51 protein-coding genes (2 of these 51 only partly in view) are annotated in these 56538 nt (G+C 67.9%); 18 read left to right on the top strand and 33 right to left on the bottom strand.

The window, feature by feature from the left end:
- Nucleotides 1-416, top strand: partial view of a hypothetical protein gene (locus tag DXT68_RS13985; protein WP_045254133.1) — the 3' end only. It extends 880 nt beyond the left edge of the window; 416 of the gene's 1296 nt are visible here — the last part of the coding sequence; its start codon lies beyond the left edge, outside the window; the stop codon is at nucleotides 414-416.
- A gap of 350 nt (nucleotides 417-766) precedes the next feature.
- On the opposite strand, the gene DXT68_RS13980 is transcribed toward DXT68_RS13985, so the two are convergent.
- From DXT68_RS13980 to DXT68_RS13945, 8 genes are all read right to left on the bottom strand, one after another.
- Nucleotides 767-1324: a hypothetical protein gene (locus DXT68_RS13980; RefSeq protein ID WP_045254132.1), complete on the bottom strand. Its 558-nt coding sequence runs from the start codon at nucleotides 1322-1324 to the stop codon at nucleotides 767-769.
- Nucleotides 1321-2019, bottom strand: a complete 699-nt coding sequence (locus DXT68_RS13975) for a hypothetical protein (protein WP_156149295.1) — start codon at nucleotides 2017-2019, stop codon at nucleotides 1321-1323. Before DXT68_RS13975 ends, DXT68_RS13980 begins: the two co-directional genes overlap by 4 nt.
- A 36-nt stretch (nucleotides 2020-2055) precedes the next feature.
- Nucleotides 2056-2880, bottom strand: a complete 825-nt coding sequence (locus DXT68_RS13970) for an endo alpha-1,4 polygalactosaminidase (protein WP_045254130.1) — start codon at nucleotides 2878-2880, stop codon at nucleotides 2056-2058.
- A gap of 5 nt (nucleotides 2881-2885) precedes the next feature.
- Nucleotides 2886-3581, bottom strand: coding sequence for a DUF899 family protein (locus DXT68_RS13965; RefSeq protein WP_045254129.1), 696 nt, complete (start codon nucleotides 3579-3581; stop codon nucleotides 2886-2888).
- A gap of 57 nt (nucleotides 3582-3638) precedes the next feature.
- Entirely contained in the window at nucleotides 3639-5045 is a 1407-nt protein-coding gene (locus tag DXT68_RS13960) for an MFS transporter (RefSeq protein ID WP_045254128.1), read from the bottom strand.
- A gap of 57 nt (nucleotides 5046-5102) precedes the next feature.
- Complete coding sequence (locus DXT68_RS13955) at nucleotides 5103-6173, bottom strand: carboxylate-amine ligase (RefSeq protein WP_045254127.1); 1071 nt, start codon at nucleotides 6171-6173, stop codon at nucleotides 5103-5105.
- Nucleotides 6174-6183: 10 nt separating this feature from the next.
- The gene (locus DXT68_RS13950; protein ID WP_045254126.1) at nucleotides 6184-6450 is read right to left on the bottom strand and encodes a DUF7218 family protein; all 267 of its coding nucleotides are present in this window, start codon (nucleotides 6448-6450) and stop codon (nucleotides 6184-6186) included.
- A 64-nt stretch (nucleotides 6451-6514) separates the two neighbouring features.
- Nucleotides 6515-6721, bottom strand: a complete 207-nt coding sequence (locus tag DXT68_RS13945) for a CsbD family protein (RefSeq protein WP_045254125.1) — start codon at nucleotides 6719-6721, stop codon at nucleotides 6515-6517.
- A 215-nt stretch (nucleotides 6722-6936) separates the two neighbouring features.
- On the opposite strand from DXT68_RS13945, the gene DXT68_RS13940 reads away from it, so the two are divergent.
- The gene (locus DXT68_RS13940; protein WP_244918546.1) at nucleotides 6937-7329 is read left to right on the top strand and encodes a four-helix bundle copper-binding protein; all 393 of its coding nucleotides are present in this window, start codon (nucleotides 6937-6939) and stop codon (nucleotides 7327-7329) included.
- A gap of 19 nt (nucleotides 7330-7348) precedes the next feature.
- Here DXT68_RS13940 and DXT68_RS13935 read toward each other — a convergent pair whose 3' ends face one another.
- On the bottom strand, nucleotides 7349-7696 hold the full coding sequence (locus DXT68_RS13935) for a hypothetical protein (RefSeq protein ID WP_045254123.1): 348 nt from the start codon (nucleotides 7694-7696) through the stop codon (nucleotides 7349-7351).
- 327 nt (nucleotides 7697-8023) lie between these two features.
- On the opposite strand from DXT68_RS13935, the gene DXT68_RS13930 reads away from it, so the two are divergent.
- Nucleotides 8024-8509: an FBP domain-containing protein gene (locus DXT68_RS13930; protein ID WP_045254122.1), complete on the top strand. Its 486-nt coding sequence runs from the start codon at nucleotides 8024-8026 to the stop codon at nucleotides 8507-8509.
- A gap of 374 nt (nucleotides 8510-8883) precedes the next feature.
- On the opposite strand, the gene DXT68_RS13925 is transcribed toward DXT68_RS13930, so the two are convergent.
- Both DXT68_RS13925 and DXT68_RS13920 read right to left on the bottom strand, forming a co-directional pair.
- Nucleotides 8884-10632: a sigma-70 family RNA polymerase sigma factor gene (locus DXT68_RS13925; protein ID WP_052677713.1), complete on the bottom strand. Its 1749-nt coding sequence runs from the start codon at nucleotides 10630-10632 to the stop codon at nucleotides 8884-8886.
- 84 nt (nucleotides 10633-10716) lie between these two features.
- Complete coding sequence (locus DXT68_RS13920; RefSeq protein ID WP_162829127.1) at nucleotides 10717-16398, bottom strand: DUF7927 domain-containing protein; 5682 nt, start codon at nucleotides 16396-16398, stop codon at nucleotides 10717-10719.
- A gap of 434 nt (nucleotides 16399-16832) precedes the next feature.
- Between DXT68_RS13920 and DXT68_RS16995 the strand changes: the two genes are divergently transcribed.
- The gene (locus DXT68_RS16995) at nucleotides 16833-16982 is read left to right on the top strand and encodes a hypothetical protein (RefSeq protein ID WP_156149294.1); all 150 of its coding nucleotides are present in this window, start codon (nucleotides 16833-16835) and stop codon (nucleotides 16980-16982) included.
- 236 nt (nucleotides 16983-17218) lie between these two features.
- On the opposite strand, the gene DXT68_RS13915 is transcribed toward DXT68_RS16995, so the two are convergent.
- From DXT68_RS13915 to DXT68_RS13900, 4 genes are all read right to left on the bottom strand, one after another.
- On the bottom strand, nucleotides 17219-17617 hold the full coding sequence (locus tag DXT68_RS13915) for an ACT domain-containing protein (RefSeq protein ID WP_052677711.1): 399 nt from the start codon (nucleotides 17615-17617) through the stop codon (nucleotides 17219-17221).
- A gap of 295 nt (nucleotides 17618-17912) precedes the next feature.
- A complete protein-coding gene (locus tag DXT68_RS13910; protein WP_045254121.1) occupies nucleotides 17913-18464 on the bottom strand; it encodes a GNAT family N-acetyltransferase in 552 nt (183 codons plus the stop codon).
- Nucleotides 18465-18526: 62 nt separating this feature from the next.
- Entirely contained in the window at nucleotides 18527-19006 is a 480-nt protein-coding gene (locus tag DXT68_RS13905; protein ID WP_045254120.1) for an HIT family protein, read from the bottom strand.
- 215 nt (nucleotides 19007-19221) lie between these two features.
- Nucleotides 19222-19764 (bottom strand): ribonuclease FAU-1 family protein, encoded by a 543-nt coding sequence (locus DXT68_RS13900; RefSeq protein WP_162829126.1) that lies wholly within the window; start codon nucleotides 19762-19764, stop codon nucleotides 19222-19224.
- A 206-nt stretch (nucleotides 19765-19970) separates the two neighbouring features.
- On the opposite strand from DXT68_RS13900, the gene zapE reads away from it, so the two are divergent.
- Nucleotides 19971-21002 carry a cell division protein ZapE gene (gene zapE, locus DXT68_RS13895; RefSeq protein ID WP_045254119.1) on the top strand — a complete coding sequence of 344 codons (1032 nt, stop codon included), beginning with the start codon at nucleotides 19971-19973 and terminating at the stop codon, nucleotides 21000-21002.
- Nucleotides 21003-21466: 464 nt separating this feature from the next.
- Here the strand turns inward: zapE and DXT68_RS13890 are convergent, their stop codons facing one another.
- From DXT68_RS13890 to DXT68_RS13875, 4 genes are read right to left on the bottom strand one after another with little or no spacing between them, the layout of a single operon-like run.
- Nucleotides 21467-23785 (bottom strand): beta-xylosidase/alpha-l-arabinosidase, encoded by a 2319-nt coding sequence (locus tag DXT68_RS13890; protein WP_045254196.1) that lies wholly within the window; start codon nucleotides 23783-23785, stop codon nucleotides 21467-21469.
- 52 nt (nucleotides 23786-23837) lie between these two features.
- Nucleotides 23838-24710, bottom strand: a complete 873-nt coding sequence (locus tag DXT68_RS13885) for a carbohydrate ABC transporter permease (RefSeq protein ID WP_045254118.1) — start codon at nucleotides 24708-24710, stop codon at nucleotides 23838-23840.
- Complete coding sequence (locus tag DXT68_RS13880; RefSeq protein ID WP_045254117.1) at nucleotides 24707-25690, bottom strand: carbohydrate ABC transporter permease; 984 nt, start codon at nucleotides 25688-25690, stop codon at nucleotides 24707-24709. The genes DXT68_RS13885 and DXT68_RS13880 overlap by 4 nt, the downstream gene beginning before the upstream one ends.
- Nucleotides 25671-26966: an ABC transporter substrate-binding protein gene (locus DXT68_RS13875; protein WP_045254116.1), complete on the bottom strand. Its 1296-nt coding sequence runs from the start codon at nucleotides 26964-26966 to the stop codon at nucleotides 25671-25673. The genes DXT68_RS13880 and DXT68_RS13875 overlap by 20 nt, the downstream gene beginning before the upstream one ends.
- 167 nt (nucleotides 26967-27133) lie before the next feature.
- On the opposite strand from DXT68_RS13875, the gene DXT68_RS13870 reads away from it, so the two are divergent.
- Nucleotides 27134-28135, top strand: a complete 1002-nt coding sequence (locus DXT68_RS13870) for a LacI family DNA-binding transcriptional regulator (RefSeq protein ID WP_045254115.1) — start codon at nucleotides 27134-27136, stop codon at nucleotides 28133-28135.
- Here the strand turns inward: DXT68_RS13870 and DXT68_RS13865 are convergent.
- Genes DXT68_RS13865 through DXT68_RS13850 form a run of 4 tightly spaced genes read right to left on the bottom strand, consistent with a single transcriptional unit; the run spans nucleotide 28080 to nucleotide 32178 of the window.
- Nucleotides 28080-28958 carry a PaaX family transcriptional regulator gene (locus DXT68_RS13865; RefSeq protein WP_045254114.1) on the bottom strand — a complete coding sequence of 293 codons (879 nt, stop codon included), beginning with the start codon at nucleotides 28956-28958 and terminating at the stop codon, nucleotides 28080-28082. The genes DXT68_RS13870 and DXT68_RS13865 overlap by 56 nt on opposite strands.
- Nucleotides 28948-30201, bottom strand: a complete 1254-nt coding sequence (locus tag DXT68_RS13860; RefSeq protein WP_045254113.1) for a kynureninase — start codon at nucleotides 30199-30201, stop codon at nucleotides 28948-28950. The genes DXT68_RS13865 and DXT68_RS13860 overlap by 11 nt, the downstream gene beginning before the upstream one ends.
- A gap of 1 nt (nucleotide 30202) precedes the next feature.
- Nucleotides 30203-31324, bottom strand: coding sequence for an amidohydrolase family protein (locus DXT68_RS13855; RefSeq protein WP_045254112.1), 1122 nt, complete (start codon nucleotides 31322-31324; stop codon nucleotides 30203-30205).
- On the bottom strand, nucleotides 31324-32178 hold the full coding sequence (locus tag DXT68_RS13850) for a tryptophan 2,3-dioxygenase (RefSeq protein ID WP_045254111.1): 855 nt from the start codon (nucleotides 32176-32178) through the stop codon (nucleotides 31324-31326). The genes DXT68_RS13855 and DXT68_RS13850 overlap by 1 nt, the downstream gene beginning before the upstream one ends.
- A gap of 118 nt (nucleotides 32179-32296) precedes the next feature.
- Between DXT68_RS13850 and DXT68_RS13845 the strand changes: the two genes are divergently transcribed.
- The gene (locus tag DXT68_RS13845; protein ID WP_045254110.1) at nucleotides 32297-33802 is read left to right on the top strand and encodes a glutamate-cysteine ligase family protein; all 1506 of its coding nucleotides are present in this window, start codon (nucleotides 32297-32299) and stop codon (nucleotides 33800-33802) included.
- A gap of 58 nt (nucleotides 33803-33860) precedes the next feature.
- Here the strand turns inward: DXT68_RS13845 and DXT68_RS13840 are convergent, their stop codons facing one another.
- From DXT68_RS13840 to DXT68_RS13830, 3 genes are read right to left on the bottom strand one after another with little or no spacing between them, the layout of a single operon-like run.
- Nucleotides 33861-34052: a hypothetical protein gene (locus DXT68_RS13840; RefSeq protein ID WP_045254109.1), complete on the bottom strand. Its 192-nt coding sequence runs from the start codon at nucleotides 34050-34052 to the stop codon at nucleotides 33861-33863.
- Nucleotides 34053-34082: 30 nt separating this feature from the next.
- Nucleotides 34083-35798, bottom strand: coding sequence for an amidase (locus DXT68_RS13835; protein ID WP_045254108.1), 1716 nt, complete (start codon nucleotides 35796-35798; stop codon nucleotides 34083-34085).
- On the bottom strand, nucleotides 35795-36835 hold the full coding sequence (locus DXT68_RS13830; protein WP_045254107.1) for an agmatine deiminase family protein: 1041 nt from the start codon (nucleotides 36833-36835) through the stop codon (nucleotides 35795-35797). The genes DXT68_RS13835 and DXT68_RS13830 overlap by 4 nt, the downstream gene beginning before the upstream one ends.
- 93 nt (nucleotides 36836-36928) lie before the next feature.
- On the opposite strand from DXT68_RS13830, the gene DXT68_RS13825 reads away from it, so the two are divergent.
- Together DXT68_RS13825 and DXT68_RS13820 are read left to right on the top strand one after the other, a co-directional pair.
- The gene (locus DXT68_RS13825; RefSeq protein ID WP_045254106.1) at nucleotides 36929-37600 is read left to right on the top strand and encodes a TetR/AcrR family transcriptional regulator; all 672 of its coding nucleotides are present in this window, start codon (nucleotides 36929-36931) and stop codon (nucleotides 37598-37600) included.
- Nucleotides 37601-37609: 9 nt separating this feature from the next.
- Nucleotides 37610-38983: a pyridoxal phosphate-dependent decarboxylase family protein gene (locus DXT68_RS13820; RefSeq protein WP_045254105.1), complete on the top strand. Its 1374-nt coding sequence runs from the start codon at nucleotides 37610-37612 to the stop codon at nucleotides 38981-38983.
- Between the two features lie 105 nt (nucleotides 38984-39088).
- Here DXT68_RS13820 and DXT68_RS13815 read toward each other — a convergent pair whose 3' ends face one another.
- Nucleotides 39089-40144 (bottom strand): alpha/beta hydrolase, encoded by a 1056-nt coding sequence (locus DXT68_RS13815; protein WP_045254104.1) that lies wholly within the window; start codon nucleotides 40142-40144, stop codon nucleotides 39089-39091.
- Between the two features lie 78 nt (nucleotides 40145-40222).
- Here DXT68_RS13815 and DXT68_RS13810 point away from each other — a divergent pair, with 78 nt between their 5' ends.
- Both DXT68_RS13810 and DXT68_RS13805 read left to right on the top strand, forming a co-directional pair.
- Nucleotides 40223-40888 carry a TetR/AcrR family transcriptional regulator gene (locus DXT68_RS13810; protein WP_167541594.1) on the top strand — a complete coding sequence of 222 codons (666 nt, stop codon included), beginning with the start codon at nucleotides 40223-40225 and terminating at the stop codon, nucleotides 40886-40888.
- On the top strand, nucleotides 40888-42579 hold the full coding sequence (locus DXT68_RS13805) for an MDR family MFS transporter (RefSeq protein ID WP_045254103.1): 1692 nt from the start codon (nucleotides 40888-40890) through the stop codon (nucleotides 42577-42579). The genes DXT68_RS13810 and DXT68_RS13805 overlap by 1 nt, the downstream gene beginning before the upstream one ends.
- Before the next feature lie 63 nt (nucleotides 42580-42642).
- Here the strand turns inward: DXT68_RS13805 and DXT68_RS13800 are convergent, their stop codons facing one another.
- Complete coding sequence (locus DXT68_RS13800) at nucleotides 42643-43167, bottom strand: TetR/AcrR family transcriptional regulator (RefSeq protein WP_045254102.1); 525 nt, start codon at nucleotides 43165-43167, stop codon at nucleotides 42643-42645.
- A gap of 80 nt (nucleotides 43168-43247) precedes the next feature.
- On the opposite strand from DXT68_RS13800, the gene DXT68_RS13795 reads away from it, so the two are divergent.
- On the top strand, nucleotides 43248-43958 hold the full coding sequence (locus DXT68_RS13795; protein WP_045254101.1) for an MBL fold metallo-hydrolase: 711 nt from the start codon (nucleotides 43248-43250) through the stop codon (nucleotides 43956-43958).
- Nucleotides 43959-44084: 126 nt separating this feature from the next.
- Here DXT68_RS13795 and DXT68_RS13790 read toward each other — a convergent pair whose 3' ends face one another.
- From DXT68_RS13790 to DXT68_RS13780, 3 genes are read right to left on the bottom strand one after another with little or no spacing between them, the layout of a single operon-like run.
- Complete coding sequence (locus DXT68_RS13790; RefSeq protein ID WP_045254100.1) at nucleotides 44085-44660, bottom strand: cysteine hydrolase family protein; 576 nt, start codon at nucleotides 44658-44660, stop codon at nucleotides 44085-44087.
- Nucleotides 44657-46102, bottom strand: a complete 1446-nt coding sequence (locus DXT68_RS13785; RefSeq protein ID WP_045254099.1) for a purine-cytosine permease family protein — start codon at nucleotides 46100-46102, stop codon at nucleotides 44657-44659. Before DXT68_RS13785 ends, DXT68_RS13790 begins: the two co-directional genes overlap by 4 nt.
- Nucleotides 46103-46137: 35 nt before the next feature.
- Nucleotides 46138-47424, bottom strand: coding sequence for a M18 family aminopeptidase (locus tag DXT68_RS13780; RefSeq protein WP_045254098.1), 1287 nt, complete (start codon nucleotides 47422-47424; stop codon nucleotides 46138-46140).
- A 273-nt stretch (nucleotides 47425-47697) separates the two neighbouring features.
- Between DXT68_RS13780 and DXT68_RS13775 the strand changes: the two genes are divergently transcribed.
- The 3 genes from DXT68_RS13775 (at nucleotide 47698) to DXT68_RS17335 (ending at nucleotide 51327) form a co-directional block, all read left to right on the top strand.
- On the top strand, nucleotides 47698-48564 hold the full coding sequence (locus DXT68_RS13775) for an EamA family transporter (protein ID WP_045254097.1): 867 nt from the start codon (nucleotides 47698-47700) through the stop codon (nucleotides 48562-48564).
- Nucleotides 48565-48714: 150 nt separating this feature from the next.
- Nucleotides 48715-49110, top strand: a complete 396-nt coding sequence (locus DXT68_RS13770; protein ID WP_341853356.1) for a GNAT family N-acetyltransferase — start codon at nucleotides 48715-48717, stop codon at nucleotides 49108-49110.
- A gap of 546 nt (nucleotides 49111-49656) precedes the next feature.
- Nucleotides 49657-51327 (top strand): HNH endonuclease signature motif containing protein, encoded by a 1671-nt coding sequence (locus DXT68_RS17335; RefSeq protein ID WP_045254096.1) that lies wholly within the window; start codon nucleotides 49657-49659, stop codon nucleotides 51325-51327.
- Here the strand turns inward: DXT68_RS17335 and DXT68_RS13760 are convergent.
- Nucleotides 51248-51901: a response regulator gene (locus DXT68_RS13760; RefSeq protein ID WP_045254095.1), complete on the bottom strand. Its 654-nt coding sequence runs from the start codon at nucleotides 51899-51901 to the stop codon at nucleotides 51248-51250. The genes DXT68_RS17335 and DXT68_RS13760 overlap by 80 nt on opposite strands.
- Before the next feature lie 226 nt (nucleotides 51902-52127).
- On the opposite strand from DXT68_RS13760, the gene DXT68_RS13755 reads away from it, so the two are divergent.
- Nucleotides 52128-53288 carry a sensor histidine kinase gene (locus tag DXT68_RS13755; protein WP_045254094.1) on the top strand — a complete coding sequence of 387 codons (1161 nt, stop codon included), beginning with the start codon at nucleotides 52128-52130 and terminating at the stop codon, nucleotides 53286-53288.
- A 282-nt stretch (nucleotides 53289-53570) separates the two neighbouring features.
- Here the strand turns inward: DXT68_RS13755 and DXT68_RS13750 are convergent, their stop codons facing one another.
- Entirely contained in the window at nucleotides 53571-54314 is a 744-nt protein-coding gene (locus DXT68_RS13750; RefSeq protein WP_045254093.1) for a GntR family transcriptional regulator, read from the bottom strand.
- Nucleotides 54315-54481: 167 nt separating this feature from the next.
- Here DXT68_RS13750 and DXT68_RS13745 point away from each other — a divergent pair, with 167 nt between their 5' ends.
- Entirely contained in the window at nucleotides 54482-55411 is a 930-nt protein-coding gene (locus DXT68_RS13745; protein WP_045254092.1) for a phosphate/phosphite/phosphonate ABC transporter substrate-binding protein, read from the top strand.
- A gap of 358 nt (nucleotides 55412-55769) precedes the next feature.
- Nucleotides 55770-56538, top strand: partial view of a phosphonate ABC transporter ATP-binding protein gene (gene phnC / locus DXT68_RS13735; protein ID WP_045253917.1) — the 5' portion only. The gene runs 80 nt beyond the window's last position; the window shows 769 of its 849 coding nt (coding positions 1-769); it begins with the start codon at nucleotides 55770-55772; its stop codon lies beyond the right edge, outside the window.

Here is a 56538-nt window from a genome sequence, read left to right as displayed (position 1 = left end):
GCCTGGAAGGGCTGTGGGCCGCCGTCGCCGTGATCTGGCGGGGAGGACCGCTGCTCTACGGCGCCTATGCCCTCTCCTACGCGGCCTGGGCGCTCGCCGAGCAGGCCGGGACCCGCGCCGTATTTCAGCTGATCGGCGGCCACGAGGCATCGTTCTGGGCCGGCTTCTTCCCTCTGGTGACGGTGGCGGTCGCTGCCGTGACCGAGCCGCTCAGGGTCGCGATCGTCGTGACCGCATACGACGGGGTACTCGGTCGACCTCGGTCAGAGCTCGACACCCGCCCCTCAGGGGTCGATGTCGAACCGGGCCAGATCGTCGTCGCTGCCCTCGATGTCGAGCCGGAACGGCCCGTCGACGTCGTCGGGAAGCAGGAAGACGAGCAGGATGCGGTACGCATCCGTCTCGACGGTGCATGAGCTCTCGCCGCCGTCGGACGAGACATCGAGGCCCTTTCGCGAGCTGATCCAGGTGTGCGATGAGTCCGGCTCGGTGAGTGTCGACCGGCCGCAGAGCGAGGCGTCGAAACCTCCGCTCGACGACAACCGCACGCTGAGCGTGCGCGAGCCCGACGGAGCCTCGAACTCGCCCCACTCGGTAGCGCCGAGTGTCAGGGTCTGCCCGGCGATGTCGACGCTCGTATCGGCCTCGATGACCCGGTCGGTCGGTCGCGCGCTCGGCAGGATGTCGAGCCAGACCGTGACCGCGACCATCGCGACAGCGGCGGCCGCGAGCGCGATCAGCGCCGTGCGCTGCCTGCGCCACCAGCTCACGGAGTGCTCCATGCGGGGGCTTGGATGTCGAGGGTCGGAACCCGCGGCAGGTCGTCCAGCGCGAGGGATATGGCGATGAGGTCGTCGAGCTCGGCCGTGTAGTACGAGGTGGTCAGGCGCAGCTCCGCAGTTCCCGCGACGACGTCGGGAGGCAACTCGAACGCCAGCATACCCTCGGTGTCCGTGCCGACCCGCAGCGGTGCGCCCTTGAGCGTCGTCGCGACCCGCTCGCTGGAGTGGAACACGCGGTCGCCGATCACCAGCGCCGCCAGCTGGATCGCCGCATCCGCCTCGGTGGTGGGCGCCGAGGCGGTGACCCTCACCACGAGCCAGTTGCCCGCTGCGCTCCAGTCGGAGGCAGGGACGGCGACCTCGTCGGTGAAGGTCGCGTCGGTCGCTGTCGCGATCAGAGAGCGCGACTGCACGGCCTCGCCGACCGCGCCGCGCAGCACAAGGGGGCCGATCACCGCGTCGTCGCCGGGGGTGACGGCGGTGAGCGCTCCTGCAGCGAGCAGCAGCACGCCGCCGAGGATCCAGGAGCGAGCGCGCTTCATCGCGCAGCCTCCGCGGCGACGGTGATGCGCGCGCCGACTTCTGCGGCGCGCCAGCTGACCGCAGTCGACGAGATCAGCACTCTTCCGCGACGCACCTCCGCCTCGTGCACGTCGAGCGAGACCTCGCCGTCCGAGAGTGCTTCCTCCGGCACGGTCCAGGCGAAGGTGACCTGACTCGGCACGCCCGGCTGGAGGATCACCTGTCCGGCCGAGCCGTCGGCGCGCCAGACCGATACGGAGTCGTCGGCCGCCGTCGCATCCGCCAGCTCGAGGAGTGGGCCAGGGATATTGATCATGTTGGTGGCGGTGCGGTCGGCGGTGGTGCCGACGCCGATCGGCGCATCCGTCAGGTTCTCCATGCGCGTCGTCATCACGAGGAGCTTTTCACCCGGGTCGGCGCTCAGGTACTCGGATTCGATCTCCGTGGCGATCTCGGCGCCGAGCACCGTGATCGCGTAGGTCGACATGCGCGCCTCGTCACCGACGCCGAGCTCGGGCGGGTGCACTGTGGCCCGGGTGAAACCGCCCGTCACGCCCACCACGATCAGGACGGCGATGGCCGTCGCCGCGGCGATCCAGATTCCGCGGGGCACGTCGAGGAGCGCCCGACCCCACCGCGCGATGATCGCGCGCGCGGACAGCGCGGGCGGGGCGGTGTCATGACCCGCCCCCTCGTGATCCCCCGTCATGCTCACGGGGTCAGCCTACTCACGCCCTTCGCGCGGCGACGGTCACGGGCAGGTCTCGAACACGTACCCCTCGACATCCGGAGTGACGAGGTCTCGGTCACGCAGCACCATCGAGGCGGGGGAGTCCGCATCGGCGCACATCTCGTCGAACGACCGCGGGAGTTCGTCGCTGTACTCGATGTCGATCACGGCATCGCCGTAGACGGCGGTGTAGACGCCGCACTCCTCGTAGACCGCGCACTCTTCGACGACGGCGAAGTCGAACCCGGCGCGCTCGTGCAGGACCACCGCATCCTCCGCCGCGTTCTTCTGCCCGGCCGCGAGCCCCGAGGCGTGGGCGACGTCGACGAGGAGTGCCGCGAGGGCGAGGTTGTCGTCGAGAGCGAGCGCGTCATCAGACCGTGTGTACGAGTCGAGGTTGTCGAACTCGACCGCATCGAAACCGGATTCCGCGCAGCCCTCGATCCAGCCCCCGACGGTCTCGGCGATGCGCTGACGTCGATCATCCGTCGACGTGTCGAGCAGCGCCTCATCCGGCCAGTCCGGATCGAACACCGGCTCGCCGTCGCGCTGCAGCAGCAGGTCGCTCGGCCAGGACTCGAGTTCACCGGGCTGCGTCTGGAACCCGTTCACGTAGCAGACCGAGTAGAGCCCGTCCGCCGGTTCGTCCGATCGATCACGGCCCACGATGCCGACGCCGTCTGCCGGCTCGTAGCCGCCGCCGAGCTGGTAGTCGGGGGCGGCGCCCGCCGGCGGGAGAGCGGCATTCGCGGCATCCGGTGCCGTCGGTGGCGCGGCCGCCGCGCAGCCCGCGAGAGACCCGGGCAGAGCGACGGCGAGCAGTGTCGCGACCACCGCGGCCGTCACGCGCCTCAGCTGCCGGCTCCGTACAGTGCGGCGATCTCTTTCGAACCCATCCCCTGATCGTACGTGCCGTGCTGCGGCCATCCTGCAGGGGAGTCCTCCCACTCCTCCTGGCGGCCGTACGGGAGGATGTCCACCAGCCCCTGCAGGTGGCTGAGCCGCTCGGTGCCGCGGCCATTCGTGTGCCACGTGCGGTACACGGTGTCACCGTCGCGCAGCAGGACGTTCACCGCGAAGCCCTCGTTCGGCCCGGCATCCATGTCGGTGCCGAAGGTGCTGTCGGCGCTCGAGTACCAGTCCATCCGGTTGCCGACCCGGTCGCGATACGCCAGGGCCTCGTCGATCGGTCCGTTCGTCACGATCACGAAGCGTGCGTCGTAGTACCGCTCGAGCACGTCGAGCCGTGTGAACTGCGAGGTGAACCCGGTGCAGCCGGGGCACTGCCACTCGTTGCCGTCGGACCACATGTGGTTGTACACGATGAGCTGCGGGTGCTCGCCGAAGATCTCGGCGAGAGGCAGCGGGCCCTCGGCACCGACGAGCGTGTACGGCGCGAGCTGCACCATCGGCAGACGGCGCCGCTGCGCGGCGATTGCGTCGAGTTCACGGGTCGCCGCCTTCTCGCGCACACGCAGTGCCTCGAGATCGCGACGCCACGTCTCGGCATCGACGACGGGCGGAAGGGGAGACGGGGTGCTGCTCACGAGGGACCTCCGGATGCTCGGGCGGTGATCTCAGTCTGCGCCCGGCCGCCGACACGGTCAACCGATCGGTGTGGGGGCTCCGTCGACCGACTCGGCGGGCGCGTCTTCGGCAGGGTTGCGGCGAATGCCGATCCACGACACCACGCCACCGAGCACGAGCAGGCTCGCGGTGACCAGAGCTGCGTTGTGGAAGCCCGCGAGATCGAGGGTGCCGCCGATGATGGTCGACAGCATCGCCACGACGAGCAGGCCCGCGACACGGGACACAGCGTTGTTGACGGCGGATGCGATGCCGGAGCGCGACTCGTCGATGGCCCCGAGGATCGCCGAGGTGAGCGGCGCGACCGTGAGCGACAGACCGAGCCCCATCACGATCATGGCCGGCAGCACCTGCCACCAGTAGTCGAAGCTCTCGGCGACCGTCAGCAGGAGCAGCGCCCCCGCGGCCATGACGATGGGTCCGACCGTCATGAAGATGCGCGGCCCGAACCTGCCCGCCCACGATCCGGCGCGCGAGCTGAGGAGGATCATCAGGATCGTCAGCGGCAGGCTGGCGAGTCCCGCGGCGGTGGCGGTGAGCCCCGCGCCCTGCTGCAGGTAGACGCCGACCACGAAGCCGTTGAGCGAGAGGGCGGCGTATACGAACAGGGTCGCCACGTTGCCCCAGGCGAAGTCGCGCACGCGGAACAGCGAGAGCGGCATGAGGGGGGCGGTCGAACGCTGCTGGCGCACCAGGAACCACGCGAACAGGGCCGCGCCCGCGACGCCGGGCACCCAGATCGCGGGGGACTGCCAGCCGAGGTTCGGCTGCTCGATCAGCGCGAACACGACCGCACCGAGGCCGATCGCGCAGAGGGCGCCACTGAGCCAGTCGACTTTCACGCCGCTCGGCTTCTCGGCGAGCTTCAGGCGCGACAGCAGCACCAGCGTGACGGCGATCGGGAGCACGTTGATGAGGAACACGAAGCGCCAGGACAGGAAGTCGACGAACAGCCCGCCCAGCAGCGGTCCGACCAGCTGTGCACCGGTCGTGAACGCCGTCCAGGTGCCGATCGCCCGTGACTGCACGTCGGCGCGCATGGTCGCCGTGATCAGCGCCAGCGAACTCGGCACCAGCAGGGCGCCGGCCGCCCCCTGAGCGGCCCTCGCGATGATCAGGATGAGCGGATCGGGCGCGGCCGCCACGGCGACCGACGCTACACCGAACGCGATCAACCCGATGCGCATCACGAGCACCCGGCCGTAGGCGTCGGACAGCGAGCCCGCGAGGAGGATCAGCGCGCTGAGGGTGATCAGGTAGGCGTCGACCACCCACTGCTGGGTCGTGATGCCGCCGCCGAGCTCCCTGCTGATCGCGGGCAGCGCGACGGTCACCACCGTCCCGTCGAGGAACGTCACGAACGAGGCGAGCACGGCGACCGAGATCACCAGACGTTGAAGCGGGGCGAAGCGGGAGGTGGCCACAGCCAGACACTACTCCCGCCGTGGGACAGCCGGGGCGGAGCCGCTGTTCCGCGCGCGTCAGAGCGTCGCAGTGCCCTCGAGGTAGAGGTCGCGCAACCCGGCCGTGCCGTTCTCGGCGTAGGCGCGCAGCTGGCGCTGCGCCCCGGTGCCGTCCGTCGCGATGCGTGCGAGCCCCTCGGCGACGAAGTCGGCGTCGCCGAGTCGCTCGAGGGTCGGGGTGAGGCGGTCGAGCAGGCTCGCGCTGATGCTGCGGACGGAGGAGACCTCGCCGGTGAGCGGATCGACGAGTCGTGCATCCGGTCCGAATCGCGCCGCCGTCCACAGTGAGGCGTCGATCACGTCGAGTGGCATCGGCGACGATGTGTCGAAGGCGTCGCTGGTCATGATGCCGCGGCACAGGGCGGCGGCGAGAAGGGTGTCCTCGGCATCGAGCTGCGCGTCGAACACCCGCACCTCGACCGTCGGAAAGCGCTCCGACAGCCGCACCGTCCAGGACAGCGAGCCGGCATCGGCGATCGCGCCCATCGAGATGAGCTGATCTATGCGGGTGCGGTAGTCGTCGAGGTCCTCGAAATGAGGAGGGCTCCACGACGACGGCAGCCGGTGGATCAGGATGCTGCGCCAGCTGGCGAATCCGGAATCCCGGCCGTGCGTGAAGGGGGAATTGCCGGTCAGTGCGAGCAGGGTGGGCAGCCAGGCGCGGATGCGGTTGAGCACGCGCACGCGCTCCTCGTCGCCGTCGACCTCGACGTGCACGTGCACCCCGTTCACCTCATGCTCGCGCGTGATCTCGCCGAGCTGGGCCGAGACCGCGTCGTAGTGGGGAGACGACGAGACGGCGAAGCGGTTGGGAGAGATGAACGGCGTGCCGGAGCAGGCGACGATGGCGCCGTGCGCAGCGGCGGCGCTGCCCAGACGGCTGCGGGTGCGCCGCAGATCCGCCCTTGCCTGCTCGGTGGTGGTCGCGGGCGCGGTGGCCGATTCGAGTTGGCACGTGAGATATTCCGCGGTCAGACCGGGACCGACCTCACGCAGGATCTCGTCGCGCACCTCGACGCTCATGCCCGAAGGGACGAGGGTCTGCTCCTCGAGCAGCACGAACTCCTCTTCGATGCCGAATCGGGCCACGGGGGCGAACCTAATGGTCTCTGAGCGTGGAGATCAGCTTCTCTTTGCGCATGCGGCTGTAGCCCGACAGGCCCAGCTCCTTGGCGCGGGCGCGCAGCTCCGAGACCGTCCAGTCCTCGTACTCGCCGTGCTCTCCGCCGCGTCTGCCGACGGCGCTGCGTCCATCCCTCGCCGCCGCATTCGAGATGCGTGCGGCCTTCTCCTTCGATGCGCCGTCGTCGCGGAGCTCTTCGTAGAGCTCCGGGTCCTTGAGCGAACTGTTCCTGCGTCCGGGCATGATCTCTACTCCTCTCTCGCCGGCGGGACTGCACCGGCGGGCTCGCGCCCGCCGGTGAGATCACTCAGTCCTTGAGACCGTCCCGAAGGTTCTCGCCGGCGTTGTGCGCGGCATCCTTCACGTTCTCGCCGGCCTGCTTGGCCGACGCCTTGGTCTGGTCGGCGCGGCCCTCGGCCTCGAGCTTCTCGTTGTCGGTGACCTTGCCGACGCCTTCCTTGATCTTGCCCCCGGCCTTCTCGGCCGTGTTCTTGATGTCGTCTGCTCCGCTCATGGCGTGCCGTCCTCTCATCTGTCGATCAATGTCCGACCAACCTCGCACGGGCCACGGATGCTGCACACGGGATTGACAACGGGCGCGGCTCGTGAGAGCCGCGGATCGATCATCGACGTGGTCGTCCGGGCGGACTAGCCTGGCCCTCAGGCGGGTGGTCCTGCCCGCTCTCACCCCGGCTGCGGCCGACGACGGAGGCGGTACAGATGGACTCGATGATGATGGGCGCCATGACGCAGAGCATGAAGTCGATGCCCGACATGGCGGCGATGGACATGTCCGTCCTGCAGGCGTGCATGGACGCCTGCGCGGCGTGCGAGCAGGCATGCACGGTGTGCTCGACGCAGATGATGGACTGCAGCCCGGCGTGCATGAACTGCGCCGACATGGCGGGCACCATGATGAGGTCGATGCTGCGGATGCAGGGGATGACCGCCGCGTCGATGATGGCGATGCTCGACGCCTGCATCGCGATGTGCCAGACGTGCATGGACGAGTGCATGCAGCACGCGGATCACAGCGACGCCTGCCGGATGTGCGCTCAGGCGTGCAAGGACTGCATGGACGCCTGCATGGCAGTGAAGGACATGATGATGGCGAGCGCCTGACCCTCGCTCCCCGAGGGCGTCAGAGGAGCGCGATGTTGAACTGCGTGCGCCCGACGGAGAGCACGCCGTAGCGCACGTGCAGCGCGACCGGGGTGCCGACGGGAGCCTCGAGAGCGGCCCCCGCCGCACTCCAGATCTCGTGGGCGATGCCGTCGAGGGTGCGCACGGCGAGGGTTCCCGAGAGCGCATCGGCGTGCTCCACGACCGCGTCGACCCGGTCGCTCGGCGTCGCCGATGCCATGCGCGCCTGGATGAGGTGCAGGGCGTGGCCCTCGGCGAAGGAGGAGCACGCGAAGCCGTGCCGGCACATGCACGCGGAACGCTCACGCACCGAGAGGGGCGGAAGGCTGTTCAGCGGCGTGGACACGGTGGTCTCCTTCGTGAGTGGACGTTCCGGCAAGAGTAAGGCGGTCGAGACACCGAGGGAACCGGGACCGACACGCGGTGAAACAAACGGGCGTAGACTCTCCGGGTGCTGTTGTCGAAGAGTGCTCCCCGGACGCCGGGTAGAGCGCGGAACGGAGCCGTGGGCGCACTCAGCGCCACGGTCAGAGGCTGACGATCGGCCGGAGTCGGAACATCCCGTCCCCGGTGGCCCGTCGTACCCCGCATCCGTCGTGATGCGCTCCCTCTTCTCCTGCCGCCGCTCGGCGGCCCGCCGCCTCGCGCGGCCGACACGAAAGTCTGCACCCTCATGCGTCCCATCGACGAGCGCACCCTGCGCGCCTCCTTCCTCAACGCCTCCCGTAAAGAGGTCTCCGACCTGACCCTGCCGGCCGGCTTCGCCGACCTCGACGTCGAGAAGCTCGACTACCTCGGCTGGGTCGATCCGAAGCTCCCCCGTCGCTCGTACGTCGTCGCCTGGGTCGACGACGTCGTCACAGGCGTCATCCTGCAGCGGGCCGAGCAGCGCGTTCTCGCCAGGGCGCAGTGCTCGTGGTGCGAGGACGTGACGCTCCGCAACGACGTGCAGCTCTACGTCGCACGCAAGGCAGGCTCCGCCGGTCGCAAGGGCGACACCATCGGCACCCTGCTGTGCGCGGAGTTCGGATGCTCGCAGAACGTGCGGATGCTGCCACCGCTCGCCTACGAGGGGTATGACCGCGAACTCGCCCGCGAACTGCGCATCCTCAGGCTGCAGGAGCACGTCGGGGCGTTCATCGCGGCCGTCCGGGGCTAGGGCGAGGCGGCTCCGCGGCGGTAGGTGTGGGGGGCGGGGAGAGCCCCCCACACCGAGCCCGCAGCGTGAAGTGCGGGCTTTCTTGGGATGGATCACTGGGAGAGGATCCACTATCTCCATCACACGGGTTCCGAATCATGACGTGGAACTGTGAAGAGAATCGAGAGGATCCAGGTCATCTCAATGTCGCTCGAGCCGAGTGGTTTCTTCGATCTGGCGTCGGGATTTCGCGGTTCGGGGGTCTTATGCATAGGTCGACAATTATCGGCGGGCTTCACGCGTGCTCTGTCGGGCGCCGCCTTTTAGACATATAGCGAACACGGGGGAGAGGGCCTTAGCTCTCTCCCCCTCGTCTTATGTCACTGATTGCTGAGTCATCGTGCAGTGAATTCGGTTTCCGCCCAGGGGCCGAAATCCCGCGTTTCGGGGAGCGCGTACCGGAGACGGAGTATCCGGTCGCCTGGCGCGACTGCGAGATACTCATTCCACGCGCCCGAGGCGGGCATAGTCAGGGTCTGAATAGACGACTGGCCGAGGACCTGGCGCTGGATCACCGTGCCAGGAGGCAGGTCTAAACGAAAGTTGAACCGTGCCGCGTCCACCACGGCGCCAGCGAGTGGCCGTCCAGAGGAAGGGGGATCCGTGACGGTGTAGGTCATCGGAGCGGACCGTTCCGACTCGAGTCCGAGCACGGTCTGAGATGCGGAGACCGTAAAGGTGCCTGGCCCGCTCTTCACGAGCGATGTGGTCCAGTGCCCCCGACTGTCTGCTGTCGTGACTGCGAGGAGAGTGTCGGCAGCGTCGCTGATCTCGATCCGTGCGCCAGGGACAGCGTCCGTTCCCGCCACTCGCGGGTACATGCGGGAGTCATCCTGGAGAACCGCCATGTCAGGTGTTTCAGGGTCCGAGGGAGCGACCGTCGGGGTCGGCGTTCCCGGGTTCTGTCGTGTATCCGGGGGCTGGACGGTGTCCGTCGGGTCTTGCGGGCGATCGGGGACGACAGGGGTGTCTGGCCGCGTGATCTCCGGAGGCGGCATCGCCGGATCCTCGTCTTGGGGTCCATCTGGGGGTGCCTTCACGAAAGGGAACGGGGAAGGTGCGGGCTTGGATGCGATCGAGCTCTGCGTCTGCTCTTCAGACAGTGGCGGCGTCGCGCCCTGGTCTGACTGCCAGAGGGTCGCGGCGGCACTTCCGCCGCCGATCAGGAGGACGGCTACGAGGGCTGCGGCACCGAGCCGCCGTGTGGTTGAGCTTCGGGGTGCGTCTTCGACGGGGCCTTCGCCAGCCGCCGCGGTCGTGACCGGGAGCTGCATTTCGGGCATCGCCGGGGGGCGCATGGTCGACAGATACCCGATGGCACCTGCCGCACCTGCCACGGCGGGAAGCAAAACGAGAGCGAGGGAATGCGCGATCTCGCGGGCTTCCTCCAGCGCAGCTGTGCACGACTCGCACGTCGCGATGTGCGCGTCGACCTTCTTGGTCGCGCGCGGGGCGAGGCCGTCGCGCGAGTACGCGCCGATGTCGGAGAGGGTCTGCTGACACTCTGGCGAATCGGCTCTGGCGAGCTGGGCAGTCACCCATGCATCGCGGAAACCACGCTTCGCTCGGAGCACGAGTGCGGAGACAGCGTTGGCGGAGAGGCCGAGAGACCCGGCCATCTCTCGCGGTCGGAGGCCGTCGACCTCGGCATACCACAGCGCTTCCTGCCACCGCGGAGGCAGAGACTGGAGCGCTTCACTGACTGCTCGGTGGCGTTGCCCCTGAACCGCGGCGCTCTCACCCTCAGGCGCGTCAGCGTCGATCATGAAGTCGAAGTCGGTCTCTGCCCGGGGTACGTCCCTGTTGTATTGGCGCCGCGCGACGTTCCGCACCGTCATGATCAGGTAGGGGCGGAATGCTCCTTGAGGACCCTTCCCGGCTTGAAGAGAGACGAGGAGTCGTTCAAAGGCCTCGGAGACGAGGTCGTCGGCGTCGAGACCGGCGAAAGTGCGCGCAACCGACCTTGCCGGCCCCGCGTGACGTTCCCACAGCAGTCCGTACGCGCCCATGTCACCACGTCGAACCTGTTCAAGGAGGTCCTCATCCGCGACATCACCGAGCGTCGGGCCCTGGTTCTCGTCCATAGTTCATTCTCTCGTGCGCGTTCCCACAGCTCGCACACGAGTGGCGGCCAAGGAGAAGTTCCGTGGCCGCCACTCGCTCTCAGATCAGCCCTGCGATGAGAGCCCAGCCTGCTCGGCACGTCGTCGAGAGACGAGCCAGAGTCCGAGAATCAGGAGCGCGGCACCGGCGACGCCGCCACCGATCCACATCGCCCCACCCGTGATCGCCAGGCCCGGCGGAACGACCGTCGTCGTCGTCCGGCAGTCAGGATCATCCGAATCGCTCGAGCAGTTCGCCCCCGACCCGTCGGGGGTGACAACGACGTTGCGGAGCTGCCCCGTGGAGGTCACCGTGACGGAGTACGTGATGTCCACACTCTCTCCCACGCCGACGGCTCCAGCCCAGGACAGCACCGGCTTGTCGTATGTCGCTCCCTCGGTGGCATCTCCGTTGTAGGAGCCCACCGCCAGAGACGACGTCAGATCATCCGTGAACGTCGCCGGACGTTCGTCGGTGTACGCGACCTTTCCGGTGTTGGTGACCGTGATCGTGAACGTCACTCTGTCGCCTACCGATGCCGTCGACGCGGAGGACGTCTTCATCACGTGGTAGCTGGAGACCGGCGTGTTGACGATGCAGTCCGAATCGGCTGCACATCCACCACCGGGGCTGTCGCTGGTCACGCTGTTCCGGAGATTTCCATCGCCGGTCGCCGGCTGGTTCACCGTGACCGAGTAGGTGATCGCAATCACTTCGTCGACTCCGAGCTCGCCTGTCCAGGTGAGGTTCGTCCCCGATACCTGCGCACCCGCGGTGGCGTCGTCGTTGTAGGTCGCGTCGTCGAGCACATCGGACAGGTCGTCGACGATGGAGGCCGGAGCGTCCTGCGTGTACGGCACCTGTCCGGTGTTCGTGACGGTGACGGTGTAGATGACGACACCGCCCAGGGTGACGTCCTCGACATCCGCGGTCTTCACGACCGTGTACGAAGCGACCGGCGTGTCCGTGATGCATGAGCCCTCGACGCATGAGCCTCCCGGCGAAGACGGGGCGACCACGTTGCGAAGGGTGAAGTCCCCCGCGACAGGGTCATTCACCGTCACCGTGTAGGTCACCTGAATCGTCTCGCCGACTTCGAGCGGCCCGTTCCACGTGAGCGTGTCACCCGATACCTCGCCGCCGACCGAGACGTCGCCGTTGTAGTCGGCATCGTCGAGCACGCGGGAGAGGTCATCGGTGAACGACGCCGGGTTCTCGTCGGTGTAAGCGACCGCTCCGGTGTTGGTGACGGTGACCGTGTAGGTCACGATGTCACCCGGGAGAGCCGTGCCCGGAGACGCTGACTTCGCGACCGTGTACGAGGCGGCGGGGACGTTCGCCACGCAGGCAGGATCTGTCGATCCATCCACGCAGTTCGCGCCGGATCCCGGGGGCGTCACCACCGTGTTGGCGAGCTGCCGATCACCTGTGGCCGGATCGTTCACAGTCACCGAGTAGGTGATGGTGACGGTCTCGCCGACATCGAGCGCGTCAGACCATGCGAGCTGCGGGTCGGCGTAGCTGACGCCTGCGCCAGTCGAGCTCGTCGCATCGCCGTTGTAGACAGCATCATCGAGCACCGCCGACAGGTCGTCGGTGAACGACGCGGGAGCGTCATCCGTAAAGGCGACCTTTCCGATGTTGGTCACGGTGATCGAGTACTCGACGACGTCGCCGGGCAGCACCTCGGTGGCCGTGGTGGACTTCACCACGCGGTACGAGCCCGCGGGGGTGTCGGTCGTGCAGGCACCCTCGCAGCTCCCTCCCGGTGCGGTCGGAGCGACCGCGTTCAGGAGCTCGAAGTCACCCGTGATCGGATCGTCCACGGTCACGGAATACGTGACCTCGATCGACTCGCCGACACCGAGGGCACCGGACCACGACAGGGTGTTCCCCGAGACCTCCGCACCGTTCGATGCGTCGTCGTTGTACACCGCATCGTCCAGCACACCCGACAGGTCGTCCTCGAAGGACGCAGGCATCTCATCCGTATACGGGACCTCACCGGTGTTGGTCACGGTGACCGTGTAGGTCACGACGCCCCCGGGGAGGACCGTCGCGGAGTCCGACTCCTTCGACACCGTGTAAGAAGCGACCGGAGTCTCCGTCACACAGTCCTCATCCGGATCACAGCTGCTTCCCGGTCCGGTCGGAACCACGGCGTTGCGCAGAGTGCGGTCACCGGTGAGCGGGTCGTTCACGGTCACCGAATATGTGACGGTCGTGGTCTCGCCCACGGCGAGCGGGCCTGCCCAGGTGAGGGTGTTCTCGGTCATCGTGCCGCCTGCAGAGACGTCACCGTTGTACGTCGCATCGTCGAGAACACCAGACAGATCATCATCGAACGACGCCGGGGCGGCATCCGTGTAGGCGACCTGACCGGTATTGGTGACGGTCACCGAGTACGTGACGATGCCACCGGCCATCACCGTCTCGGCGTCCGCCGACTTCGCGACTGTGAATGATGACACCGGGGTGGTCGTTGCGCACTCGCCCGGCACACACTCGCCCGTCGGATCGCTCGGCACCACGACGTTCTTGAGAACCGAATCGCCCGTGGTGGGGTCCTTCACCGTCACCGAATACGTGACGGTCGTGGTCTCACCCACGGCGAGCGGGCCGGCCCAGCTGAGCGTGTTCTCCGCGACGGAACCGCCGGCAGAGACGTCGCCGTTGTAGCTCGCGTCATCCAGCACACCGGACAGATCGTCTTCGAAGGAGGCAGGCTCCGCGTCCGTGTAGTCCACGGCGCCGACGTTCGTGACGGTGACCGTATATGTCACGACTCCGCCGGGCATCGTCGTCTCAGAGTCCGACGACTTCGAAACGGTGTAGCCACGGATCAGGGTGACGCACACGTTCGGCGAATCCACTGAATCTTCGGTTCCAGTAACGGACACCGTCGCGATGTTGCAGACCTCAGCCATCTTCGCGTCATCACGAACGCGCGTCACAAGAGTCAGGACAGCATCTTCGCCCACCGGGATGCCAGATTCCAATGCCCAGGTGCTCGTTTCGGGGTCGTAGGCACCGTTCGTGGCATCCGCCGACACGAAATCCATACCGTCCTGGATCTCGTCGACGACGATCACTCCTTCGGCAAGACCGGTCCCCGTGTTCGTGACCTTGATGGTCCAGGTGATCTCGCCGCCCCGCCCGATTTCTGCCGTCGACGCGGACTTGTCGATGGACAGCGACGGGCTGGTACGCAAGCCAACGACGTTCGGTTCGACGGGCAGGATCGCGTTTCCGTTGCTGTCGTCGACCGCCGACACGGCGAAGGAGTTCCACGCGATGCCTTCCGCGTCCGCTGGCGTGGTGACGGGGAGCGTCACCTCCTGGACTTCGCCCGGCGCAAACGTCCGGTCGCCGAAGTCGATCCGGATAGCGCGGACATCGGCCGGATCGCTCGGCAGGGTTGCGGACCAGTCATCGACGCATCCCGCGGGCGCGGATCCCCGGGTGCCTCCGACCGCCATGACTTCTCCACGACACGGGTTCGTGGAGAGCGAGTACATGATCTCTGCCGATCCGCCGGCATCGACGGTGCCGGACAGCAAGGTCTGCCACTGGCTGCCACGGCCCGCGTCCGATGCCGGGCCGACACCGGTGTCGCCCACATGAGGAAGGATGTCGTAAGCGACGACGTCGGAAAGCGGCACGTTCCCCAGGTTCGTCACATCCAGACGATACGTTGCGGGTTCGCCGGGCAGCACTGCTCCGATACCGGGGGCTGCCGTGAAGTCTGCGTCCTCGGACCCGCGCACCCACTTCGTTCCGCCGACCGCGGGGGTCGAGACCACCGAGTATGTCGCAGCCGTGGCGCAGCCGACACGCTGTGAATCGTCGACGAACCCATCTGCGTCGGTCCGTGAAGTGTTGACCACACACCCGACTGTCGAGTACTTGCTGTCGAACACGGCCAGCTCGTTGCTGTGCTGCCCGACCGACGCGCCCGGCTGCACAGCGACCTTGAACTTCACGTTCCCCCACGCGGTGCTCGGGGCGAGCCCGCCCGTGCCCGGCCAACTGACCCGGACGAGCTGACGTCCCGTGCCTTCATAGTCGTCGATGACCTGAACCTGCAGATCGGCGTCGGGGAGAACGGTCTTGGCGCCCGTCGTCAGCCCGGCGGTCGTGAACGAACCGGGAACGAAGCGTAGATCTGCGGGCAGGAGGTCCGTCAGGACGGGCGACCAGTTCACTCTGCTGGCTTGCGTCGATAGGACGAACTCCACACCCATCTGTCCGCCGGGTCCCTGCACGTTGTCCGTCATGTTCTTCGCAACGCGAACGATCGGACGATCAGGGTCGACCTTGACGTATCCGCAGACATCACGAACCTGCTGCACGACGTCTCCCGAGATGGAGTTCGTCAGCGTCCCACTCAGACAGTTCTCGAGAAAGACAGGTGACCCCTTGGGGACGTTCGCGTTGCGGTAGATCGCATCGGAAGAATCCTCGGGGAGGTCGGATGACACCTGGCCCGAGACCTGCAGGCTTGCCGAGTCTCCTCCAACCATGGTCGCCCGCACACGCAGCGACGTGACCCATTCCGTCGAGGACTGCTGCGGCAGCGTGACAGTGTTGGGGGTGGCCACCAGTGTGACGGTGCCGGTGTTGCCGAGGTTGGTCACATAGTCGATGGTGTACGGGTTCTCTGCGACACCACCGGTCAATGTGAGTCCCACGTTACGGATTGCAGGAGTCGCACACGTTGTCGTCCCATCGGTCGGAGAGCTCCAGATACAGGGCAGCGCATCTGTGAGGTCCACGTTGAGCGGAATGGTCCCGGAGTTGCTTATACCGATCTGCCACGCGGTGGTTCCACCGCGGGAGCCCCCATTGGCTCGCGTGAGCGATCCGTTCTTCGTCACGGCCCCGCGCGCGGTACTCGCGGCGAACCCGTGCGTTGCGTCATCCGAAGAGTTCACGGTCTCGTCCGGCGCGAGATACGGATTCGCCGTCGCCGTCGCCGTGTTCGTTGCTTCAGAGGCGGTTGAGAATACGGACGACGGGTAGCGGAGCACGACCTGATACGTCGGCGGGATGACGAACGCCCCGTTCTCAGACCACGCGGGCCACGTCACCGTATGTGCGTCCGAGTCGTACACGCCTCCACCGGTCGCCGATACGAACTCTGCCCCGACAGGAAGACGATCCACCGTGACGACGTTGTCGATCGCCCAGGTGCCGTTCGCCGGCGCGTTTCCGTGCCGGCCGGTGTTGGGGTTGATGCCCGACCTGTGGCCCGTCGTGACCTGATAGGCCACAGGCACATCCAGCCCGGGAGTCTGGTTGCTGACGAGACGCTTGTCGGTGAGGAGATCCGGGCTCGACACCACAGTCTTCGTCGACGATGCCGTCTGCGTCACACCGCTGGTCGTATACGTGGCGACCGGGACGATGGTCGCACCATTGGGGGAGGCCATGTTGGGCACTCGCACCGTGAACGTCATCGTGCCGGAGCTTCCTGCCGGCACGACATCGAGCATCGTCCAACGGATCACCCCGCCACTGACCGTCGGATCGCTGGAGAAGCCTCCGGTCGAGGCAGTCCCGGCGACGTACGTCGTCGCAACGGATGAGTAGGGGGTCAGCGTGGGTACCGGGACGGTGATTGTGCCCGTGTCACAGGTTTCGACGGTGGAACTGCAGGACCAGGAGATCTGATAAGTCGTCGTATCACCAGAGGCGACGGTCGCACCGATAGCCGTCATCGTGAGACCGAGACTCGGAGCGGCCATCGCGGGCGAGGCGACCCCTACCCCCGTAACCGTGAGAGCTAAGAGTGCGAGAACGGCAGACAGCCGGCGTCCCCACGATTTGCGCGACTCTGACATGCGGATTCTCCTTGTCCTATGTCGCCCGGGGGCGCACGGTCAGGGGAGATGTTCCCCCCCTCACCTAATAAGAGTGTCCCGAGGGCCATTTCGTGACGCGACTATGCAAACTCTTTCCGCGGCCCCGGCGATCGATGGGACTCAGCTCCACCTTCCACGAGATGTCAGCGCGCACATCTCTCCGCCTCAAGAGTGCGTCAGGCTTGTCGGGTCGCCGTCTGGCAAGGCAGAACTCGCCCGCCTGCGCCTCGGGGCTTTGCTCGCGCCTCGAGACGCGAGAGTATCCGACGTCATGACGCGGACGAAACTCATCCTGCTCGCCACCCCGTTGCGGAGGGATGAAGCTCCTGCTCGAGCCCTACCCGTCCTCGCTGATCGACGAGACGATCGCGCGATACGGATCGAGCCACCGGCTTCTGCCGCTGTGCGACGACCAGGCGCTGCTCGTCGACGACGATCGGGAGACGGTGATCGACTCGGCGGACTGAGGCGACGAGTAGGGCGCGGCGCCGTGGTGCGGCATCCGTCTCGTCGTGCGTCGGACGATCTCGGAGCGGGTGGGGCTCTCCGTCGCGGCGGTCGCGGTGGGTTCTGACCTGATTGGAAGTCTCGCCGGTCGGCGACTCTGGGCGCCGTCGTCGTACTTCCTGATCTTCGCCCTTGGCGGCGTGATCCACCGGAAGTGCGTCGCCGCTGTTCTCCTGGTCAAACAGGTCCCGCAGGGCTAAATGAGCAGGTGACCGGCGTTCGTGAGTGCGTCCTCTGCACGATCCGCGTCTCCGCGGGGAACCATCAGTACATCGCCGTCGTAGGTGGAGACGACGAACACAGGGCAGCCGATCGCCGACAGCGGAGACACCAGCGATGTCACCACTCCCGTCAATCCGAAGGGGATGGGGCCACCGACGTACAGCGCGGCCCAGGGCCCGTCGATCTCGGCGTCGGGCGGTGCAGAGTCAGCGGGGCACACGATGGATATTTCCTGCGGGGTGCGAGTGATCGAGACGAAGGATCCTTCGCCGATCACGTCGACCAGGAGGGAACGGACGTCGGACGACACAGGAAAGCGTGCGACGACGTATTCGCCCGGGAGGCGCTGCAGCGTGACGGGGGAAGTGGGCATGAACGCAACCCTTCACTACATTGCGCGGAAGGCTCTCAACTGGAGCCACTGCATTCGCGCGGTCCTACGATACGGCACTGCCCCGACGGGCCGACGTCACCCCGGTGCGATCACAGCCGCGCCGACAACGATCGCTTTTGCGCGGCACTACTCGGCTCCCCAGGGCGGTCGCCGCGAACGTCGACAGTGCGATAGTGCCAAAAACGATCGTTTGCGGCGTCGAACGATCCTGAGTCACGGTTGGCCGCCGCAAACGTCGGCCACAGACATGGGCGAAGGCGGTCGCGACCGTTCTTCAGATCGATTGTCGCGCTAACCGTGAGTACATGTACATATCGCGCGGTTGGCCGTCCACCCGTTTCCAATTGCGGAGTAGGCCCTCGCGCTCGTAGCCCGCCTGTTCGGCTACCCGCCAGGAGCCTTCGTTCCAAGGCTCCACGTACAGTTCGACACGATCGAGTTCCTCGAGCGTGACCGCCCATGATGTCAGGGTGGCCAAGGCGTCCTTCGCGAATCCCCGGCGTCGACGCGAACTGGCGATCCAATAGCCAGCGCTGGCTCGGCTGGATCCGCCCGGGATGAGGAAGAGTCCGATGTGCCCGATCGCGGTGTCGTCGTTGTCAGCGATCGCGAACGCGTAGCCGGCTCCGTCTCGCATGCGTTCATGTTGTCGCTCGATGAAGGCCAACGCTTCCTTCTCATCCGAAGTCGTCGGCACGCTGGTCAGTTGAGGAATCAGGGGGTCCTGAGAGGCCTCCATGACGATCGCAGTATCCGAGTGGCGCCATGCCCGAAGTGTGACCGTCTCGCCGGTGAGCGTCGGCAGGAACAATGGGCTGGAAGTCATCCCTCATGGTGACATGCGAGTGCGCACGGCAGGAGGGAAGCGCGCGCAGACGCCGACGCCTGCTACCTACCGAGTGGGGGTTCCGACGACTCCCAGGCTCGGTGGAGTGCGGCGACCGCGGCATCGAATGCATCAGACGGAAGACGTGTCGGGCCGTCTGCGATGTTCACGTTGCGGAGAGGGTCGTCGGTTGCGTGCTGAGGTAGCAGGTGGCAGTGGAGGTGGGGCATCCGGTGACCCATGACGAGGTAGTCGATCTTCTTCGATCGGAACACCTCATCGATGACGCGTGCCGCGCGCTGTACATCCGCCCAAAACTTCGAGAGCTGGTCTGAGGGTAGTTCAGCCATATCGACGACGTGTTCTCGGAGGATCACGAGGCTGTATCCGGCGTGGTGTTGATTTCGGGCAAGCCGCACGTAGCTGGTGGCGGTTGTGGCGATGAGAGCACTGTGCTCGTTCGTCAGCAAGTGTGCGTCAGCGCACATCCCGCACTGCTCCGCCGCCGTCAGCGCTTCCCATTCGTCGTCCGACCACCACATGGCTCCCACCGTAAACGATGGTTTTCGGCGCGCGATGCCGCGTGTGCAGAACGGGATGCCACAAAGGTTCGCCGGAACACACTTTCGGCAGGGAGTTCGGACATCCCGTATCCCCTACTGGCTGTCCGCGAGGTTGCGTTACACGATCGTCTGCGGCGCGGCGAACAGAGCCGCTTGCGTCCACAGAGAAACACGAGTCATGCGCTTCTCGTGAATCAGAGGACGTCCCATCCCACTGGAAGTGTCAGGGCGGGCTCGGATACTGCGGGTGAATGAGTAACGTCCCAGCGACCGAGGGCGTCGATGAACGATCGAGGGTCGGCCATGATGGCCTCGCCGGTGCGGCGAGCATGATCGAGATCCTCGTCGCGCAAATACTCCGTTTTAACCGCCGCCGCTGCCTCATCCTCGTCTTTCCATTCAGCTTCGAAGTCAGCGGAGATCAGAACGTCCAGGTGCCAGTCGACGGCGACGAGCCCGAGCCGATCGCGACGCTTCTCAGACTCGAGATTGACGTACCAGCCGGCGAACGTGCCGTCAGCATTCCAGAAATGCAGAACTTGCCACGGCTCAGCCAGGGGGATCACTCGAAGGACGCTTCCACCGGTCCAGGCGCGCTGCGCCGTCGTGAGGTGCTGATGGAAACGTGAATCCAGCGGCACCGCGCGCGGATCTTCGCCCTCGGTCGTCGCCCAGTACGCAATTTCAGAGCCTGAGGATAGCCATCCGGCCACGACCCCCGCGGGCGCCTCGACCATCCGGAGTGGTAGCGCGGCCTGCACGCGCCCGTCGGGGTACAGGTATCGCAAGAGAGTCGTCGTTGGAGGCGCCATACGCACACACTACGGAGGGAATCCAGCACGGCGCTGGAGCCTGCCGGAAACGATCGTTTTCGGCAGAGTACTTGCTGCGGCTGACCTCACCCTAGACACAGGCCACCGCGCGGGCATGCCAGGCTGAGATCGTGAAAGGGACCGATAAGCTCGTTCGCGCCGTCGAGGCGGCGGCATCCGCCGACGGCTTTTCCCTCGATCCCGCTCAGAGAACAACACTGGATCGACTCGCCGTACTCGGTGGCGAGCTGGCCGGCGGCTCCCTCCGGCGAGGATTGCCGCGCAGCCTCTACGTCTACGGCGATGCCGGCCGCGGAAAGTCCTGGCTGGCCGATGCGTTCTACGCCTCCCTGCCGATCCGTCACAAGACGCGCGTCCACTTTCACGGGTTCTTCGACGAGCTGCATCGCAGCATCCACAGTCACCGGAGCGAACGCGACGCGATCGAGCGGGCGATCGATGACGTGACCCGAAACAGTCGGTTGCTGTTTTTCGATGAGCTGCACGTGCACGACTCCGGCGACGCCCGACTCCTGACGCGCCTCCTCGATCACGTTTTCACTCGGAAACTGACCGTCCTGGCGACCTCGAACTACGCCCCCGACAACCTCTTGCCGAATCCGATCTGGCACCACATCTTCGAACGCGGCATAGCTCTCATCAAGACCCACATGGATATCTGGTCGCTCAACGGCCCCACGGACTACCGCACTATGCAGGACGACCATTCGAAAGGCTTCGCAGCGGGCACCTGGTCGACTCGAGAGGCTGCACCGGCACCTACTTGGCTCGACTCCCTCGCGTCGCACGGTCGCTCGTTTCCGGTAACGTCCACGGATGACGGGGAGCTGACGGCCACGTTCGGTCAGCTCTGCCGCACTCCAACCTCAACAGTCGAATACCTGCAATGGTCCCGCGACTTCACCCAGTGGTCGATTACGGATGTCCCGCCGTTCAGCGCCGCCGATCCCGAAGCACAGCAACGCTTCATCAATCTCGTCGACGTGCTCGTGGACGCCGACGTCCCGGTCAGATTCTCAGCACACGTCGACCTCGACAGCTTCCTGGCCGACGCCTCCCAGCGCCCCGATGCTTTCCGCATGGCGAGCCGCTTACGGCTGTTGCAGCACGTGGCCGTCCCGAAACTCAACACCGAAACCTGATCGCTCACAACCCGATTTCGACACGGGTCGCGTTTGCGGACCGCTCCCTACGAGCCTGCCCGTGTCGTGCCGGAACCGAACAGTACGCGCCCGGCGCGACCACACCGAGTGCCGCGTTCTCCTCGTGGACCGACATGGCTTCGTCCAGACTTCACCTACGCCGAAACCATCCGCCGAAAGCAGGTTGCGGAGCACGATATCGGCAAGAGCGTGAACACGATCAGCCCGATAGAGCCGGAAACGATCGTTTGCGGCGGAGCGCCCGGGTTCACGGAGCAAGCGTGTGACACGTCGAGACTCGATCCGCCGAAACCCTCTGCCGCAGACGATCGTGCCGAAACATCGGCGGTGACGTTTTCGGCACGGCTCACGGACGAATCTCCTCTGGCTCGCAACCCCGGCGCGACGCGCCTTCCGTGACAGTGCGCGCCGGGGTGCCGCTACGGCACGGCATCCGCGCACCCTCACACGATCTCGAGGCGGGCCACCGTCTCCTCCTCGTCGCAGGCGCCGCCGACCCACAGGCGGATCGTGCCGGGCTCGACGCGCTTCACGCCGTCGAGCCCGGTGAACGCGAGACGGTCGATCGGCATCTCGAAGCGCACGACCGCCTCGGTTCCCGGCAGCAGCGCGACGCGGCGGAAGTCCAGCAGCTGGGCGACCGGACGCGCCACGCTCGCGACCTCGTCGTGCGCGTACAGCTGCACCACGTCCGTGGCCGCCACCGGGCCGGTGTTGCGCACCCGCACCGTGGCGTGCAGCGTCTCGCCGGCGGCGACCGATGCGGGGACCGTGAGCTCCTCGTGCGCGAAGGTCGTGTAGCTCAGGCCGAACCCGAAGGGCCGCACGGGTGTCGGGTCGGCGCTGGTCACATCGGTGCGACCGCCCAGCACCGCGTGCAGATACGAGTACGGCTGCGCCCCCGCCGAGCGGGGAAGCGAGACCGGCAGTCGGCCCGACGGCACCACGCGCCCGCTCAGCAGAGCCGCGAGCGCCGGAGCCCCCTCCTCTCCGGGGAAGAACGTCTGCACGACGGCCGCCGGTCGCCGGGGCGCGGCGGCGGCAGCGGATGCCGGGGCGTTCGCCGACGCCGGGGCGTTCACGGCCCCGAGCCCGACCATCGTGCCCGTGGCGCCGGCGCGCTCGGGCAGCGCCCAGTCGAGCTCGTAGGGGCGACCGGTCATCGCGATCAGGACCACCGGTGTGCCGGTCGCGACGATGCTCTCGACGAGCTCGCGCTGGATGCCGGGAAGTTCGAGATCGTCGACGTCGTTGCCCTCGCCGACCGTGCCGCGCCCGAACAGCCCTGCGCGATCGCCCACCACGACGATCGCCAGGTCGGCTGCGCGTGCGGCCTGCACCGCATCGGGGATGCCGGAGCGGTCGGCGCCCTCGACGTCGCACCCGAGGGTCGTGGTGACCTCCGCGAGCGGGAACTCGTCGCGCACGGCGTCGGCGACCGTCGGCAGAGCGATGCCGGCGGGCGTCCCGGGGTGGTGCGCGAGCACGTGGTTGACGAACGAGTAGCACCCCATCAGGGCGTCGGCGCTGTCGGCGTTGGGGCCGATCACCGCGATGCGCGAGGGGGCGCTCCCCCCGAGCGGCAGCACGCCGTCATTGCTGAGCAGCACGACGGATTCCTCGGCCAGACGCCGGGCGAGTTCGCGATGCTCCGCCGGGTCGAGGTCGATGTCGGCGGGGGGCGAGGTGAAGTCGGCATCCAGCAGCCCGAGCTCCTCCTTCTGCGACAGGACGCGTGCGACCGCACGGTCCAGATGCACTTCGGAGAGCCGGCCGTCGCGCACCTGCGCGGCGAGGGTCAGGTAGGCGTCGGGAGAGGGGAGCTCGACATCGAGGCCCGCGGTGAGGGCGAGTCGCGCCGCCTCCGCCTTGTCGGCCGCGACGCGGTGCATGGTGCGCAGGAAGTCGACGGCGAAGTAGTCCGACACCACCACGCCGTCGAACCCCCACCGGCCGCGGAGGATCTCGGTGAGGTAATGGGCGTCGGCGGTGACCGGCACGCCGTCGATGTCGGCGTAGGAGTTCATCACGCTGCGCACCCCGCCTTCGCCGACGGCCATCTCGAACGGGGGGAGGAGCACGTCTTCGATCTCTCTCCGACCGGCGCTGACCGGGGCGTGGTTGCGTCCGGCGCGAGACGCGGAATAGCCGACGAAGTGCTTGAGCGTCGCGTGCACCCCTTCGGACTGCAGACCTCGGACGTAGGCGGTCCCCACCCGTCCGACGAGCAGCGGATCCTCGGCGATGCACTCGTCGACTCGCCCCCATCGGGGATCGCGGATCACGTCGAGCACCGGGGCGAGCCCCTGGTGCACCCCCAGCGTGCGCATCGACGACCCGATCGCCCGGCCGACCTCCTCGACGAGGTCGGGATCGAAGGATGCGCCCCACGCCAGCGGCGTGGGGAAGGTCGCGGCCTTCCACGCGGCGAGCCCGGTCAGACACTCCTCGTGCACGAGGGCGGGGATGCCCAGTCTGGTCTCCGTCTGCAGCCGACGCTGCTCTGCCCAGAGCCAGGCCGCCCGTTCGGCGGGGTCGACAGGGCGGGTGCCGTAGACCCTCGTCAGGTGACCGATCCCGTGCGCGGTCGCCTCGTCATACCGGGTCGAGCTCTGCTTCTCGCCGGCCATCGGGGCGACCACCTCATCGCCCTGATCGACCCAGAAGCCGACCAGCTGCGCCTGTTTCTCGTCGAGCGTCATCTCGGCGAGCAGCGCGTCGACGCGGGGGGAGTGGCGTGCTTCGCCAGGGGACTGCGACATCGTGGTCTCTTTCTCGTTCTCTTCGTCGTCGGCGATCGCGCGCTCGACGGGATCAGCCCTTGACGGCACCGGTGAGCCCTCCGACGATGCGCCGCTCGAACAGGCTGAAGAAGATCAGCGCGGGGATCATCGACAGCGACGTGAAGGCGAGCACCTTCGCGGTGTCGACGGAGTACTGCGACGCGAACGACTGCACTCCGAGCGGCAGGGTGAAGGTCGCGGCGTCGTTGAGGATGAACAGCGGCAGCAGGTAGCCGTTCCAGCTGCCGATGAAGGCCAGGATGCCGGTCGTGATGACCCCCGGCAGCGACAGGGGCAGAACCATCCGCCAGAAGAAGCCGATGCGACTGCAGCCGTCGATGAACGCCGCCTCCTGGATCTCGTCGGGGATCGCTCGCAGGAACGGCACCAGGATGATGATCGTCGTGGGCAGAGCGAAGGCGATCTGGGGCAGGATCACGCCGCCGAGGGAGTTCATCAGCCCGAGGCTGCGCACCACGATGTACAGCGGGGTGATCGCCACGGTCAACGGGAACATCAGTCCGGCGGCGAAGAACGCGTAGAGCACTCCTCGGCCCGCGAACCGGTACCGGGCCAGCACGTACGCCGCCATCAGGCCCAGCGCGACCACGCCGACGGTCGTCGCGAGCGCGACGATCGTGGAGTTCAGCACCTGGCGCCAGAAGATCCCGCCGGTGAGCACGTCGAGGTAGTTCCCGATGGCCCATGGCTGGGGCAGGCCCGCAGGATCCGTGGTGATCTGCGCGTTCGTGCGGAACCCGCCGACGATGATGTAGGCGATCGGCGCGAGCATCAGGCCCACGGCGATCAGCGCCACGAAGTACACCGTGGGGTTCGCCCAGGGCAGCCGCGGCCTGGACGCGCGTCCGGGACGCTGGGTGACGAGCACCGAGGTGGCGGTCATCGGACGGACTCCTTCTCGATTTCCGGCGCGACCGGCGCGTCGGGGGTCGTGCGCGTGCGGGCCCGACCCGACGCTCCGGTGAGCGCGCCGTCGGTGTCCTTGCGGAGCACCGCGCGCTGATAGATGAGGGCGACCACGAGCGAGATCAGGAACAGCACCACGGCGACCGCGTTGCCGTAGCCGAAGTTGCCGGCGTTGCGTCCCTCCGAGACCATGTACGTCGCCATGGTCGAGGTGCCGGCGGTCGAGGCGATGTACTGCCCCCAGATGATGTACACGAGGTCGAACAGCTGCAGCGAGCCGATGATCGACAGGAACGCCCAGATGCGCAGCGTCGGGGCGAGCAGCGGCAGCGTGATCTGCCACTGGATCTGCCAATAGGACGCACCGTCGATGGCCGCGGCCTCGTGCAGCTCCTCGGGGATGCCCTGGAGACCTGCGAGGAAGAGGATGACGGCGAATCCGACATACTTCCACGTGATGATCGCCATCAGGGTCCAGATCGCGATGTCGGGGTTCGAGAGCCAGTCCGCGGCGAGGAACCCCAGACCGATCTTCTCGAGCAGGGCGTTGAACGCGCCGTTCGTCTGCAGCATCAGGCTCCAGCCGGTGCCCACCACCACCTCGGAGATCACGTACGGGACGAAGATCAGCACCCGGATGAGCGACTGTCCGCGCATCCGCCGGTTCAGCAGCAGAGCCAGCGCGATGGCCGCAGGCCCCTGCAGCACCAGGGACAGGACGAGGATGAACCCGTTGTGCGCGAGTGCGTCGAGGAACAGCGGGTCCTGCACGATCGTGAGGTAGTTCTTCAGGCCGACGAAATCGGTCGGCGGCCCGTATCCCTGCCAGCTGAAGAAGCCGTAGAACGCGGCCATCAGCACGGGGAAGATCACGAACGCGAGGAAGACGACCAGGGCGGGCCCGGCCAGAAGGATCACTTCCAGCCGGGCTCCTGCCTCACGCCTTCGCCGCGGCATCCTGAACGGCCTTGACGATGTCCTCCGGGGATCCCTGACCGGCGAGCATGGTGACGACGGCGACGTTCAGCGCGTTTCCGACGTTCTGCCCGTAGACGGTGTCGAGCCACTGGGTCGCGTAGGGGGCGGAGTTGTACGCCTCGAGGATGGACTGCAGGTAGGGCTCGGTGACAGCCTCCTGGGCGACGGTGTTGACCGGCGGTGCGTTGAACGCCTTGTAGTACGCCGTCTGCACATCGGAGGTGCCGAGGTAGTTGAGGAAGTCGACGCACGCGTCGGGCGCATCGACCGAGCAGGAGAAGCCGTCGACGCCGCCCATCATCGAGCCGGGCTCGCCCTCGCCGCCCTCGATCTCGGGGAACGGGAACCAGCTGAGATCGGCCAGCGGCTTCTCGTCGGGGGTCAGCGAGGCGATGACTCCGGGGTTCCATGCGCCCATCAGCTCCATCGCCGCCTGGTGGTTCGCGACCAGGCCGGCCGAGCTGCCTGCACCCTGCTGCGCAGGAGTAGTGAGGAATCCCGAGTTGAACGGCTCCGTGGCGGCGAAGGACTCCAGGTCCTCTCCGGCTCGGATCCAGCAGTCGTCGCTGAAGTCCATCTTGTCCGCGGCGGCGGCGAGGGTGTCGGAGCTGCACTCGCGCAGCGCCAGCCAGTAGTACCAGTGCGCCGCAGGCCACGCATCCTTCGCGCCGAGGGCGATCGGATCGATGCCTGCGGTCTTGAGGGCGGCGGTCGTCTTCTCCAGGTCGTCGAGCGTGGTCGGATTCTCGGTGATGCCCGCCTCGTCGAACAGATCCTGGCTGTAGAAGAGCCCACCGGGCAGCACGGCGACCGGCATGGCGTAGATCTTGCCGTCGAGGCTGTTGGCGGAGTAGGCGGCGTCCGGGATCTCCTCCGCGGCTGCGCCCGTGATCTCGTCGGTGAGGTCCTTGAGCTGTCCGGCCTTCACCATCGCGGCCATCTTGCCGCCGCCGCGCTGCAGGAAGATGTCGGGGGCGTCGCCGGAGTTCAGCGCGGTCTGCAGCTTGCCGTCGAGGTCCTCGTTCTGCACGGACTGGATCTCGATCGAGACCCCGGGGTTGTCGGCCTCGAAGTCGGCGACCGTCTTCTCCCAGAACTCCACACCGGGGCCGGTGGTCGAGTTGTGCCAGAGGGTCATGCTGGTGTCGCCGCCGTCGCCGGTGCCCGACGCGTCTGCCGTGCAGCCCGAGAGGGCGAGCGCTCCCACGGCCAGGACGGTGACCGCGGAGGCGAGGGGGAGCCTTCTGCTGTTCATGTGATCGTTCTCCTCATCGAGAGTTGCGCACCGCGTCGCTGCGGGCGTCTGCGGACACTCGGGGGTGAGACCGCAGTGGGATGCAGTCTTCTGCTGTCCTGGAAAGGCGTCAAACGTTTTCGAAAACAGTTTCCATGCGGGGGTGCTCGCGGCTACGCTGGCGTCTCATGGGGGCTCGCACCACGATCCACGACGTCGCTCGGGCCGCCGGGGTGTCGGTGTCGACGGTGTCGAAAGCGGTGAACGGCCGATACGGCATCGCCGACGCCACCGTGCAGCGGGTCCTCGACGCGGTGAAGGCTCTGGGGTACGAATCGAGTCTCGTCGCGAGCAGCATGCGGGCGCGTCGCACCGGAGTCATCGGCGTGCTTCTGGCCGACTTCGAGCCGTTCAGCGCCGAGATCCTCAAGGGCGTCGGCACCGCCGTGCACGACACGGCCTTCGACCTGCTCGCCTACAGCGGGTCGCATCTCGGCGCGGGCGACGGCTGGGAGCGACGCTCGTTGAGCCGGCTCTCGGGCACGCTCATCGACGCCGCGATCCTCGTCACCCCGACCGTGGTCAGCGCGGGGACCGAGATCCCGGTGGTCGCGATCGACCCGCACACGGGGCGCGCCGATCTTCCGACAGTGGAATCCGACAGCTTCGGCGGCGCGCTCGCGGCGACCACCCATCTGATCGGTCTCGGACATCGCCGCATCGGCTTCCTCGCCGGGCGGCCCGACCTGCGCTCGGCCGGACTGCGAGATGCCGGATACCGGCGGGCTCTGGCCGACGCCGGCATCGGCCTCGACCCGTCGCTCATCGGCATCGGCCGCTACGAACTGGACGCGACGAGGGAGTCCGCACGGGTGATGCTCAGCGCGACCGATCGCCCGACGGCGATCTTCGCGGCCAACGACCTGTCGGCGATCGCGGTGATCGACGTCGCCCACGAGCTCGGACTGCGCGTGCCCGCGGATCTGTCGGTGATCGGCTTCGACGACGTGCCCGAGGCCACCCGTCGTGCGCTTCCGCTGACCACGATCCAGCAGCCGATGCGCCGGCTGGGCGCGGTGGCGGCCGAGATGGTGTTCACGCTGCTGTCGGGTCAGGCGATCGACGAGATGAACGTCATCCTGCCGACGCGTCTCGTGGTGCGGGCGACGACGGCGCCGCCGTCGCGGTGACCTCGCGCACGCGCTGCCAGGCGGCATCGGCCAGCGCTGCGGACAGCCGGGTGAACTCCGCGACGCTCGCGCCGCCGGGCCAGTCCTCCGGCAGCATCGACGGCGGCAGGCCGGGGTCGAGATAGGGCAGCACCCGCCAGCTGTCGATCAGGCGCACGTACCCCGCGAAGGGGTCGTCGGGGAGCGCGGTGAGCGCGGAACGGAAGGTGAGATGCTCGGCGCGCAGCGCGTCGAGATCCCACCAGGCCGCAGCGGCCTCGCGCGGCGTGCCCGCCATGACCGGACTGTGGGCCTGGAACAGCGTCACCCAGGGGTGCGCGTCGAGATCGGCGACGATCTGCCAGGCCTCATCCTGCAGATGGCCGGGGCAGATCCAGAGAGCGGATGACACCACCCCCGCGCCGATCCAGTGCAGCCGACGGCGCAGCTGATGGCGCACGCCGCGGGCGCTCTCCGGGATCGAGAACGAGATGAGGCACCAGCTGTCGGCATCCGTCATCTCCCGCATCTCGAAGATGCGGCGGTCGCCCCGTTCCAGCATCGTCGTGGCCGCCGGGTTCAGCCGATACCCGACGGCATGCCGCCGCTCGGCCAGCAGCAGGCCCTTCTGCTTGAGTCGAGTGATGCCGGTGCGGGCCTGCGCCGCGGGGATGCCGAGGTCGTCGGCGAGCACGATCAGATCGGCCGTCGACACCCAGCCGCCGAGCGGACGCAGGTACAGCCCGATCAGCGTGCGCAGCAGCGAGGCGGTGCTGCCGGGACGCGCATCGATGTCGTCGAGCACCGTCTCGTCGCGGAGCCGACGGTCGGGGTCAGCGCTCATGCGACTCCAGGGCATCGCGCACCGCGAGTACGCCGGTGACCGTCTCGACGTGCGAGGTGCTCAGCGGCGACAGCCCCAGGCGGATGCCGTCGGGAAAACGGAAGTCCGGGATGATGCCCTGCGCCCACAGCCGCTGCGTCACGGCGCGGAAGTCGGGGTGCCCGATCGTGACGTGCCCGCCGCGCAGGGCGGAATCCCGGGGGCTCAACAGGCGCACGCCGAGGGTGGCGAGAACCTCGTCATAGGCGCGGACGGCGAGGTCGGTCAGCGAGACGGACTTCTCACGGACGCGCTCGATCGTCGATTGCTCGAGGAGGTCGAGCATCCCCTGCATGGCGAGCATCGACGTGATCGGCGGTGTGCCGCTGAGCAGCTGGCGGATGTCGCCCGCCGCCACGTACTCGGGGCCCATCGCGAAGATGTCCGCCGCGCTCCACCAGCCCTGGATCGGCTGCCGCAGCACGCCCTGATGGTCATGGCGCAGGTAGGCGAACGCGGGGGAGCCGGGGCCGCCGTTCAAGTACTTGTACGTGCATCCGACGGCCATGTCGACGCCCCAGGCGTCGAGCTGCATCGGGATGACGCCGGCCGAGTGGCAGAGGTCCCACATCATCAGCGCGCCGACCCCGTGCACAGCTGCGGTGATGCCGGGCATGTCGGCGAGCGCCCCGGAGCGGTAGTCGACGTGGCTGAGCGACACGAGCGCCGTGCGCTCGGAGATCGTGTCGAGCACGTCGGCGATCTGCACTCCGTGCATGGGGTCGGGTTCGATCCACCGCACGGTCATCCCCGTCTCGGCCGCGACGCCGGCGGCCAGGAACCGGTCGGTGGGGAAGTTCCCCGCCTCGATCACGAGCTCGGTGCGGGTGGGGTCGGCGGTGGCGGCGGCCCGCATCAGCTTGTAGATCAGCACGCTGGTCGAGTCGGCGACGACGGTCTGGCCCGGTGCGGCGCCGAGGGTGGCGCCGCCGATCCGGTCGCCGAGCTCCATCGGCAGCGCCATCCACTGCTCGTCCCACGAGCGGATCAGCCGCGTGCCCCAGTCGTCGCGTGCGAAGGCGGCGAGCTTCTCGGGGATGTCGCGCAACGGACGGCCGAGGGAGTTGCCGTCGAGGTACGCGTCGACCCCCGGGGCATCGGCGAACGCGTCGAGGTGCGCGCGCAGCGGGTCGGCGGCGTCGAGGGCTCGGGCTTGCTCGAGAAGTGCGGTGTCGATGCGGGCGGAATCGCGGGAGTCGGTCATATCAGGCCTTCAGATCGGCGGGGGTGAGCGGGCGGGCGAGTATCGGATCGGCATCGAGGCCGGGTAGGCGCAGCAGCACGGATTCGGGGTCGCGGGGGTCCTGCGGAGCGAGGGCGCGCAGCAGGTCGTCGCCGTCGATGCCCGCGTCACGGAGGGCATCGAGCTCGGCCGGGTTCAGCCCGACCGGTGTGGGGCCGTTGCCCATGTCGGTGCCGTAGAGCACCGTGCCGCCGGCGGCGTGGAAGCGTCGGACGTTGTCGGTCGCCGTGGCGAGCGCGTCGCCGTCATGGATCGAGAGCGTCGAGATCCAGGCGACGGATGCGGCCTGCGCCGCGATCTCGGAGTCGTCGAGATGTTCGGTGAACGGGGCGTGTGCGAGCCGGGTGGCGTCGAGGCGCGCCGCGCGCTGGGCCTCGCCGGCGCCCTGGGCATGGGCGACGACGGGCAGTCCGCGGGCGGAGGCGGCGTCGACGATCGTGCGGAACAGGACGTCAGTGAAGACGGGGCCGGCCTCGGCGTTGCTCGCGACCTTGATGCAGGATGCTCCGGCATCCGCCATCTCGGCGACTGCCGCGTGCGCCGTCTCGGCGTCCGCGATCTCGCGGAATGATCCCGCAGGTGCCCAGTCGCGGTGCGACGGATACCCGCCGACCGGTGTGAGGAACGCACCCGCGAAGTCGATCGCGACGGGGTGGGCGGCGCGTTTCGTCTCGCTCCGCTCGCTCAACGAGCGGGTGCTGTCGCCCTCCCGCTCGTCGAGCGCGTGGGCGTCCGTGTCGTCGAGACCCCGCTCGTTGAGCGCGCGGGCGTCCGTGTCGTCGAGACCCCGCTCGTTGAGCGAGGGAGCGCCAGCGACCGAGACGAAACGCGCTGCGGCCAGTGCGGAGATGGCCGCCGGGTTCGCGCCGAGGTCGACCACGCGGCCGAGCGTCGAACTGCCGAGCAGGGTGTGGTCGACGAGCTGCAGGTGCACGTGGTGGTCGGTGAATCCGCCGATGACCCCGCCATCGAGACGGGGTGTTCCCGGCGCGGGACGCTCGTCGCGCAGCAGCATCCGTCCGTCGATCAGCTCGACGAGGCCTTCGCGCCATCCTTCGCCGTCGAAGAAGGTCGCGGCGTTCATCAGCGGCCGATCTCGGTGCGCACGGTGTAGAGCTCGGGGAAGAACGTCAGATCGAGAGCGCGTTGCAGGAACCCCACGCCGCTCGAACCCCCGGTGCCGACCTTCATGCCGATCGTGCGGGCGACGGTCTTGAGGTGGCGGAAGCGCCAGAACTGGAAGTTGTCTTCGAGGTCGACGAGGTCTTCGCAGGCCTCGTAGAGGTCCCAGTGCTGCTGGTGGTTCTGGTAGATCTCGCGGATCGCAGGCACGAGTTCGGGTGTCTCGCGGTAGGGGAGGCGCACGTCGCGATCGAGGATCTCGGCGGGGATCGGCAGCCCGCGTCGCGAGGCGTAGCGCAGGAACTCGTCGTAGAGCGTCGGAGCGTGCCACTCGGCGGTGAGCAGCGCGAGGTTGGCGGGGTGGTCGCTGAACACGCTCAGCATCTTCTCGTTCTTGTTGCCGAGCGCGAACTCGACGGCGCGGTACTGCACGGACTGGAAGCCCGAGGAGTTGCCGAGCGCGCCGCGGAACTGCGCGTACTCGGTCGGTGTGAGCGTCGCGAGAATCGCCCACTGCTGGGTCATGACGTCCTGGATGCGCTTGACGCGCGCGACGCGCTTCAGGGCCTCGCGCAGATCGTCGCTGGCGAGGAGCTCGCGGGCGGATGACAGCTCGTGCAGCAGCTGCTTGAGCCACAGCTCGGTGGTCTGGTGCTGGATGATGAACAGCAGCTCGTCGTGGTGCTCGGGCACGCTGACCGGGTTCTGCGCGGTGAGCAGCTGGTCGAGTGACAGGTAAGACCCGTAGGTCATCCGGCCGGACAGATCTGTGACGATGCCGGCCTCGAGCTCGCGCTCGTTGTTCTCGGTGCTCATGGGTCGCTTCCTGTGGTGACGGACAGGACGAACATATAACAATCGTGTCGAGCGTCACAATCATGAAATATGGAAAGCCTTCCTCGACGGGTGGTCATCCGGTGGATACCGTCGGCGTATGGGCGACAGCATCGAGGCGCGGACTTTCACGCGCCAGGACCGTACGCAGTTCCGTGCCAAGGCCGAGCGGTGTCTCGAGGCCTTGGCGTCCATGCTGGCGGATGGCCGATTCTCGGCCGTGGATGCCCCCGACTCGCAGCTCGGTCTGGAGATCGAGCTGAACCTGGTCGACGAGCAGGGCGCACCGGCGCGGGGCAATGACGCGGTGCTCGACGCGATCTCCTCGCCGGCGTTCCAGACCGAGCTCGCGCGCTTCAACGTCGAGATCAATGTGGCACCGCGGCCGATCGGAGGCGCACATCTCCAGCAGCTCGAGACCGTGCTGCGCGGCTCGCTCGATGTCGCCGACAGTCGGGCGCAGTCGGCCGGGAGCAGCCTGGCCATGATCGGGATGCTTCCGACGCTCGACGAGACGCACTTCACCGAGCGCTGGTTCTCGGCAGACCCTCGATACAGCCTGCTCGGTCAGCAGATCCTCTCGGCGCGGGGCGAGGACATCGAGCTGCAGCTCGACGGCGTCGCGCTGGACGAGGAGCGACCGGCCGAACGGCTCTCGATGGTCTGCGACACGATCCTGCCCGAAGCCGCCTGCACCTCCGTGCAGCTGCATCTGCAGGTCGCCCCCGAGTCGTTCGCGGCCTACTGGAACGCGGCGCAGGCGATCGCCGGCGTGCAGGTGGCGCTCGCGGCGAACTCCCCGTTCTTCGCGGGCAAGGCGCTGTGGCACGAGACGCGGATCCCGATGTTCGAGCAGGCGACCGACACCAGGCCGCAGGAGCTGAAGAATCAGGGCGTGCGCCCCCGCGTCTGGTTCGGCGAGCGATGGGTGACATCGATCTTCGACCTCTTCGAGGAGAATTCGCGGTACTTCCCGGCACTGCTGCCGGTGTGCGCGGAGGAGGATCCCCTCGAGGCGCTGGCCGAGGGGCGTGCGCCGGAGCTCGCCGAGCTGCGCATGCACAACGGCACCGTGTATCGCTGGAACCGCCCGGTCTACGACGTCGAGAGCGGGACCGCACATCTGCGTCTCGAGAACAGGGTGCTGCCGGCGGGGCCGAGCGTCGTCGACGTGGTGGCGGATGCCGCGTTCTACTACGGCCTCGTGCGCAGCATGGCCGAGGCGGACCGTCCGATCTGGACGCAGATGACCTTCGACGCCGCGGCCGAGAACCTGCAGGCCGCGGCGCGCGGCGGCATCGACTCGCGGCTGTACTGGCCGGAGGTCGGCGGGATCAGCCCGAGAGAGCTGGTGCTGCGACGGCTGCTGCCCGCGGCGGCCGAGGGGCTGGACGCCTACGGCGTCGACCCCGAGGTGCGGGACCGGTATCTCGGCATCATCGAGCAGCGATGCCTCACCGGTCGCAACGGCGCCGTCTGGCAGCGGCAGAACGTCGCGGCTCGCGAGCGCGCCGGCGCGTCACGGCGCGACGCGCTGCACGGCATGCTCGCGGACTACCGGGAGCGCGCGCAGGCGGGCGAACCTGTGCACACCTGGACGCACTGACGCCCGCCCAGAACGGAAAGACGAACAGCACGAAAGGAATCGCTCCGTCGTCGATGGGTCAGAGCAGACCGTGGGGCAGGGTGTCGCGCTGGTGCTTGCGCACATAGGTTCGCTCGCTGCGACCCGCGTGGATCACGGTCAGGCGCTCGACCATGACGCGGATCAGCAGGTTGATACCCGCCACGATGAACCAGGCGAGCGCGAACAGCGCGGGACCGAACAGGATGTAGAAGATCAGCCCGCTGTCCATGCGCTCAGAGTAGACCCATGCCCGAGAGCGTCACAGCCTCGGCGTGCGCGGCGGAGGCGTGCGCCGCGCGCCGGGTGCTCCGATCGCCTCGAACGCCGCAGCGAGACGCAGCAACGCGGAGTCGTCGTAGGCGCGCCCTGCGAAGGTGAGGCCGATCGGCATGCCGATGTCGCTCATGAGGCCCATGGGCACCGTGACAGTCGGGATGCCGAGGTGGCGCACGGTGAGGTTGCCGTTGGCGATCCACGTGCCGTTGCGCCAGCCGAGGTCGGCGGAGGCATCGTTCACGTCCATGTCCGCGGGCCCCACGTCGGCGACGGCCGGAAAGACGACGGCGTCGAGCTCGTGCTCGTCCATCCACTCCTCGAGGTCGACGCGACGGGTCTCTTCCAGCCCGCGCAGTCCGTCGGGGAGCTCGGCCATGTCCTCGAATCCGACGCCCGGATTCGCACGCACCCAGCCCGGGTGCTCGGCGATGTCGTCATCGAACCCGGTGTAGCGGTCGGGGAGTGCTCCGTCGGGATGCGGGAAGATCGATGCGCCGTCGACCTGCGCGAGCGTGTGCAGCTGCGGGTCGCCGTTCGCCTGCAGGAAGTCCTCCCATCCCCACGCCGACAGGTCGACGATCTCGCGCCGCAGGTAGGCCGGCGACACGAGTCCGCGCGTCGCGATGGTGGGGGCGCCCGCTCGGTCGCCCTCGTAGTTCGACACCACGGGGAAGTCGACCTCGACCACCGTCGCTCCGGCGGCCTCGAGGTCGCGGCGAGCCGCCTCCCAGCGCTCGATCACCGAGGCACGGGTCTCGATGCGGTGCCCCGTGGGGCCGCCGATGCCGGGCGCGTCGGCGGTGCCGGCTTCCGGATCCGCGTTGATGTACATGCGCGGGATGCCGATGCGCACGCCGCGGAGGGCAGCCGTCGCGTCGGCCGACAGCGCCGGATACGACTCGGGGCGCACCTCGGAGGACACGGGCAGGGTCACCCACGGCTGCGCGCGCCAGAAGTCGCCGCGCACCTCGGCATCGTCGGCGACGATCACGTCGAGCACCTCGAGCAGGTCGGCCATGGTGCGCGCATGCGGCACGACGACGTCCATGGTCGGCACGAGCGGCCAGTTGCCGCGGGTGGAGATCACTCCGCGGGAGGGCGTATAGGCGCAGAGGGCGTTGTTCGTGGCGGGACCACGACCACTCGACCAGGTCTCCTCACCGAGACCGAAAGCCCCGAAGCTCGCCGCCGTCGCGGTGCCCGACCCGTTCGACGACCCCGATGCGAAGGGTGCGGTGAGGAACTCGGGGTTGTACGGACTCTCGGCGCGGCCGTAGACACCGCGTTGCATGCCGCCGTTCGCCATCGGGGGCATGTTGGTCAGCCCCAGGCAGACGGCCCCGCCCGCACGCAGTCGCTCGATCGTGAACGCGTCGCGCTGGGCGACCAGCTCGGCGAAGGCGGGGCTTCCGGCGGCGGCCGTGAGTCCGCGTACCAGGTAGCTGTCCTTCGCGGTGTAGGGGATGCCGTCGAGCGGCCCGAGCACCGCTCCGCGCGCACGCCGGGCATCGGACGCCTCGGCCTCGGCGGGTGCGTCGGGATTCGCGACCACGACCGCGTTCAGCGCCGTCACGGTATCGGGCCCGTCATAGGCCGCGATGCGCGCCAGGTACGCGTCGACGAGGTCGACGGCGGTGGCCTCGCCGGTCTCGAGCGCTCGCCGCAGATCGGCGATGGAGGCCTCGACGACATCGATCATGAGGCACCGCCGATGCGCGGCTGCTGCTGGGTGATGCAGTGGATGCCGCCGCCTCGGTCGAACAGGGGGCGCGCGTCGACGGTGACGACACGTCGCCCGGGGTAGGCGTCGGCGAGGAGCTCCCTGGCCGCCGCATCGGCCGTCGCGTCGCCGAAGCCGCAGGCGACCACGCCGTCGTTCGTCACCAGGTGATTGACGTAGCTCCAGTCGACCGGGCCCTCGTCGTCGCGCAGGGTCGACGGAGCCGGGAGGTTGATGATCTCGAACGCGCGGCCGGCGGCATCCGTCTGCTGTGCGAGATGTGCGCGCAGCTCGCGGGACACGGCATGATCGGGGTGGTCGGGGTTCTGCTGGTCGTGCAGCAGCAGTCGGCCCGGGGAGGCGATCGTGGCGACGATGTCGACGTGCCCGTTCGTGCCGAAGTCGTCGTAGTCGCGGGTGAGTCCGCGAGGCAGCCACACGGCCGTCGTCGCGCCGATCGTGCGGGCCATCTCGGCCTCGACGCGCTGCCGGTCGGCGAAGGGGTTGCGTCGAGGGTCGAGCTGCACCGTCTCGGTGAGCAGCACGGTGCCCTCGCCGTCGACATGGATGCCCCCGCCCTCGTTGACCAGGGTCGAGCTCACCAGCTCGGCACCGACCGCACCCGCGACGATGCGCGCGTGCTGTGCCGCCTTCTGCCAGCGCGCCCAGGCGGGGGCGCCCCAGCCGTTGAAGATCCAGTCGACCGCGCCGAGCACGCCCGGACGTTCGTCGTCGACCACGAAGGTGGGGCCGGAGTCCCGCATCCAGAACTCGTCGACCGGCGCCTCGACGATGTCGACGGCGCGGCTCAGCATGCGCCGGGCGCGGGAGACCTCGGCCGGATCGACGATCATCGTGACGGGTTCGAACTCGGCCACCGCGTGCGCGACCTCGGTCCAGGTCGCGTAGCCCTCGTCGCGTTCGGACGCCGTCTCGCCCAGCGTCGGCCCCTCGGCGGGGAACGCCATCCAGGTGCGGTCGTGCGGTGCCGTCTCTGCGGGCATGTGCCAGGCCATGATTCGTCTCCCTCGCTGCTGATCCCTCTCTCGAGGCTGCGGAGCCGTGATCGCTATTGAACACGTGATCAACGAGTGATACGGTAGTCCGTGATGAAGACCACGTCAAGAGCCCCCGCACCTCGCCGGCTCCCTCCCGAGCAGCGCGAGCGCTCGATCCTCGACGGTGCCGTCTCGCTCGCCGGCGAGAGCGGACTCGAGGCGCTCACGGTGCGCGCCGTCGCCGCCAGGGTCGGGGTCACGCCTGCGCTCGTGGCCCACTACCGCCCGGTCATGGAGTCCTTCGTCGCCGAGGTCTTCACGACGATCGTCTCGGCCGAGCGCGACGAGGTCATCGCCTCGTACGACGACGGCGTCGACCTGCGCACCAACCTGCTGCGGCTCATCGAGACGCTGCTCGACGACTCCCGCGACGACGTCGCCATGGTGTGGGTGCAGTCGTGGGCGCTCGGCGCCCGCAATGAGGCGCTCGGTGCGCGGGTGCGCGCCGAGATGGACCTCTGGCACAGCGCGCTCGAAGACCTGATCGCCCGCGCCGCCGCCGAGGCCGCCGACATCACGGTCGACCCGGCCTCCTCCGCGTGGATGCTGCTGGCCATGGTCGACGGAATGAGCGCGCACTCGCTGGTGCACTGGGCGCCTCGTGACCGCACCGATCTCGCCCGCCGCACTCTGGCCGCCGTGCTCGACGCCCCGTCCACGTCCACACCCACATCCACATCCACGACCTCCGCACCGACATCGCCCGCACGAACCCACAGTTAGGGACAGCTCATGGGAGCAGAACGCATGCACGCGGCCTCGGCCGAATCGACGGCGATCGTCGACGCCGTGCTCGACTACTCGCGACGACGGATGCTCGCGGCCGACGTGCCGCTCGACAAACCGCAGTCCCCGGCCGAGCTCAACCGGCTGGTCGGCACCACCATCACCGACGGCGGTCTCGGATCGCAGCGAGCCCTCAGCGTGTTCGAGCACATCCTCGCGCCCGCGTGCCTGACGACGAGCCACCCGTCGTACCTGTCGTTCATCCCCACCGCGCCGACGATCGCCTCGATCGCGTTCGACCTGGTGGTCTCGGCATCCGGCCTCTACGGAGGCAGCTGGCTCGAGGGCGCGGGCGCCGTGCATGCCGAGAACGAGGTGCTGTCGTTCCTCGCCTCCGAGTTCGGGCTGCCCGACACGGCCGGCGGCGTCTTCGTGCAGGGCGGCACGATCGGCAACCTGTCGGCGCTGGTCGCGGCACGGGAGGCCGCGAAGGCCGCACTGCGCGACGCGGGCAAGGAGCTGCCGCGTCGGTGGAAGATCGTCTGCAGTGTCGAGGCGCACTCCTCGAACAAGTCGGCTGCGAAGGTCATGGACGCCGATGTGGTGCTCGTGCCCGCCGGCCCCGACGGCGTGCTGCGAGCGGATGCCGTGCGCGAGGCCCTGCGCGAGCACGGCGACGAGATCTGCGCGGTGGTGGCGACCGGCGGATCGACCAACTTCGGCATCGTCGACGACATCGCCGGCATCGCCGCGCTCAAGGACGAGTTCGACTTCTGGCTGCACATCGATGGGGCCTACGGGCTCACCGCGATGCTGGCTCCCGAGGCGCGGGGCGTCTTCGCCGGTGTCGAGCGCGCCGACTCGGTGATCGTCGATCCGCACAAGTGGCTGTTCGCGCCGTTCGATTGCTGTGCGCTGATCTACCGCGATCCCGACGCCGGGCGCCGCGCGCACACGCAGCATGCCGAATACCTCGACACTCTCACGGATGCGGGGGACTTCAGCCCGTCCGACTACTCGATCCAGCTAACGCGCCGCCCGCGCGGACTGCCGCTCTGGTTCTCTCTCGCGACCTACGGCGTCACCGCCTACCGCGAGGCCGTGAGCGCGACGCTCGCTCTCACCCAGCACATCGCCGCCGAGATCGCCGCGCGTCCCGAACTGCGTCTCGTGCGCGATCCGCAGCTGTCGGTCGTCGTGTTCGAGCGTGAGGGATGGGAGCGCGCCGACTACGACCGCTGGTCCGACGAGCTGCTCGACTCGCAGCGCGCGTTCGTGGTGCCGAGTTCGCACGGCGGACGTCCGAACACCCGCTTCGCGATCCTCAATCCGCTCACGACGTTCGACGACCTGGTGGGCATCCTCGACACCATGAAGTGAGACGGCCGCGCCCGATCTGCGGACCCTGCCCCGAACAGCGGAGGGACCTCTTCAGTTCGGCCGTCACGTGGGGCAACATCCGCAGATCGGGTCACCACGCCGCGCTCAGCGGGTGGTGTGCGTGTTCAGGAAGTCGATGGTCTTCTGCAGGGCGGTCTGCGCATCCGGCAGGTCGAGATGGAACTGGTACTCGTGGGGCAGCTTCGGCTCGTGCGGGGCGGGCCAGAACAGGGTCGTCACGTCCACCCCGAGTTCGTCCAGGCGCTTCGCCATCGGGATCGACTGCAGCCACGTGAGTCCGTCTCCGTTTCCTCCCGAGATATACGTCGTCGGGAAGTCGGCCGTGACCCAGTCGATCGTCGACATGGTGGACCCCGTCGAATCCTCGGCCCAGGTCTTCGTGCCCGAGTACGCCCACATCGACGTCTTGAGCCCCCAGCCGGCGATGCCGTCGAGCCGGGCGAGGGCGGCGAGGTCGTAGACGCCGCAGTTCAGCACGGTCGCCACCACCTGATCCTTCGTGAGCGCGGGGGTGATGTCGAGGATCTCGGCGTAGTCGGGGCTCGTCATGAGCGTCGCCATCTGGCTGGCGAGCTGGCCGCCGGCCGAGTCTCCCGCGAGCACGATCTGGTTCGGATCGACGCCCAGGTCGTCGGCGTGCTCGTCGATGTAGGCGAGCGCGTCGTTGATCTGGTGCACCGCGAGGGGATACACGCCTTCCGGTCCGATCGTGTAGTTGACGGCGATGGTCGTGTATCCCTCGCCGGCGAGGATGCGCAGGTACGGATCGACGTTCTCCTTCTCTCCGGAGATCCACGCGCCGCCGTGGATCCAGACCACGGTGGGCAGGGGGCCGGTGGAGGATGCCGGGGTGAAGACGTCCATCGTGGTGTCGGCGCCGTCATCGGCGTAGGCGACATCGAGCTGCTCGGTGAGCTTCGTGTCAGGCACATGCCTGTCCATCTCGGCAGCGGTCTCGTCGCCGCCCTTCGTGAAGACGGCCCGGATCAGCATGGCGGACGGCCAGGGCGTGATCGCGCCGACGGTGGCGATCACCGCGGTGACGGCCACCAGGAGGCCGACGGTGATCTTCGTCCGGCGCCACGGGCGGCGGGCCTTCTTCGGGTGCTCGGACTCTTCGGCGTGCGCGCTGCTGTTCACTGGAACCCCTCCCTGGACATCAGTGTGCCAGTACTTCTTCCAGTGCACTCCAAGGTTCAGAGTGCAATATTGCACTCTATGAATGACAGTGCAGGTTCGTTGCGAGATCTTCGCAAGCGCGAGACCATCCGCTCTTTGACCGACATCGCGCGACGGCTCACGGTCGATCACGGATTCTCGGGGTTCACGGTCGAGGACGTATGCGCCGAGGCGGGGATCTCCCGCCGCACGTTCTTCAACTACTTCGAGAGCAAGGAGAACGCGGTCTTCGGCTTCACCGAGATCGATCCGCGCCTGCTCGAACTGGAGGAGGAGTTCGTGATGATGGAGGGCGATCTGCTCGACGACTTCGTGGCGATCATGCTCCGCAGATGGGCCCTGCTCGACCCGCTGTCGGATGCGCCGGCGCTGATGTCGGTCATCGAGAACGAACCGCGCCTGCTGCGAGGTGCCTTCGAGCGCCTGGCCGAGAACGAGCGCCGCGATGTCGCGCTCATCGTCCGCCGTGAGGGGGAGAGCGAGATGCTGCGCGCCGAGGTCGTCGTGCACATGACCGGCGCGCTCGTGCGCATGGCCGTGGATCAGCTCCTCCACCACCATTCCACCGAGTCCATCGAAGACCTCGTCCTTCGACGGCTCGACGTCGCTCGTGCCGCGTTCGCGACAGCGCCGGCCCCCGCATCCGCCTCTCTCCCCGCATCCGCCCAGAACTCTGCACCGACTTCTGCCCCGAAAGAAGACTGATGTCCGCCACCACCACCCAGGACGCGCCGTTCCTGCTCACCAAGCGCCGCATCTGGATCATCTTCAGCGCCCTCATCGCCGGGATGCTGCTGTCCAGCCTCGACCAGACGATCGTCTCGACCGCCATGCCGACCATCGTCGGCGAGCTCGGCGGCGTCGATCACCAGGTCTGGATCACCACCGCCTACCTGCTCGCCACCACGATCGTGATGCCGATCTACGGCAAGTTCGGCGACGTCCTCGGGCGCCGCACCCTGTTCCTCGTCGCGATCGCCCTCTTCACGCTCGCCTCCGTCGGCTGCGCCTTCGCCGGCGACTTCTGGATGTTCGTGGTCTTCCGCGCACTGCAGGGGCTCGGCGGCGGCGGACTGATGATCCTCTCGCAGGCGATCATCGCCGACATCGTGCCCGCCAATGAGCGCGGCAAGTACATGGGGCCGCTCGGTGCCGTCTTCGGTCTCTCGGCAGTCGCCGGTCCGCTTCTCGGCGGATTCTTCGTCGACCACCTGACGTGGCAGTGGGCGTTCTACATCAACATCCCCGTCGGCATCGCCGCGTTCATCATCGCGCTCGTGGCCCTGAAGCTGCCGAGCAAGAAGGCCCAGAAGCCGATCGACATCTTCGGCGTGATCTTCCTCTCGATCGCCACGACCTGCCTCATCTTCTTCACCGACTTCGGCGGCGACAAGGAGTTCGGCTGGTCGTCGGTGGCCACGTGGGCGTGGGGCGCAGGATTGCTCGTCGCGGCGACCGCATTCGTGATCACCGAGTCGCGCGTGCAGGATCCGATCATCCCGCTGAGCCTGTTCCGCAATCCGATCTTCATCAACGCCACCGCCATCGGGCTCGTGCTCGGCATCGGGATGTTCGCTGCGATCGGGTTCGTGCCGACCTTCCTGCAGATGTCGTCCGGCACCTCGGCGGCCGAGTCCGGCCTGCTGATGATCCCGATGATGGTGGGTCTGATCGGCACCTCGATCTTCTCGGGAATCGCGATCTCGAAGACCGGGAAGTACAAGATCTACCCCATCATCGGCACGATCCTCACCGGCATCGCCATGGTCTCGATGACCACGCTGTCGGCGCAGACCCCCATCTGGTTGATCTGCGTCTTCCTGTTCGTGTTCGGCGCCGGGCTCGGCCTGATCATGCAGGTGGTCGTGCTGGTCGTGCAGAACGCGGTGCCCTCGAACGAGATCGGCACCGCGACGAGCACGAACAACTACTTCCGCGAGGTCGGTGCATCACTCGGCACCGCCGTGTTCGGCACGCTCTTCACGACGCGTCTGACCGAGAACCTCGTCGGGGTCTTCGCCGGCGCCGGAGCCTCCACCGACGATGCGGCCCAGTCGGCGGCGACGATCGACCCGGCCACCCTCAACGCGCTCCCGGACGAGGTGCGAGACGGCATCGTGACCGCGTATGCCGATGCTCTGGCGCCGGTGTTCTGGTACCTCGTGCCGTTCATCGTACTGGCGCTCGTACTCTCGCTGTTCCTGAAGCAGATCCCGCTCTCCGACCAGGCCGGTCTCGTGGCCCGTGGCGAGGCGATCTCGGGTGAAGAGGCGGAGCGGCTCGAGGCCGAGCAGCGGTTCGGGGCGGGCGCCGACGTGATGGTGACGACCACACGACCGAAGACGGCGACCGCAGACACCGACGACAGCGGTGACGACGAGCGGACGGATCGCTGACGGCATCCGCCGACGCTGACGGAGTCGGCCTCGTTCACTTCGGTGGGCGAGGCCGATCGCCGTTCATCCGGCCAGCCCCGCGAGGAGTCGCCGCAGGCCGTAGTCGAACGCCCGGTCGACGTCGCCGCCGAGCCGGAAGGCGCCCGACAGCTCCATCTGCAGGAATCCCGTCGCCCAGGCGGTGAAGAGCCGGGCGGCGTCGAGCGCGTCGTCCTCGCCGACGAGTGCCGTGGTCGCGCGGAGGAGCGGTGCGGCCGAGCGCTCGAGCGCCTCGTGCGGCGCGGCCGTGCTGAACATGAGGCGGAAGGCCTCGGGATGCTGCTGCGCGAAGCCGCGATACGCCTGCGCGATCTCGGTGAGGTCGGCGTCGGTCGCGTCGAGGCGTGCGGTGAGCTCGTCGATCGCGGACTCGGCGATGGCGGAGAGGAGCGCTTCGCGGTCGCGCACCCTCTTGTAGAGCGAGGGGGCGCGGACGCCGACCTTCGTGGCGACGGCCTGCATGGTGACGCTCGCGGGGCCGGTGGCGTCGAGGATCTCGCGGCCCGCGGCGATGATCGCTTCGAGCGAGGTCCGGTCGGGTGTCGGCATGGCATCTCCTTGATAGCTATTGACAATAGCCATGATAGCTACGTAACGTAGCCATCGCAAACATCCTGAGAGGATCCGCCATGAAGCTCGCACCGCACCTGCACCGACTCGGCAACGACATCGTCGCCTCGTACCTCATCGATCTGCCCGAGGGCATCACCCTGATCGACGCCGGCCTTCCCGGCCACTGGAACGACCTGCAGCGCGAACTCGCCACGCTCGGACGCCCGATGTCCGACATCCGCGGACTCGTGCTGACCCACGGCGACGGCGACCACATCGGATTCGCCGAGCGCCTGCGTCGAGAGGCCGGCGTGCCGGTGTTCATCCACGCCGCCGACGCCCACCGGGTGCGCACCGGCGAGAAGCCGAAGACGCCGATGGGGCCGGCCCGGATCGGACCCATGCTCGAGTTCCTCGCCTATGGCCTGCGCAAGAACGCGATGCGCACCCCGCATGTCTCCGAGGTCACGGAGGTCGCAGACGGAGACGTGCTCGACCTCCCCGGCTCGCCGGTCGTGATCGGGATGCCGGGGCATTCACCCGGCAGCATCGCGGTGCACGTGCCGGCCGCCGACGCCGTGTTCGTCGGCGATGCCCTGACGACGCGTCACGTGCTCACCGGGCGGACCGGCGCGCAGCCGGCGCCGTTCACCGACGAGCCTGCCGCCGCGCTCGCGTCGCTCGACCGTCTGGCCGCCGTCTCGGCATCCTGGGTGCTGCCGGGCCATGGCGCGCCGTGGCAGGGGTCGCCCGCCGACATCGCTGCGGCCGTGCGGGCGGCGGGCTGAACCAGGTCACGATCTGCGGAGGAGTTCACGTTTCGCGGACAGATTCGTCGGATCGGCCCGCTGATCGTGACACGGCCCGCTGATCGTGACAAGGCACGCCGATCGTCACGGGCACCTGCCGGCGGCTCACCGCTCGGCGCGCACCGCCGCGCTGTCGCTGATCGTGATCTGCGGCGGATACAGGCCCATGACCTGCAGCGCCGCGGCCTGATTCTCGGCGGTCGATCCCGCGCACGCGTCGGCGACGACCGTGACATGGGCTCCGGCATCCGCGGCGGCCAGCGCCGTCGAGATCACGCAGCAGTCCGTCGCGACACCGGTCAGCACGATGTGCGCGCCCTGCCCCACGATCGCCTCGATCTCGCGGCCCCACTTGCCGAACGTCGGCAGATCAAGGGTCGGATGCGGCGACAGGCCGACCGCATCGGGAACGAGGTCGAACAGCGGATCGTCCGGCGACTGATCGGCGAACGGCCACGCGGCGAAATACGCGCCCCACGAGGTGGTGCGGTCGGCCGTCGGCATCCATCGCGTCACGATCACCCGGTCGCCGAAGTGGTCGGCGAGCGCGCGGATGCGGGTCATCGCGTCGGCGAAGAACGGCGATCCCCAGGCAGAGTCCGCAGAGGCGAAGATCGCCTGCGGGTCGATCACGACGAGCCAGACGTCGCCGGCCGCGCGCCCCGCCGCGGCATCCGTCACGCGGTCTGCTCCTGACGCCGGATCTTCGCCGCCCGCGCGAAGTACGTGACGACGAACGACAGCACGAGGGCGAAGAAGACGCCGAGGTTGGCGTACGCCCAGTCGCCGTCGACACCGCCGACGAGGAACAGCAGATACCCCTGCCAGTTGTTCCAGGGTGCCGCGTCCGCGAAACCGTTGAGCACGAGGCCCCAGCCGATCACGCTGGTGACGACCATGGTGCCGATCGAGGTCCAGTCCCAGGCACCGTACCGTCCCCGGCTGTCGAACAGGGCGGACTCGTCGTAGTCCTTCCGGCGGCGCAGGATGTCGGCGATCAGGATGCCGGCCCACGAGGCCAGCGGAACGCCCAGCGTGATGAGGAAGCTCTGGAAGGGGCCGAGGAAGTCCGTGGCGAAGAACACGACGTAGATCGTGCCGATCGTGAGGATCACGCCGTCGATCGCTGCCGCGGACGGGCGGGGGATGCGGATGCCGAGACTCAACAGCGTGAGGCCCGAGGAGTAGATGCCGAGCACGGCGCCCGAGACGAGGGCGAGCACGGCGGTGAGCAGGAACGGCACGAGCACCCAGACCGGCAGGATCGTCGCGAGCGCGCCGATCGGGTCGGCCGCGATCGCGCTCATGAGCTCATCGTTCGAGCCCGCGAGCAGCAGCCCGAAGATCACGAGGATCACGGGTGCGACCGAGCCGCCGATCGTGTTCCAGGCGACGATCGCTCCATCGGATGCGGTGCGCTTCTGATAGCGCGACCAGTCGGCGGCGATGTTGATCCAGCCGAGGCCGAACCCGGTCATCACCATGACGAGCGCGCCGATCACCTGGCCGATGCCGCCGTCGGGGCGAGCCATGACCGTCGCGATGTCGATCGTCGGGGCGGCGAGCACGATGTACAGCACCGTCACGGCGCCGGTGACCCAGGTGAGCACCGACTGCATCCGCATGATCGTGTGATACCCGAGTACGGACGCGGCGACGATCAGTGCCGCGACGATGAGCGCGGCGGTGATCTTCAGGGCGATGCTCTCACCGTCGCCGCCGAGCTGCGTGATGATCGTCGCGGTCGCCAGCACGGCCGTGATCGCGAGGAACGTCTCCCATCCGATCGAGGTCAGCCACGAGACGATGCCCGGCACCTTCTGCCCCTGCACGCCGAAGGCGGCGCGCGAGAGGACCATGGTGGGGGCGGAGCCGCGCTTGCCGGCGATGGCGATGAGCCCGCAGAGCAGGAACGACACGACGATGCCGATGACCGACACGAGCGTCGCCTGCCAGAACGAGATGCCGAAGCCGAGCACGAACGATCCGTACGACATCCCGAACACCGACACGTTGGCCGCGAACCACGGCCAGAACAGGTCGCGCGGCGTGGCCGTGCGCTCGGATTCGGGGATGATCTCGATGCCCGCGCGCTCGATGAGAGCAGGCTTGATGTCCGTCATGTGCTCATCCTGGCACCGACGGGGCGGCAGAGGGGTCAGCCGGCGAAGAACGCCCCCGCGACGCGCGTGAGGTCATGGAGGTCCGAGACGCCGGCGAGCTCCCGCGCGGAGTGCATCGAGAGGATCGGGATGCCCACATCGACCGTGCGGATGCCGAGACGTGTCGCCGTGATCGGGCCGATGGTCGACCCGCACGGCACGTTGTTGTTCGACACGAACTCCTGTGTGACGACGTCGGCCGTGTCGCACCATGCGCTCCAGGCGGCGGAGCCGAGAGCATCCGTGGCATAGCGCTGGTTGGCGTTGAGCTTGAGGATCGGGCCGGAGCCGAGCACGGGCTGCACCACGGGGTCGTGCTTCTGCGCGTAGTTCGGGTGCACCGAGTGGCCGACATCGCTCGACAGGCACCACGATGAGGCCAGCGCGCGGCGGCGCTGCGACGAGTCGGCGTCGAGCGCGTCGTAGACGCGGCTCAGCACGTCGTCGAGGAAAGGTCCGGCAGCCCCCGACCGCGAGTTCGAGCCGAGCTCCTCGTGGTCGAAGGCCGCGAGCACCGCGATCGGGCCGGATTCGGCCGACCCCGCGCGCTCGAGGGCGACGACGCCGGCGTGCACCGAGGCGAGGTCGTCGAGGCGCCCGGAGGCGAAGAACGCATCGTCCCTGCCGAACACCGCACCGCGTGCGGAGTCGGCGATCATGACGTCGTATCCGCGGATGTCCGCCGCCGACACGTCGGCCGACGCGGCGAGCTCGGCCAGCACGTCGGCCTCCGACGCGTCGCCCAGCCCCCACACCGGCTGCGTCTCGGCCTGCTTGTCGAGAGCGAGGCCGTTGTTGTTGACGCCGCGGTCGAGGTGCACGGCGAGCTGCGGCAGGCGCAGCAGCGCGCCCGTGTCGGCCAGCACGACGCGGCCGTCGGCGAGGGCGAGGCGTCCGGCGAGGCGCAGCTCGCGGTCGAGCCAGGAGTTCAGCAGCGGACCGCCGTAGACCTCGACCGCGGCCTGCAGCCAGCCTCTCGATCCCGTGGTCGGCTGAGGCTTGAGCTTGAACCCGGGGGAGTCGGTGTGCGCGCCGAAGATGTGAGCGGGGGTGGTTGCGACCGCATCCGCCGGCAGGGTCCAGGCGATGGTCGCCCCGTCGCGCACGACGAGGTAGCGCCCGCCCGGTGTCACCTGCCAGGCATCTTCCTCCCGCAGCCGCTCGAAGCCGGCGTCCTTGAGGCGTCGGGCCGTCTCGGCGGCAGCGTGGTAGCTCGAGGGCGAGGCGGCGACGAAGTCGGCGAGATCCTCGGCATGGATGAGGGCGTCAGGGGTGACGGGCATGGTGCGGCCTTCCTGCAAGGGGCGGTGCTTCGATCGTAATCGGAGGACGTCGCGGGGTTCGCGCTCCGTGCTCGGGAGAGTGCGCTGCGCTGTTCACCTGCCGGTCATCATCACCGGATACCGTGGGCCCCGATAGCGCCTAGGGTTCCGGGGTTCGTCCCGTCTGGTCCGAGCGGCGCCACGGCGTCCCTCCGCAGGGTCGCCGTCATCTGACAGGACAAAAGCCCGGAGGACCCTGTTCGTCGCGCCTCGCGATGCACGGAAGGGTCTCGCATGTCCGCTCTCGCCTTCGTCCTCGTCTTCGCCGCGGCGATCGCCCACGCCGCCTGGAACGTCGTCGCCCACGGGGTGAGCAAGGCGGGCACGCCCTTCCTGTGGTGGGGCGCCGTCGGGGGCACGGTCGTGTGGGTGGGGGTGATCCCCTTCACCGGCGGTCTCGGCACCGATGATCTGCGCGGGTTCCTGCTGGGCGTCGGGGTGTCCGCTGCGCTCCATGTGATCTACATGGCGGTTCTGCAGCGCGGGTACCGCGAGGGCAACCTGTCGACCGTCTACGCGACCGCGAGGGGCACCGGACCCTTCCTGTCGGTGGTCGTCGCCGTCGTGCTGCTGGGGGAGCGCCCGTCCGTCCTCGCCCTGGTCGGCGTCGCCGCGATCATCCTGGGCGTGATCGCGATCGGTCTCGTCGACCGTGGACGTTCGTCCCGCTCGCGGAGATCCCTCGACCCCGGGCTGCTGTTCGGACTCCTCACCGGCGTCGTGATCGCGGTCTACACGATCTGGGACGCGAACGCCGTGCGCACCTGGAACCTGTCACCCGTCGCGTTCATGGTGGGCACGATGCTGCTCGAGATCCCGTTCTACTCGGTCGGTGTCCGCGGACGGTGGGCGGCCGTGCGTACGCTCGGACGCGCGCAGTGGCGACGGATCGTGGCCTTCAGCATCCTGTCGCCGCTCTCGTACATCCTCGTGCTCACCGCCATCCAGATCGCGCCGGTCGCGCTCGTCGCCCCGCTGCGCGAGGTCAGTGTCGTTCTGGTCTCGCTGTTCGGCGTCTTCGCGCTGAAGGAGAGTCGGCCGGGGTGGCGGATCTCGGCATCGGTCATCGTGCTCGCCGGGATCGTGCTGCTCGCGCTGTAGAGAGTCGGACCGCACCGGGCGGTGCCGGCCCCCGCGCCGCGCGGGCCGCGCGGGGTGCCGGGGAACGTGGTCGATGAATCGGGTGATTGGATGGATGCTGTGACGATCGGGTGGAGTCTTCGAGCCAGTGGTCCCTCGGATGCTCCGTGGATGGCGGAGCTGAGGGCGATCGTCATGCGCCCCGATCTCGAGCGGCTCGGCCGCTACGATCCTGTGCGTGTGCGGCAGCGGTTCCTCGATGCGTACGCGCCGGAGAACACCAGTGTGATCGTCGTCGACGGAGCGGATGTCGGGCTCATCGCTGTGCGGGTGGAACCCGACGCGGTGTGGATCGAGCACTTCTATCTCGACCCGGGCGTGCAGGGGCGGGGGCTGGGATCTGCGGTGCTCGCGCATCTTCTTGCCGATGAGAGGCCCTCGGTTCCGTTCCGCCTGAACGTGCTGCAGGGAAGCCCCGCTCGGCGCCTCTACGAGAGACACGGGTTCGTGCTCGAGAGTGAAGACGACGTCGATGTCTTCATGGCGGCGGAACCGGCGCGGGTCTGACCGCTCGGCCCTCGATCCGTTTCGCGGGATGGTCTTCTCCCTCCTTCTCCGAGAAGGTCTCGCCCGTCCTCGCTGGGCCGGTTTCCCCTGGTGCTGTCCCTCCCGTAGCCGCCGGTTCCCCCGGCCCCAACGGGGCGGGTTCCCCCGACCCCCAAACGGGGCTGGTTCCCCCCCCCCCCCCCCGACGGGGCTGGTTCCCCCCGACATCCGACGGGGCTGGTTCCCCCCGACCTCCGACGGGGCTGGTTCCCCCCGACCCCCAACGGGGCTGGTTTTTCCCCCCGACCCCCAACGGGACCGGTACCCCCGATCAGGGGGCGGTTCCCCCGGCGGGCCGGTTCCCCCGGCGGGCCGGTTCCCCCATCTGTTTCGCCGGATCACTCGGACCGTGACACCTGCCTCACCCTGTTCGTCCAGCCCCTCCGCAGTCGACCCGAGAGCGCTCTCTTCGTGTCATTCCGGGAGATTGGAATGCGCTTCTGGTCTGGGGTATTTGTGGGTGGTTCGGGGTCTTGAATGTCGGTGGGTGCGGGTTGACTTGTGGGTATGGGCAGCACGACGGAGCTTTTGGATCGGGTCATCGCCGACCTCGACACGGTGTTGTCTGAGGGTGTGCTGGCGGGGTTGGGTGATGCGGATCGGATCCGGGTGTTGTTGGGGGCGGGGGCGGTGTTCCGGCGGGCGGAGGCGGTGATCGTGGAGGCTGTCGCGTCTGATGACGGGGGTGAGTTCGCGCATGCGGTGGGGTGTCGGGGTGTGCATGAGGTGGTGCAGCGGGCGGTGCGGGTGGATGTGCGGGGCGCGGGTCGGGTCGACAGGGTCGTCGATCTGGTGCGGCGTCCGCTGAGTCTGTCGGGGGAGCGGATGCCGGCGCGGTGGTCGGAGCTGCGGGTGGCGTTGCTGGATGGTGTGGTGGGGGTGTCGGGGTTTCTCGCGGCGACGGGGCCGATCGAGAAGGTGTGGGATCGGTTGAGCGTGGATCAGCGGTTGGCGGCGGATGTCGCGTTGGCCGGGTGCGCCCGCGGGCACGGCGTCGTGGTCGACGGCGACGGCGACGGCGACGGTGACGGTGTCTCTGATGTGAATGAGGAGGATGTGGCGGGGCCGGCGCCGACGGTGCAGGATCTGGCGATGCTCGCGGAGGATCTCGCCTCGATGTTCGACCCTGATGGGGAGGAACCGAAGGATGAGGGGGCGTGTCGGCGGCGGGGTGTGACGATCGGCCGGTTGACCGACGGGGTGCATGCGATCCGCGGGTTTCTGACCCCGGATGTCGCCGGACAGTTCCAGGCGATCATGGACGCGATCCTCAACCCCAAAGGCGACGGCCCACCTATGCCCGGCGTGCACTTCACCCCGAGTGATGGCGTGGGCGCGGACACAGGTCGTGATATCGATGTCTACGGCGATTCCGCCGTCGGCACTGGCGTGGGCGGTGTGGGTGCCGATGCCGATGCCGATGCCGATGCCGATTCCGATGTCGAGGGTGAGGATCCGTTCAACTCGGATCCGCGGTGTGTGCTCGATGGCCGCACTTCGGCGCAGAAGCGTCATGATGCTCTCGCGATGGTTCTCACGATCGCGGCCCGCCACAACGACATGCCCTCTCTCGGGGGTGCGGCACCGGTCCTCGTCGTGACCGTGGACGCCGCAGACCTCGCCGCCCACACCACTCACGCCGCGCAGGGATCTTCTTTCGGCAACATCGCCCAGACAGCCAGCGGGAACGGTGGGTGGGCGACGATCACCGGCTCCGGTGCCCACGTGCCCGTCTCCGTCGCCGCGCAGATCGGGTGCGCGGGGGCGATCCAGCGGGTGGAGTTCGAGGAGGGGCGGATCATCGCGATCACGACCACCGATCGGGTCTTCACCGTGCATCAACGCCGGGCGATCATCGCCCGTGACAGGGAGTGTCTGATCCCGGGGTGTCACGTGTCCGCGTCATGGTGTGAGATCCATCACGTCACCGAGCATGCGAAGGGTGGTCCGACGCATACGGATAACGGTGTGCCGTTGTGCTGGTGGCATCACCGGTCCCTGGGGAAGTCCGGGTGGGAGATCCGCATGAACGACGGCATCCCCCAGGTGCGGGGGCCAGCATGGTGGGACCCCGACCAACGATGGCGAACCCCGAGACTCAGCGGAAGTCGACGAGTCCGGCGTGCGCCGCGGTCACGAGGATCTGTACGCGATCGCGTACATGCCACTTCGACATGATGCGACCCAGGTGCGCCTTGACCGTGCCCTCCGAGACGATCAGGGTGCGCGCGATCTCCGCATTCGACATCCCCTGCGCCAATCGCTGCAACACCTCCTGCTCACGATCCGTGAGGACCTCGAGGGTGCCGTCGCTGCTCATCGGCTCGGTGTCGCGCACATGCTTGATCAGCAACGACGCGATGCGCGGCGACAGGGAACTCGCCCCGCTGTACACCTCCCGCACGCCTTCGAGGATGCTGGCCGCACTGGAGTCCTTCAGGAGGTAGCCCGACGCCCCTGCGCTCAGCATGGGCAGCACCGTGTCGCTGCCATCGAGCGTCGTCACCGCGAGGATCTTGACCTCGGGCCAGCGCTCACTGATCACACCCGTCGCCTCGATGCCATCCATCTCCGGCATCTGCACGTCCATCATGACCACGTCAGGATGCTCACGCTCGACCGCCTCGATGCCTTCCAGACCCGTCTCGGCCTCGGCCACGACGTTGATCTCGGGGTCGCGAGAGACGAAGTGCGAGAGTGCTGAACGCACCAGTGGGTCGTCATCGACGATGAGAACGCGGATTTCCGGCATGTGGGAAGCCTAACGGGGGTCGCTGCGCGGTGCTCAGACATAGACCTTTGGCTAGCGATGTCTGGACTTGAGACAGATGTGAAGCGCTCAAATCACCGAGAAGATGAACTTATTACTTCACAAAAGTCCAACAACGGAGGTGAATCACTATGACTTTCTGGCAGGCATTCAACCAGTTCTTTGGCTTCACTCGCTAATCTACCTGGCTATTAGGAGATACTGAAGCATGGCTTTTGGTCCTCCCCGCACTGGCGACTCCGTCGTTTCACGGCTCGGGAAGGGTGAGAAGCTCAGCACGATCGAACGCATCGCGGTTCTCGCGACCGTCATCACGATGGTCGTCTTCGGGATAGTCGGACTGTTCCTCCCTCCGGGAGTGGACCCGTTCTTCGCCGCGGTCAGCATCGCATCGACCGCCGTGCTCGTGCTGTATCTCTGGTGGCCTCTCATCGCGACGTGCGCACTCGCCGTCGTGTTCGCACTCTCGTTCTTCACGGGAAGCCAGACCGACGTCCTGACGGTCGCCGCACTCGCTGCGGCTCTGATCATGCGACTTGGCTGGAACGCGCTTATCCTCTCGTACGCGGGAGTCTTCCTCCTCGCGACGGCACTCGTTGCCTTCGGCGAGACGAGCACGCCGATCAACCTCGGCATCTATCTGATCTCCGCGACTGTCGCCGGAGCCGTGGGCTTCGCGCTGCGCGTGGCGTTCGCCCGAGGGCGAACCCTCGAAGTGCAGCTGGCCGAGAAGGCAGAGCAGGAACGTCAAGCAGTACTCGCCGAACGACGATGGATCGCCGGCGAACTGCATGACAGCATCGCGCACCACCTCACCGTGGTGTCGCTGCATGTGCAGATGCTCGACGACGATCGAACGAGCACCGATTCGCAAGAGGCGATCCGGATCGCCGCCCGCAAGGCGATGACCGATCTCCGCTTCGTGATCGACCTCGCCGACGACGGCCCCCGCTCCGAGGGCATGCCGACCGGTGACCTCGCCGCATCCGTCGATGAGGCGATGCAGGAATTCGAATCGGCCGGACAGTCGGTGCTGCTCGACGGCGACCCCGCAGACGAGCGCATCCCTCGCGCCGCCGAGATCGTCCTCGCCCGCATCATGCGCGAATCCGCCACGAACATCCTCAAATACGCCGGCACGGGCGAGATCGAGATCCGCTTCGACGTCGACGACGATCTCGCGCAGATGACCGTGAGCAGCCCCCTGTCGGTGACGCCGCGTCGCGAACTCTCCTCCAGTCGTACCGGAATCGGCCGCATGGCCGAGCGGGTGCTCGGCGCGAGCGGCGAGTTCAGTGCGGGAGAAGTCGATGGTCGGTGGGTCGTGTCCGCACGTCTACCGATCGCTCGATCCGTCGCGACGCCATGACGAACGATCACCCGCGAGATTCACCGAGCTCAGAGGAATACCGGAACTCGTTGCAAAAATCCGCGGAAATCCGGGGCCACATCGCGAAACACTAGCCGAAGGTCTAAGGGATGTCTCGACATTAGGCCGTATTCGATGGTGCATCCGCCCGTTTACATTGGGTATACCCCAGAAATAGCGCATCCCCAGCGCTGTGATCGCGAGCGCGGTCTTGGTATCTGATCCCCATCGCGCTCGCGATCGGCTTCTCTCCTCATCGAGATCGAGGCTGTCGCACAGCTCTCAGCCGCCGACCGCCCGCATGTAGTGCCCGTCCGTCGAGATTCCGGATGCCGCCACGGTGAACCGCACGACCTCGCTCAGGTAGCGATCCTCCGATGATTCGAAGATCTGCCCCTGCGCGTCCCGGGAGATGCGGCTCAACCGCAGAATCGGTGTTCCCTGTGGAACGCGCAGCAGTGCAGCATCCTGTTCGTCAGCGGCCACAGCATCGATCTGGTGCTCCAGGCCCACGATCGGGTGGCCCACCGATCCGAGGTACTCGGTGATCGAGACCTCGTCGGTGTCGATATCGAACAGACGCCGCCCGACCGCCTCGGTGTAGAAGAGGCGCTCCAGCATGGTGGGCCGTCCATCGAGCGATCGCAGTCGCACGACGCCGACGATCGTGTCGTCGGGTGACACCCCGAGCGCCTCGGCCCGGTCGCCGGCGCGGCGCAGACTCAGCTCCTGCGTCTGCGCACCCGGGGTGACCCCGAGATCGCGCGCCCATCGCGTGAAGGGCACCGACATGTCGACCGCCTGATTCGCCTTGCGGGCGACCACGCGCGCGGGGCGGCCGCGACCCGTCTCGATCAGCCCTTCGCCGCGCAGCGCGGCCAGGGCATTGCGGATCGGGCCGCGCGAGGTGTGCCAGCGTTCGGCGAGGTCGGCCTCGGTCGGCACATCGTCTCCCGGTCGCAGCACTCCCGAGGCGATCTGCGTCCGCAGGTCCTCGGCGATCTGGGTGTATACAGCTTCAGCCACATAGGCATACTACTTGGCATCGTCGTCGGCATCCGTCACGTTTCGTTTGTGTTCATCCGCGGGAATGAGGGGTGAACGGCCGCTGAACTCTTGCGAGTTAGGTATATATCTGACTGCAACGGCTGTCAGAGTGGCTTCCGGATCACCCCCCACTCCGAAAGGTCCTCATGAAGCTCCGCGTCCTTCCCCTCCTCGCCGGTGCCGCGATCATCGCGCTCGGCCTCGCCGCCTGCTCCGGTCCTGCCGAGGCCACCGGCACGCCCGGCGCCGAGGGATCGTCCTCGGCCGGCGGGTTCGCCGTCGACGAGAACACGCTCGTCTTCGGTGTCGTCCCCGACTCGGTCGACACCGAGACGAACTACCAGCCGCTCATGGACTACATCGCCGAGATCACCGGCAAGACGGTCGAATACCACGAGTCCACCGACTACGCGGCGCTCATCGAAGCGGCCGTCGCCGGCAAGGTCGATGTCGCATCGTTCTCGGGCTTCACCTACGTCACGGCGACGAACAACGGGGCGAAGCTGACGCCGATCTCCTCGATCGTGACGGAGGAGGGCCAGGAGCCCGGCTACTTCTCGCAGGCGATCGTCCCCGTCGACAGCGACATCTCGAGCATCAAGGACTTCGCGGGCAAGAAGGTCTGCTTCGTCGACCCGTCGTCGACGTCGGGCTACCTGTTCCCCTCGTACAACCTCCTCGAAGCGGGCATCGACCCGAAGACCGACATCACTCCGGTCTTCGCCGGCAAGCACGACGTGAGCGTGCAGAAGGTCGGCGAGGGCGTCGAGTGCGAGGTCGGCTTCGCCGAGGACTCCGAGGTCGAGAAGTCGGATGCCGTGAAGGTCGTCGACGAGACGATGGTGCCCGGCGCCCCGCTCGTCTACTCGTCCACCCTGCCCGACGACGTCTCGAAGAAGCTCATCGACGGACTGTCCGAGATCACGATCGACGACATCATCGCCGCCGGCATCGACGGCGCCGACACCGACGCGTTCCGCAGCGTCTTCTACGCCACGAAGCCGGTCGATGACGCCTACTACGACCTGATCCGCGACATCTGCGAAGAGACCGAAGCGGAGCAGTGCAAGGCCTGACCGGCCCGCACTGACGCCCTTCGTCTCGTCGCTTCGCTCCTCGCTCAGGGGGCGGGGAGCGGGTTCGCTCCTCGCTCAGGGGGCGGGGGTGGATTTCGCTTCGCTCCTCGCTCAGGGGGCGGGGGGCGGATTCGGCCTTGTTCCTCGCTCAGGGGGCGGGGGCGGATTCGGGTTCGCTCCTCGCTCAGGGGGCGGGGGCGGCACTGACGCCCTTCGTCTCGTCGCTTCGCTCCTCGCTCAGGGGGCGGGGGTCGGGTTCGCTCCTCGCTCAGAGGGCGAGGGCGGGGCCGGTCCCTGAGCGAGCGCAGCGAGACGAAGGGCCCGCATCATCCATGACGACGACACAGAAAGCCACGACATGACTGCCCCCGCATCCGACGCCCTGATCCGCCTGGACGGCGTGACGAAGACCTTCGGCTCGACGACGGCGTTGAAGAACGCGTCGCTGCAGGTCTCACGAGGCGAGATCGTCGTCCTGCTCGGCCTCTCCGGCTCGGGCAAGTCGACGCTGCTCCGTCACCTCGACGGCCTCGAGCTCCCGACGTCGGGCGACATCGAGGTCCTCGGCGCGAAGGTGCCGACCCTCAAGGGCAAAGCCCTGCGCAGGCTCCGCAGCCGCGTCGGCTTCATCTTCCAGCAGTTCGAACTGGTGCCCTCGCTCACCGTTCTCGAGAACGTGCTCACCGGGTCGCTCTCCGAGGTCGGCGGGCCACGTCTCGGGCTGTGGGGCTATTCGAAGGCCGCGAAGCTCCGCGCACTCGGACACCTCGATCGGGTGGGTCTGCTCGACCGCGCCTACCAGCGCAGCGACACCCTCTCGGGTGGGCAGCAGCAGCGGGTCGCGATCGCCCGGGCGCTGATGCAGAAGCCCGACATCCTGCTGGCCGATGAGCCTGTCGCCTCTCTCGACCCCGAGTCCAGCGACCAGGTGATGGCGCTGATCCGCGAGATCGCCGCCGACGAGGGGCTCACCGTCGTCTGCAGCCTGCACCAGGTCGATCTCGCGATCTCCTGGGCCGATCGCATCGTCGGTCTGCGCCACGGCGAGATCGTGCTCGACACCCCCACCACCGACCTCACGAAGGCGGAGGTCATGGAGATCTACGGTCGCGTCGCCACGACGACTG

Origin of the sequence: Microbacterium foliorum (assembly GCF_003367705.1) — a bacterium.
Taxonomy (GTDB): domain Bacteria; phylum Actinomycetota; class Actinomycetes; order Actinomycetales; family Microbacteriaceae; genus Microbacterium; species Microbacterium foliorum.
The sequence above is the reverse complement of the archived record's forward strand: the minus strand, read 5'-3'. Positions and strand labels throughout refer to the sequence as shown.

Excerpts from the sequence above, each read along its gene's own strand:
- DXT68_RS13950 (WP_045254126.1), bottom strand. The coding sequence starts at position 6,450 with ATGCCCGGACGCAGGAACAGTTCGCTCAAGGACCCGGAGCTCTACGAA.
- DXT68_RS13930 (WP_045254122.1), top strand. The coding sequence starts at position 8,024 with ATGCGTCCCATCGACGAGCGCACCCTGCGCGCCTCCTTCCTCAACGCC.
- DXT68_RS16995 (WP_156149294.1), top strand. The coding sequence starts at position 16,833 with ATGAAGCTCCTGCTCGAGCCCTACCCGTCCTCGCTGATCGACGAGACG.
- DXT68_RS13900 (WP_162829126.1), bottom strand. The coding sequence starts at position 19,764 with ATGGTCGAGGCGCCCGCGGGGGTCGTGGCCGGATGGCTATCCTCAGGC.
- DXT68_RS13890 (WP_045254196.1), bottom strand. The coding sequence starts at position 23,785 with ATGTCGCAGTCCCCTGGCGAAGCACGCCACTCCCCCCGCGTCGACGCG.
- DXT68_RS13820 (WP_045254105.1), top strand. The coding sequence starts at position 37,610 with ATGGGAGCAGAACGCATGCACGCGGCCTCGGCCGAATCGACGGCGATC.
- DXT68_RS13910 (WP_045254121.1), bottom strand. The coding sequence starts at position 18,464 with ATGACTTCCAGCCCATTGTTCCTGCCGACGCTCACCGGCGAGACGGTC.
- DXT68_RS13915 (WP_052677711.1), bottom strand. The coding sequence starts at position 17,617 with ATGCCCACTTCCCCCGTCACGCTGCAGCGCCTCCCGGGCGAATACGTC.
- DXT68_RS13980 (WP_045254132.1), bottom strand. The coding sequence starts at position 1,324 with ATGAAGCGCGCTCGCTCCTGGATCCTCGGCGGCGTGCTGCTGCTCGCT.
- DXT68_RS13825 (WP_045254106.1), top strand. The coding sequence starts at position 36,929 with ATGAAGACCACGTCAAGAGCCCCCGCACCTCGCCGGCTCCCTCCCGAG.
- DXT68_RS13925 (WP_052677713.1), bottom strand. The coding sequence starts at position 10,632 with ATGGACGAGAACCAGGGCCCGACGCTCGGTGATGTCGCGGATGAGGAC.
- DXT68_RS13860 (WP_045254113.1), bottom strand. The coding sequence starts at position 30,201 with ATGACCGACTCCCGCGATTCCGCCCGCATCGACACCGCACTTCTCGAG.
- DXT68_RS13810 (WP_167541594.1), top strand. The coding sequence starts at position 40,223 with ATGAATGACAGTGCAGGTTCGTTGCGAGATCTTCGCAAGCGCGAGACC.
- DXT68_RS13920 (WP_162829127.1), bottom strand. The coding sequence starts at position 16,398 with ATGGCCGCTCCGAGTCTCGGTCTCACGATGACGGCTATCGGTGCGACC.
- DXT68_RS13905 (WP_045254120.1), bottom strand. The coding sequence starts at position 19,006 with ATGTGGTGGTCGGACGACGAATGGGAAGCGCTGACGGCGGCGGAGCAG.
- DXT68_RS13835 (WP_045254108.1), bottom strand. The coding sequence starts at position 35,798 with ATGATCGATGTCGTCGAGGCCTCCATCGCCGATCTGCGGCGAGCGCTC.
- DXT68_RS13745 (WP_045254092.1), top strand. The coding sequence starts at position 54,482 with ATGAAGCTCCGCGTCCTTCCCCTCCTCGCCGGTGCCGCGATCATCGCG.
- DXT68_RS13880 (WP_045254117.1), bottom strand. The coding sequence starts at position 25,690 with ATGCCGCGGCGAAGGCGTGAGGCAGGAGCCCGGCTGGAAGTGATCCTT.
- DXT68_RS13805 (WP_045254103.1), top strand. The coding sequence starts at position 40,888 with ATGTCCGCCACCACCACCCAGGACGCGCCGTTCCTGCTCACCAAGCGC.
- DXT68_RS13870 (WP_045254115.1), top strand. The coding sequence starts at position 27,134 with ATGGGGGCTCGCACCACGATCCACGACGTCGCTCGGGCCGCCGGGGTG.
- DXT68_RS13770 (WP_341853356.1), top strand. The coding sequence starts at position 48,715 with ATGGCGGAGCTGAGGGCGATCGTCATGCGCCCCGATCTCGAGCGGCTC.
- DXT68_RS13830 (WP_045254107.1), bottom strand. The coding sequence starts at position 36,835 with ATGGCCTGGCACATGCCCGCAGAGACGGCACCGCACGACCGCACCTGG.
- DXT68_RS13800 (WP_045254102.1), bottom strand. The coding sequence starts at position 43,167 with ATGCCGACACCCGACCGGACCTCGCTCGAAGCGATCATCGCCGCGGGC.
- DXT68_RS13865 (WP_045254114.1), bottom strand. The coding sequence starts at position 28,958 with ATGAGCGCTGACCCCGACCGTCGGCTCCGCGACGAGACGGTGCTCGAC.
- DXT68_RS13795 (WP_045254101.1), top strand. The coding sequence starts at position 43,248 with ATGAAGCTCGCACCGCACCTGCACCGACTCGGCAACGACATCGTCGCC.
- DXT68_RS13885 (WP_045254118.1), bottom strand. The coding sequence starts at position 24,710 with ATGACCGCCACCTCGGTGCTCGTCACCCAGCGTCCCGGACGCGCGTCC.
- DXT68_RS13875 (WP_045254116.1), bottom strand. The coding sequence starts at position 26,966 with ATGAACAGCAGAAGGCTCCCCCTCGCCTCCGCGGTCACCGTCCTGGCC.
- DXT68_RS13775 (WP_045254097.1), top strand. The coding sequence starts at position 47,698 with ATGTCCGCTCTCGCCTTCGTCCTCGTCTTCGCCGCGGCGATCGCCCAC.
- DXT68_RS13755 (WP_045254094.1), top strand. The coding sequence starts at position 52,128 with ATGGCTTTTGGTCCTCCCCGCACTGGCGACTCCGTCGTTTCACGGCTC.
- DXT68_RS13945 (WP_045254125.1), bottom strand. The coding sequence starts at position 6,721 with ATGAGCGGAGCAGACGACATCAAGAACACGGCCGAGAAGGCCGGGGGC.
- DXT68_RS13940 (WP_244918546.1), top strand. The coding sequence starts at position 6,937 with ATGATGATGGGCGCCATGACGCAGAGCATGAAGTCGATGCCCGACATG.
- DXT68_RS13785 (WP_045254099.1), bottom strand. The coding sequence starts at position 46,102 with ATGACGGACATCAAGCCTGCTCTCATCGAGCGCGCGGGCATCGAGATC.
- DXT68_RS13850 (WP_045254111.1), bottom strand. The coding sequence starts at position 32,178 with ATGAGCACCGAGAACAACGAGCGCGAGCTCGAGGCCGGCATCGTCACA.
- DXT68_RS13845 (WP_045254110.1), top strand. The coding sequence starts at position 32,297 with ATGGGCGACAGCATCGAGGCGCGGACTTTCACGCGCCAGGACCGTACG.
- DXT68_RS13780 (WP_045254098.1), bottom strand. The coding sequence starts at position 47,424 with ATGCCCGTCACCCCTGACGCCCTCATCCATGCCGAGGATCTCGCCGAC.
- DXT68_RS13760 (WP_045254095.1), bottom strand. The coding sequence starts at position 51,901 with ATGCCGGAAATCCGCGTTCTCATCGTCGATGACGACCCACTGGTGCGT.
- DXT68_RS13855 (WP_045254112.1), bottom strand. The coding sequence starts at position 31,324 with ATGAACGCCGCGACCTTCTTCGACGGCGAAGGATGGCGCGAAGGCCTC.
- DXT68_RS13840 (WP_045254109.1), bottom strand. The coding sequence starts at position 34,052 with ATGGACAGCGGGCTGATCTTCTACATCCTGTTCGGTCCCGCGCTGTTC.
- DXT68_RS17335 (WP_045254096.1), top strand. The coding sequence starts at position 49,657 with ATGGGCAGCACGACGGAGCTTTTGGATCGGGTCATCGCCGACCTCGAC.